At 60.9% G+C, this 55,696-nt stretch carries 42 protein-coding genes and 3 pseudogenes; 23 read left to right on the forward strand and 22 right to left on the reverse strand.

Annotated elements, in window-relative coordinates:
- Positions 1-94 precede the first annotated feature (94 nt).
- The 5 genes from ACLFKU_RS33595 to ACLFKU_RS33615 form a co-directional block, all read right to left on the reverse strand.
- Positions 95-427 carry a hypothetical protein gene (locus tag ACLFKU_RS33595; RefSeq protein WP_410851986.1) on the reverse strand — a complete coding sequence of 111 codons (333 nt, stop codon included), beginning with the start codon at positions 425-427 and terminating at the stop codon, positions 95-97.
- A gap of 13 nt (positions 428-440) precedes the next feature.
- Positions 441-755, reverse strand: coding sequence for a hypothetical protein (locus ACLFKU_RS33600; RefSeq protein WP_410851987.1), 315 nt, complete (start codon positions 753-755; stop codon positions 441-443).
- A gap of 226 nt (positions 756-981) precedes the next feature.
- Entirely contained in the window at positions 982-1,308 is a 327-nt protein-coding gene (locus tag ACLFKU_RS33605; RefSeq protein WP_410851988.1) for an H-NS family nucleoid-associated regulatory protein, read from the reverse strand.
- Positions 1,309-1,465: 157 nt separating this feature from the next.
- Positions 1,466-2,227: a hypothetical protein gene (locus tag ACLFKU_RS33610; RefSeq protein WP_410851989.1), complete on the reverse strand. Its 762-nt coding sequence runs from the start codon at positions 2,225-2,227 to the stop codon at positions 1,466-1,468.
- Positions 2,224-2,817 (reverse strand): YkgJ family cysteine cluster protein, encoded by a 594-nt coding sequence (locus ACLFKU_RS33615; protein ID WP_410851990.1) that lies wholly within the window; start codon positions 2,815-2,817, stop codon positions 2,224-2,226. The genes ACLFKU_RS33610 and ACLFKU_RS33615 overlap by 4 nt, the downstream gene beginning before the upstream one ends.
- Before the next feature lie 965 nt (positions 2,818-3,782).
- On the opposite strand from ACLFKU_RS33615, the gene ACLFKU_RS33620 reads away from it, so the two are divergent.
- Entirely contained in the window at positions 3,783-4,502 is a 720-nt protein-coding gene (locus ACLFKU_RS33620; RefSeq protein ID WP_410851991.1) for a hypothetical protein, read from the forward strand.
- Positions 4,503-4,796: 294 nt separating this feature from the next.
- Here ACLFKU_RS33620 and ACLFKU_RS33625 read toward each other — a convergent pair.
- Positions 4,797-5,276: pseudogene (locus ACLFKU_RS33625) on the reverse strand (SDR family NAD(P)-dependent oxidoreductase); the annotation flags it as partial.
- A 997-nt stretch (positions 5,277-6,273) separates the two neighbouring features.
- Positions 6,274-6,702 (reverse strand): hypothetical protein, encoded by a 429-nt coding sequence (locus tag ACLFKU_RS33630; protein ID WP_410851992.1) that lies wholly within the window; start codon positions 6,700-6,702, stop codon positions 6,274-6,276.
- Between the two features lie 997 nt (positions 6,703-7,699).
- Between ACLFKU_RS33630 and ACLFKU_RS33635 the strand changes: the two genes are divergently transcribed.
- Positions 7,700-9,565 carry an alkaline phosphatase family protein gene (locus tag ACLFKU_RS33635; RefSeq protein ID WP_410851993.1) on the forward strand — a complete coding sequence of 622 codons (1,866 nt, stop codon included), beginning with the start codon at positions 7,700-7,702 and terminating at the stop codon, positions 9,563-9,565.
- A gap of 153 nt (positions 9,566-9,718) precedes the next feature.
- Here the strand turns inward: ACLFKU_RS33635 and ACLFKU_RS33640 are convergent, their stop codons facing one another.
- Together ACLFKU_RS33640 and ACLFKU_RS33645 are read right to left on the reverse strand one after the other, a co-directional pair.
- Positions 9,719-11,071, reverse strand: coding sequence for an alpha/beta fold hydrolase (locus ACLFKU_RS33640; protein WP_410851994.1), 1,353 nt, complete (start codon positions 11,069-11,071; stop codon positions 9,719-9,721).
- A gap of 274 nt (positions 11,072-11,345) precedes the next feature.
- Positions 11,346-12,380 carry a GlxA family transcriptional regulator gene (locus tag ACLFKU_RS33645; protein WP_410851995.1) on the reverse strand — a complete coding sequence of 345 codons (1,035 nt, stop codon included), beginning with the start codon at positions 12,378-12,380 and terminating at the stop codon, positions 11,346-11,348.
- A 106-nt stretch (positions 12,381-12,486) separates the two neighbouring features.
- On the opposite strand from ACLFKU_RS33645, the gene ACLFKU_RS33650 reads away from it, so the two are divergent.
- From ACLFKU_RS33650 to ACLFKU_RS33665, 4 genes are all read left to right on the forward strand, one after another.
- Complete coding sequence (locus ACLFKU_RS33650) at positions 12,487-13,041, forward strand: Tautomerase enzyme (protein ID WP_410851996.1); 555 nt, start codon at positions 12,487-12,489, stop codon at positions 13,039-13,041.
- Positions 13,038-13,514, forward strand: a complete 477-nt coding sequence (locus ACLFKU_RS33655; protein ID WP_410851997.1) for a hypothetical protein — start codon at positions 13,038-13,040, stop codon at positions 13,512-13,514. The genes ACLFKU_RS33650 and ACLFKU_RS33655 overlap by 4 nt, the downstream gene beginning before the upstream one ends.
- Positions 13,511-14,011 (forward strand): hypothetical protein, encoded by a 501-nt coding sequence (locus tag ACLFKU_RS33660; protein WP_410851998.1) that lies wholly within the window; start codon positions 13,511-13,513, stop codon positions 14,009-14,011. The genes ACLFKU_RS33655 and ACLFKU_RS33660 overlap by 4 nt, the downstream gene beginning before the upstream one ends.
- A gap of 115 nt (positions 14,012-14,126) precedes the next feature.
- Positions 14,127-15,095, forward strand: coding sequence for an alpha/beta fold hydrolase (locus tag ACLFKU_RS33665; RefSeq protein ID WP_410851999.1), 969 nt, complete (start codon positions 14,127-14,129; stop codon positions 15,093-15,095).
- A gap of 154 nt (positions 15,096-15,249) precedes the next feature.
- On the opposite strand, the gene ACLFKU_RS33670 is transcribed toward ACLFKU_RS33665, so the two are convergent.
- On the reverse strand, positions 15,250-15,531 hold the full coding sequence (locus ACLFKU_RS33670) for a hypothetical protein (protein ID WP_410852019.1): 282 nt from the start codon (positions 15,529-15,531) through the stop codon (positions 15,250-15,252).
- Positions 15,419-15,712 (reverse strand): FAD-dependent monooxygenase, encoded by a 294-nt coding sequence (locus tag ACLFKU_RS33675; protein WP_410852000.1) that lies wholly within the window; start codon positions 15,710-15,712, stop codon positions 15,419-15,421. The genes ACLFKU_RS33670 and ACLFKU_RS33675 overlap by 113 nt, the downstream gene beginning before the upstream one ends.
- A gap of 676 nt (positions 15,713-16,388) precedes the next feature.
- Here ACLFKU_RS33675 and ACLFKU_RS33680 point away from each other — a divergent pair.
- Positions 16,389-17,444 carry an AI-2E family transporter gene (locus ACLFKU_RS33680; RefSeq protein ID WP_410852001.1) on the forward strand — a complete coding sequence of 352 codons (1,056 nt, stop codon included), beginning with the start codon at positions 16,389-16,391 and terminating at the stop codon, positions 17,442-17,444.
- Positions 17,445-17,642: 198 nt separating this feature from the next.
- Here the strand turns inward: ACLFKU_RS33680 and ACLFKU_RS33685 are convergent, their stop codons facing one another.
- Positions 17,643-18,398 carry a TetR/AcrR family transcriptional regulator gene (locus tag ACLFKU_RS33685; RefSeq protein ID WP_368585056.1) on the reverse strand — a complete coding sequence of 252 codons (756 nt, stop codon included), beginning with the start codon at positions 18,396-18,398 and terminating at the stop codon, positions 17,643-17,645.
- 520 nt (positions 18,399-18,918) lie between these two features.
- On the opposite strand from ACLFKU_RS33685, the gene ACLFKU_RS33690 reads away from it, so the two are divergent.
- From ACLFKU_RS33690 to ACLFKU_RS33700, 3 genes are read left to right on the forward strand one after another with little or no spacing between them, the layout of a single operon-like run.
- Positions 18,919-19,998, forward strand: a complete 1,080-nt coding sequence (locus ACLFKU_RS33690) for an efflux RND transporter periplasmic adaptor subunit (RefSeq protein WP_410852002.1) — start codon at positions 18,919-18,921, stop codon at positions 19,996-19,998.
- Positions 19,995-23,168: an efflux RND transporter permease subunit gene (locus ACLFKU_RS33695; RefSeq protein WP_410852003.1), complete on the forward strand. Its 3,174-nt coding sequence runs from the start codon at positions 19,995-19,997 to the stop codon at positions 23,166-23,168. The genes ACLFKU_RS33690 and ACLFKU_RS33695 overlap by 4 nt, the downstream gene beginning before the upstream one ends.
- Positions 23,169-23,170: 2 nt before the next feature.
- Positions 23,171-24,634: an efflux transporter outer membrane subunit gene (locus ACLFKU_RS33700; protein WP_410852004.1), complete on the forward strand. Its 1,464-nt coding sequence runs from the start codon at positions 23,171-23,173 to the stop codon at positions 24,632-24,634.
- Between the two features lie 323 nt (positions 24,635-24,957).
- On the opposite strand, the gene ACLFKU_RS33705 is transcribed toward ACLFKU_RS33700, so the two are convergent.
- Positions 24,958-25,713: a TetR/AcrR family transcriptional regulator gene (locus tag ACLFKU_RS33705; protein ID WP_368585051.1), complete on the reverse strand. Its 756-nt coding sequence runs from the start codon at positions 25,711-25,713 to the stop codon at positions 24,958-24,960.
- A 315-nt stretch (positions 25,714-26,028) separates the two neighbouring features.
- On the opposite strand from ACLFKU_RS33705, the gene ACLFKU_RS33710 reads away from it, so the two are divergent.
- From ACLFKU_RS33710 to ACLFKU_RS33770, 13 genes are all read left to right on the forward strand, one after another.
- The gene (locus ACLFKU_RS33710; protein ID WP_410852005.1) at positions 26,029-27,099 is read left to right on the forward strand and encodes a VOC family protein; all 1,071 of its coding nucleotides are present in this window, start codon (positions 26,029-26,031) and stop codon (positions 27,097-27,099) included.
- Positions 27,100-27,134: 35 nt separating this feature from the next.
- On the forward strand, positions 27,135-28,091 hold the full coding sequence (locus ACLFKU_RS33715; RefSeq protein WP_410852006.1) for a fumarylacetoacetate hydrolase family protein: 957 nt from the start codon (positions 27,135-27,137) through the stop codon (positions 28,089-28,091).
- A complete protein-coding gene (locus ACLFKU_RS33720) occupies positions 28,088-30,067 on the forward strand; it encodes an acyl-CoA synthetase (RefSeq protein WP_410852007.1) in 1,980 nt (659 codons plus the stop codon). Before ACLFKU_RS33715 ends, ACLFKU_RS33720 begins: the two co-directional genes overlap by 4 nt.
- A gap of 55 nt (positions 30,068-30,122) precedes the next feature.
- Positions 30,123-30,362 carry a hypothetical protein gene (locus ACLFKU_RS33725; RefSeq protein ID WP_410852008.1) on the forward strand — a complete coding sequence of 80 codons (240 nt, stop codon included), beginning with the start codon at positions 30,123-30,125 and terminating at the stop codon, positions 30,360-30,362.
- A gap of 286 nt (positions 30,363-30,648) precedes the next feature.
- Positions 30,649-31,386: an OmpW/AlkL family protein gene (locus ACLFKU_RS33730; RefSeq protein ID WP_368585091.1), complete on the forward strand. Its 738-nt coding sequence runs from the start codon at positions 30,649-30,651 to the stop codon at positions 31,384-31,386.
- A gap of 225 nt (positions 31,387-31,611) precedes the next feature.
- A complete protein-coding gene (locus ACLFKU_RS33735; RefSeq protein WP_410852009.1) occupies positions 31,612-34,590 on the forward strand; it encodes a molybdopterin-dependent oxidoreductase in 2,979 nt (992 codons plus the stop codon).
- An 11-nt stretch (positions 34,591-34,601) separates the two neighbouring features.
- Positions 34,602-35,465, forward strand: a complete 864-nt coding sequence (locus ACLFKU_RS33740) for a 4Fe-4S dicluster domain-containing protein (protein ID WP_368585045.1) — start codon at positions 34,602-34,604, stop codon at positions 35,463-35,465.
- Between the two features lie 22 nt (positions 35,466-35,487).
- The gene (locus ACLFKU_RS33745; RefSeq protein WP_368585044.1) at positions 35,488-36,162 is read left to right on the forward strand and encodes a TetR/AcrR family transcriptional regulator; all 675 of its coding nucleotides are present in this window, start codon (positions 35,488-35,490) and stop codon (positions 36,160-36,162) included.
- A gap of 101 nt (positions 36,163-36,263) precedes the next feature.
- Positions 36,264-37,289, forward strand: a complete 1,026-nt coding sequence (adhP, locus tag ACLFKU_RS33750) for an alcohol dehydrogenase AdhP (RefSeq protein WP_410852010.1) — start codon at positions 36,264-36,266, stop codon at positions 37,287-37,289.
- A 224-nt stretch (positions 37,290-37,513) separates the two neighbouring features.
- Positions 37,514-39,850 carry a DUF3141 domain-containing protein gene (locus ACLFKU_RS33755; RefSeq protein ID WP_410852011.1) on the forward strand — a complete coding sequence of 779 codons (2,337 nt, stop codon included), beginning with the start codon at positions 37,514-37,516 and terminating at the stop codon, positions 39,848-39,850.
- A gap of 582 nt (positions 39,851-40,432) precedes the next feature.
- Positions 40,433-41,962: an efflux transporter outer membrane subunit gene (locus ACLFKU_RS33760; protein ID WP_410852012.1), complete on the forward strand. Its 1,530-nt coding sequence runs from the start codon at positions 40,433-40,435 to the stop codon at positions 41,960-41,962.
- Positions 41,959-43,071, forward strand: a complete 1,113-nt coding sequence (locus tag ACLFKU_RS33765) for an efflux RND transporter periplasmic adaptor subunit (RefSeq protein WP_410852013.1) — start codon at positions 41,959-41,961, stop codon at positions 43,069-43,071. The genes ACLFKU_RS33760 and ACLFKU_RS33765 overlap by 4 nt, the downstream gene beginning before the upstream one ends.
- Entirely contained in the window at positions 43,068-46,160 is a 3,093-nt protein-coding gene (locus tag ACLFKU_RS33770; RefSeq protein WP_410852014.1) for an efflux RND transporter permease subunit, read from the forward strand. The genes ACLFKU_RS33765 and ACLFKU_RS33770 overlap by 4 nt, the downstream gene beginning before the upstream one ends.
- Positions 46,161-46,343: 183 nt before the next feature.
- Here ACLFKU_RS33770 and ACLFKU_RS33775 read toward each other — a convergent pair whose 3' ends face one another.
- The 9 genes and pseudogenes from ACLFKU_RS33775 to ACLFKU_RS33815 form a co-directional block, all read right to left on the reverse strand.
- Complete coding sequence (locus ACLFKU_RS33775; protein ID WP_410852015.1) at positions 46,344-48,047, reverse strand: SulP family inorganic anion transporter; 1,704 nt, start codon at positions 48,045-48,047, stop codon at positions 46,344-46,346.
- 199 nt (positions 48,048-48,246) lie between these two features.
- Entirely contained in the window at positions 48,247-49,041 is a 795-nt protein-coding gene (locus ACLFKU_RS33780) for an NAD-binding protein (RefSeq protein ID WP_368585036.1), read from the reverse strand.
- Positions 49,042-49,191: 150 nt separating this feature from the next.
- Positions 49,192-50,013 carry a polyphosphate kinase 2 gene (ppk2, locus tag ACLFKU_RS33785; RefSeq protein ID WP_410852016.1) on the reverse strand — a complete coding sequence of 274 codons (822 nt, stop codon included), beginning with the start codon at positions 50,011-50,013 and terminating at the stop codon, positions 49,192-49,194.
- A gap of 767 nt (positions 50,014-50,780) precedes the next feature.
- Positions 50,781-51,593 (reverse strand): annotated as a pseudogene (locus ACLFKU_RS33790) (MFS transporter); the annotation flags it as partial.
- 255 nt (positions 51,594-51,848) lie between these two features.
- Positions 51,849-52,049: a DUF1289 domain-containing protein gene (locus ACLFKU_RS33795; protein ID WP_368585034.1), complete on the reverse strand. Its 201-nt coding sequence runs from the start codon at positions 52,047-52,049 to the stop codon at positions 51,849-51,851.
- A 3-nt stretch (positions 52,050-52,052) separates the two neighbouring features.
- Complete coding sequence (gene dmeF, locus ACLFKU_RS33800) at positions 52,053-53,339, reverse strand: CDF family Co(II)/Ni(II) efflux transporter DmeF (RefSeq protein WP_410852017.1); 1,287 nt, start codon at positions 53,337-53,339, stop codon at positions 52,053-52,055.
- A 7-nt stretch (positions 53,340-53,346) separates the two neighbouring features.
- On the reverse strand, positions 53,347-53,619 hold the full coding sequence (locus ACLFKU_RS33805; RefSeq protein WP_368585032.1) for a metal/formaldehyde-sensitive transcriptional repressor: 273 nt from the start codon (positions 53,617-53,619) through the stop codon (positions 53,347-53,349).
- 185 nt (positions 53,620-53,804) lie between these two features.
- On the reverse strand, positions 53,805-54,680 hold the full coding sequence (locus ACLFKU_RS33810; protein ID WP_410852018.1) for an amidohydrolase family protein: 876 nt from the start codon (positions 54,678-54,680) through the stop codon (positions 53,805-53,807).
- A 51-nt stretch (positions 54,681-54,731) separates the two neighbouring features.
- Positions 54,732-55,568: pseudogene (locus ACLFKU_RS33815) on the reverse strand (MFS transporter); the annotation flags it as partial.
- Positions 55,569-55,696 lie beyond the last annotated feature (128 nt).

A 55,696-nucleotide genomic window follows, 5' to 3' on the forward strand; every position in this document is an offset into this window, starting at 1 on the left:
CGGATTTCCCGCAGGACAGTGGGGGCGTCGACTGCGGTGCGCTCTACCGCTTCCACGGTGCGCGTCCAGGGATCGATCAGGTAGGCGGTCCTGGTCATGGCTGGACGTACTCGCGCGATGCGTCGCCGTCAGGTCGACGTCGACCGGACTGTGGATGCCGGAACCAGCCTTGCGGCTCGCCCGTGCCGTCCCACGCATCGATCGCGGTGCGCGCCGCCTCTAACGAGTGAAAGTAGAACGCGTCCATGTGCCCGTACGGATGAATGCCCATCACGAGTGCCCACTGCCACGTGTTGATCTCCATCAGCGCGGCCACGCGGCCATCGGGTAGATAGCGGAAGGGCCGCGAGTAGCCCATGCGCGCGAGCGCGGCATCATCGGGCTCGCCCTCGAAGGCGGGCGTGAGGAATTGCCGGAGTACTTTCAATGGCAACTGCATACTAGATCCCCTCCGGGTAGCGCGACGACAGGAGCGCGAGCGTGATCGCCTCGTCGCACGTACGCATGTTCAGCGACCGGAAGCCGAGGAAGCGGCAGTCCTCGCCCAGCACTGCCTCGTCCCAAATGCCCTGTGGATCGGAATAGATCATCCGGTCGCCATGGTCGAGCCGGCCGGCGCGGATCAGGTCGTCGATCACGCCCTCGATGTCGTTCGTGACACTCCTGCCGAGATCGAGATCCGTCACGCACACGAAGCGCACGGGCACGCTGCCCGAGCGCACCATCCTCGACTCGACTGTGTAGACAGCCCGCATGGTATCGTTCCCTCCCTCGTTGGACGAATACAAAGGCTAGTCCGGCGAAAGGCAACCGTGCAAGCGCGCCGCCCTCTGACGCGCTGATGCGGGTCGCATCAACCCTTGCCGTTGCGCGCCCTCGCGTCTGCCAATCCGGAAAATTCCCGAGATTCCGCACGTTCGCGCACTATTATTTGCGTTCGCCACGCAGTCCGCAAATATTGAGGTAATGGCGCGAATACGACTACCCGTTGATAAGGAAATCCGCGCGATCCTGTCCGTCCATCCAGCGCGGAACGCGACCGCGCCCGCTCCACGTTGCGCCGGTCCTCGGGTCGCGATATTTAGGGGGAACCGCAGCGCGAGGAGCCTTTGCGCGGAACGTACGCGTGCCACGATTCGCCGGCACGGTCTGCGTTTTCACGAGTCCGAGGTCGAACGCGGTCAGTTCGTACAGGTCGATCAGCGCGCGGCAATCCGCAATGGCCTGCTCGACTTCGGCGGCGCGCGCCGTTTCAATCCGCTCGTTCAGGTCTGCGAGTTGCGCCCGCATTTCGTGCATCAGCGTCATGTGCGTTGTCCTCGTGGTACTTGCCGTTTTGCGTACGGACGGCGTGAGCGCAGGCGTGCGTTTCCCAGCCCCCGCTTTCGCGGCAGTCTTTTTTGCCTTCATCGAATAGCCCCTCGGTTCGGGTTTAGACGTTCGGAAAGGAACGGGCGGAGATCGCCTAAGTGCTACTTCGTGGCGCGTCGCTGCGCAGCCGTTCGAGGTCGAGTAAATCGACATCTTCCATCGCGATCAGGCCGCCGCTCTCTCCGCCTTTCAGATAGCGAGGCTTGGGCGGTGCGAGTGCGGGGTTTCGCTTCGCGCGCTTTCGCAATTCCCTCAATTCCGCTTTGCGAGCTTCGTAACGTTCGGAACCACTCTTCAAAGCATCCCCACGGCGTAGCGAATACGGGCCGGAGTGGCGCACCAAAGACCCTCCGCGACCATGCGCGAGTACAGACGAGCCATGCTGCCACGCAACGTCACTGCCGCTCTCGATTACGCGACCGTCTGCGTCGATTACGGCAAACGTAGCGGCTCCGCCGTCGCGGGTCTCTACGCTGATCGCTTCGTTTCCCCGTTCATGTCGGGCGTGGATCGTCGCATTGGCAAGCGAGCCGACCTTCGGGTCCATTGGATCGCCCGGTTCATCCCATCCAAAAAATTCGGGTGGAGGTCCACCTAAGATTGGCGGACGTTTGAACACCTTCAGAATGCCGATGCGTTTCCAGTAGCGTCGCGTCGAGAGTACGACAACGTTCCAGAACTCCTCGCCGACCGGCTCACCAGTCTCGACAATCTCGCCGTGCGTGTCGAGCACGGCGGGCTGCGCTCTCGCGCCTTCGCTGGTGAATGCCGTAAGACTATTGAAGTAGGAGCCTCTGATGATGCAGTTCAATACCAGTACGTCAGCTAAGAACTTCGTACGGGGGTTTCCGGTCATGATCTGCCTCTCGGAAAGAACTCGCGGATATCACCTACAGCAGGCGAGGAATACTCGATAGCCGTGCTGATCCTGCCGGTGTGCGGATTGAGCATCCTGACCTCCTTGCTCTGCGCGGTCATCATCGCGAGCACGGTCGTGTAGTCCATCATGTTGAGATAGGGCACCTTCGGCGGCGCGTCATCGTCGACGAGTTCGCAGAGCAGCGCATCGCTATCCATGTTGAACTGCTGGCGGCATGCGAGCGGGCGCGAGTCATAGATCGAGCACGCGCCGCCCTTCAGGAACGGGCAGGGATTATCATAGCCCGCGCGCATTTCCTCGAGCCGAGTCACGCCGATGACCTTCGCGGGCTTGACGCCGATGCGTCGACCGATCAGCGCCGCTTCCTGCTTGGGAACGAGCACGGGGATATGGCAGCAATGCGAGCAGCCACGACGGCACGCTGAGTGCGGCGCGGCAATCGCGCCCATCTCGTCGACCGCTTCCCACAGGGCAGAGATTTTTGCGTCGAGCCTGATATCGGCATCCAGGATGCGATTGAGGCGTACCTGATGCAGTGCCTTGACAGGCCGCGCGCGCTCGTTCACGAGATCGATGACGCGAACGATTTTGCCTGCCTCGATCTCGCGCCAACGCCCGGCGACGTCTGCGCGGTGTCCGTCTCATACCGTACGTCGGTGTAATCAAGTCCATAAGGCATCTGTGTTGCTCCATTGCGTTCATATCGACCCCCGATCCATTGCCTCGTCGCGTGCGATGCTCTTCTCAGTGCTTTTTATCCACCGAATAGAGCATTTAATCTTCTTTTCTGTCACGCGAAAGGTAAGGTAAGTATTGTGGAGCCATAACGCAAGCTTCGTCTGCGCGCGGAATCTACTTTGTCGGTATTAAGTGAGTCTTAAAAAGCCTATTTGTCAGCGGTTTACGGGACGTCATAGGTGTTTACACCAGGCTCCGCAAACGTTTCACACCCAATTCGTAGCGCATATAAATTGCCGCCTCTTTCCCAAAATATGGAGGAAAAAAGACTGCCCACGGGCACGCTTCTAACGCAATGAAGAGTGTGTGACGATCTGTACGGGGCATGGAAACTCCTGATGGAGCGTGACGGGTGCGCAGGAGATCGATCGAGGCGTACCTATCGACGACCCCAGCCGAGGGTCGCAGGACGTCCGTAATCGGGGTTCTTGATCTTCAACCAGTCTGGCGAGCGACGTCCCTGATACGTCGCGGAAACGCGCTTGGCCATCATCCCTTCGAACGCGAGGGAGACAACCTGCTCCCCGATCCGCTCGCCCGCGCCGACAATGCCGCTGTCTAGCGTAATATTTCGGCCGAAGCGGCCACGATTTCAGCCGCTAGGCTATATCTGCTCTCGCGCGCAGCCCGCACAGACTCGGTGGAGTAACGCTATGCCGCAACGAGCTAATGGCGCGTTGAGCCGTGGTCCGTTTGCTCGTTTGTAGGCGTGCGAAGGAAGGGACACCCGACTCCGACCACGTGCTAGTGTTACTGTCGCGATCATCAAAATATGTCTTCCAGGGGGACTGGCGTGGGGCAAAAGGAAAGACAAGTGGCGCCACAATATACCGAGCGCGTAATTAGATTCTGGGGCGACGCTTTCAACGACTACATCGCCGCCCGCGTGCTGATCTTAAACGGGCTACTTCAGCAAGGCGCGGTATTAGCTAGCACGGCGGTCGAGAAGTACTTCAAAACGATGCTTGCGACACGGGGACTTGAAGTGCACGGCCATCTACGGAAGGCCCACCAAAATTCCCTACGTGCATCGGATGAAGCGCTGTTTGCGCAACTAAACCCAGATTTTTTGAAGCTGTGCCAGCACGGTTACCGGCTACGGTACTCGGAGCAGCTCCCCATCGGATATAACATCGTGATCGCGTCTCGGGAATTCCTTGCTGAACTCGACTACACCGCATTGTTGATAGAAGGTCGATTAGTGCGCAAGAACGAAAATGCGCACGAGACGCGGGGTAGGCTCTCAAAAATGCTAGCGGCCAACGATATGCGTCTGTGCCAGGACAATCACGTAATTCTCGGGCAGGTCAAAGAACAATTTATTTACGGGGCGGTACAGACCGTGTGCGAGTTACGGCGAATCGCTAATGGTGTCATCGTTGACCTGGCTTACCCAAGCACGAGTATTCCGGATGACCGGTCATTCATGCGGGCTGCGTTCGTACCTAAGGACGGCGATGATCGTAGCTACAGCTTTAGCCACTTGCCAGTTGACGGCGCTCAAGGAAGGTAGACAGTGGCAGCGCGCCAGTCGCGGACGCGGATGCCTGGTTTGTATGGACAGTGAGCAAAAGATCGCCACAGGAGACTTCCCGGGTGGATCGGGCTATGCGCTGTTGAAAGTGTAGGCACGAGACGGCGCGGGACTCGGAGCGCGGTACGGTAAGGCTGTAAGGTTCAGGGTCGACGCTCGGGGAACGACATAGCGCGTTTTGGCGCTGGATCGGCGAAAGCGGAAGTCTGACCTTATCGCGCAAAGCCTTACGGGACGGGGCTTAGGCTGACTTCAGCCAAAATTGCACAATGAAACCGCTTGCTTGCTGCCCGCATACACCGAAGCGAAGGCCGCACCTTCATGACCATAAGTCGAGGATATGTTGATGATGCTGCCAGCTTGCTGCGCGGTCATCACGCGCAGTTCGTGCTTGAGACTCAGCAACGTGCCGAGCACGTTGGTGTCGAAGGTATCAGCGTAGCTCTCGGCAGTCTGATCGACCACAGGTCCCGGTTTGCCTTCCGTGCCCGCATTGTTGACTGCAACGTCGAGCCGGCCGAAGCGAGCAACGGTTTCGTCGACGAGGTGACCGACGTCTTCGTCGCGGCGTACGTCAGCCTGCACGAAGAAAGCTTGTGCGCCTGCTTCGCGCAATTCGGCTTCAAGCGCCGAACCTTCCGTGGCGCGGCGGCCCGACACGACGAGGCGTGCGCCCACGCGGGCGAATGCAAAAGCGGTTGCGCGGCCGATGCCCGTGAGGGCGCCGGTGATCAGAACGACGGGTTGGTTCATTTTGCGGCTCCAGTTAGGTAAGTTGATGTCAAACGCAACGCAGAGAGCTTCGATTCCAGGGGAGCGCGCAATACCTATTGCTTAATGTGCAGCTCCCGTCACTGGACGTGAGTTACGCGACGGCGACGGTGACGTCGTGCGGCGTGTGTGAAATGCTCTAACTCGTGCATGCAGAGTAACGTTTCAGCTCGCAACGGAAAAAGACTTTCCAGGCTTACCCGCATGCCTGCGAAGCATGGCTCCGGAGCCGGGGATAGTGGGAAAGCATGACTACCGATCTACGCTAGCGCGTTACGGTCCCGAAGCAGCGAACCGCATCGCTGGTGGAGCAGCAAATGTCCGCAGCGCATCCGTCACCGGAGCGGCACACCGTTTGCCCTTATTGATGAAATACGCACAGAGCCTTCAGTTCCAGTTTCAGCGGCGCAGAATGGACCGGATGTGGCAACGCATTTGGACCCGTTGCGCCTGATGGCTTCCTAAGACTCGTTACGCCTGGCGTTTTAGAGCTCGGTGCAACATCATCCATGGCGGCCATGGGTGAACACAGGCCACACCGCGCGCGCTCGATGGCGGCTGGGCGCTCCCAAGCGGTCATGTGACTTTGAGTACGCCCAACGGCGGCTCCGGGGTCGTGAGTACGCATTCGTTTAGCTTGGTAGCGGCCGTTCGTCGTCGCTTCTCGGCGAACGACTGGTGACCAACCGAAAGCAGGCATGTCAGCGTCGACGCACGAGCGTCGGCTTTGGCCGAACTGCTGTCTCCGCGAAAACGTGGATTAGAGGATACGACCGCGCGACCGGCGACCGTGGAGTCGAATTGAGCCTCCGATCTCACAGTGCACGATTGCGGGCCTTTGCAATGCAGCGTTCCGTGGACGTATCAATCCGTACACCAGAACCACAACGTTGTTCCGCGAAGCGACAGCGGCCACTCCGAAACCAAAATGAAAAAAAGACTGCAGAGATTTCTCTGCAGCCCTTTGACTTTCAGGCGTCTACGCTTCGCGCGTTCGGAAATTTTGCTGCGGTGTGGCTTCCGTCAACGCATCATCGCTACCTTCCTCCAGCGAAATATTCCGCGTTTCGCGTCCCTTGACCCACCAGATCGCGGCGGCAACCGGACCGGGCAGTGCGAGCGCCAGCAGCACGAGCAACGGTGCGGAAGGTGTGCCCGTCGTGCTGGGCCAGTCCTGCGCGATCAAAACGCCTTCTGGCATGACGTTCTCTGATTGCTCCAATAACCACGCGTCGAGCGTATGGGATGCATGAGTCATCCATGCACGCACTGGCCGAAGCTGCTTGACCAGCGCACAAGCGGTATTCCAGTCGTTGTGGGCCGGCTGGGCCTTTGGCGGGAACGAACAGTCGAGAGCCAGCGAAAACGCCCCCCATCCCTGCAGCCACTCCGGCGTGGAAGGCGGCAAGCCGATCGTGTCGGTCAGATAGGCGAAGCGTTCTCCGCCAGGCCCTTCGATCGCATAGCCGAGGCTCGCATTTAATCAGGCAGAGAAATTCGGCACGTTCTATGTCGGTGACCTGCGTTTCACGGCGCTGCCGCTGCATCAACTGAGAGCACGAGCCGCCCACAGAAGGCAGTAAGAGGATCATTGCTCAGTCTGCGATGCCCCGGCACGCGCGACACCGTGTCGTCTTCCGTGGATGCACACGGATGTCGCGCATTAGACGTCCAGGGAGGGCGAAACTGAGCTCCGGCATGAAAGGGTTAGCCAGGATCGCGAGCGGGAATGTTCCAGGCTAGCGAGTAGCAATTCGAAGTCGCGAGTATTGCAGGGGAGGAAGGTCAAATGATTGCGGCCGTGTCGTTCATCGCTGGATTGCTCGCCGTCTTTCAGTGACGCGTCAGGGGCGCGCGTCGAAGGCGTGGAAACGGCGGAAAGCGTCGAAGAGACTCCGCCCTCCGCGGATGTTGCAAGGTCCCCGAGCGCGATGAGGCCTACGACATGCTTTTGCTGGTCTGACACGGGTAGCCGGCGAATCTGGGCATCGTGAAACTGCTACGGGACGCGACTGGGTTGCCCCCGTCGCCCTCGACACATACGTGGACAGCTGATTGAGATCGACGATAGCGGCGTCCGTGTCGAAAAGCCAAGGAACGGTTGCAATACGGAGCCGGCGTCTGAACCTTTGTCCAACGGGTTGACGCACCCGACGACAGCCCTCTGTAATGCCAGCGACTCTCCAGCTTCATGGAACGGCTCTAAGGTCTTACCGTTGTAGTCAACGGTAAGGAGACGGCAAATGGTGAGGTCCCAACTGTCACAACGATGCAACAAGGCATGCGTACGACTTTCGATCGCAGCTTTCGCGGGAGTGGCCGCTTTAGCGTTCGCTACGTTGCCCGCCGGCGTGTCTGCGGCAGGCAACGATCGAACGACCCGAACACTGACGCCGATCAAGCATGTGATCATTGTTGTCGGCGAAAACCGAACGTTTGACCACGTTTTCGGCACCTATCAACCCGCGCAAGGCCAATCAGTGTGGAACCTGCTGTCGCGCGGCATCGTCAATGCGGATGGCTCCCCTGGGCCAAACTTCGTGAAGGCGCAGCAATATCAGGCGCAACTGATTGGACCGGCCAAATTCGCGCTGGCCCCGTCGAATAAAACGCCGTACGGGTCGCTGCCGGCGCCCAACACAGGCGGGGCACCGACTGCCGCGAGCGATGCGAGCCCGCCACCATTCGCGACTCACGATGCGGCCGCGCAGGCCGAAGGGGCGGCACTCGAAGCGTCCGACATCGATCAACTATTGACCGGCGCGACAGGGCTGCCGGCGGATGCAGAGGATTCTCGGGTGGCCAACTACAATGCGTTGCTGAGCGGTCCGTATCTGTTGCAGCCTCCGCTCTATGATGCGTACATGGGCGGTCCGGTGCACCGCTTCTATCAGGCCTGGCAGCAGGCGGACTGTGCCGTCGCGCATGCGAGCCGCGAGAATCCAAGTGGCTGTCTGGGCGACCTGTTTGCGTGGGTCGAGACCACCATCGGCGCGGGCAGCAACGGTAAGCCGCAACCGACGCCTTTTAGCGATCAGACCACCGGTGAAGGCTCCAATGCGCTCGGCTTTTACAACGTGAACAATGGCGACATGCCGTACTTCACGCAACTGGCGCGGCAATACGCGATGAGCGACAACTATCACCAACCGGTGATGGGCGGTACGGGGGCCAACAGCATCATGATCGGCGCCGCTGATGCGTATTACTACACCGACGGCAACGGCAACGCGGCAACGCCACCTTCGGATCAGATTGAAAATCCCGATCCGTTGGCCGGCACCAACAACTGGTACACCCAGGATGGCTACTCGGGCGGCAGCTATAGCAACTGTTCGGACCCGGGCCAGCCGGGTGTCGGGCCGATCCTTCGTTACCTCGAATCGTTGCCCTATGACCCCAAGGCGAACTGCGCGCCAAAGCACTATTACCTGCTGAACAACTACAACCCTGGTTATAACGGCGACGGCACGGTACTCGACAGGTCAAAGTCGCCTTTCACGATCCCGCCGTCACCGGTGCGCACCATTGGGGACACGCTGCTCGATCGCAACATCCCCTGGAAGTATTACGGGGAAGGCTGGCAGAGCTTCATCAAGGATCCGACCAAAAGCGTCTACTGCAATATCTGCAATCCGTTCCTGTACGAGACGTCGATCATGACGAACCAGCAGGTGCGGGACACGCATCTTGCAGATTTGCCGGACCTGTATGCGGACATCGGCGCGGGCAATCTGCCAGCTGTATCGTTTGTAAAGCCGGGCGGCTTGCTTGATGGACATCCGACATCGTCGAAGTTTGGACTTTACGAGGCGTTCGTGAGGAAACTGGTCGATGCGGTGAAGAGTGACCCGAAGCTATGGGCCACGACGGCGATCCTGATCACCACGGACGAGGGCGGCGGCTACTACGATTCAGGCTATGTTCAACCCATTGACTATTTTGGCGATGGTTCGCGCATCCCGATGATCGCAGTATCGAAGTACTCGACCGGAGGACGCATTTCCCACAGCTACTCCGATCACGCATCAGTGGTCAAATTCATTGAGCGCAACTGGGGGTTGCCGCCGATCACCGGTCGTAGTCGTGACAACCTGCCAAATCCGATCCAACGCAGCAATAACCCATACGTGCCGGTGAACGCGCCTGCGATCGGTGACCTGTTCGATCTGTTCGACTTCAAGCGGGAATCCGGCGATCACGCTCATGAGCATGGCAGGCCGGACAGCGATGACGATCGCAGCGGCGGTAACGGATGGTGGCCTTTCTGACGGTGTTCTGCTTGCGGTGCGCTGGGTACCACAATCTGGAGTCGCCGCGCACTGCCGGCGCGGCGGTTTCATCCGCAGGGCCAGCGTGCTATTGGCAGCGATGCTGCTGGCGACCGCTGTGCCTCCGGCGCATGCGTCAGAGCGTTTCGCACTTTACGCGCGCAAAGGCCTTAACCCGGCGCGCACTTCACGCGCGAAGATCATCGGTTCTTCCCACGCCGCGAAGTGCCCGCCCGTTTCGGGCTTGTTGAAGTAAATCAGGTTGTGATACGCCTTTTCTGTCCAGCTCTTCGGCGCCTGGTAATTTTCTCCGGGAAACGCGCTCACAGCGGCGGGCACACTGACGTCGGCCGCGAGAAAGAAGTTCGCGTGCGATTCCCAATAGAAGCGCGCCGCCGAAACCCCGGTATTGGTGAGCCAATAGAGTGTGATGTCGTCGAGTACGTCGTCACGGGTTAGCGCGCCTGCGGAATGACCGTTGACGGGATGACCGAGCACGGCAGCGCTCAACGCCGCAGCGGGCTGGCCGTAGCCATCGCCGTGATCGAGCAGCCAGGACGCCAGCGCGACCGGCGAGTCGGCGAGGCCGTACAGCGTCTGCGGGCGTGTGCCCATCTCGAACGCGTAGCCGCGTTTTTTCTTGAAGTTGGCGCTTAACTGCTCATACGCGTGCTGCTCTTCGTCCGATAAGCCGGCAGGCATCGCGTCGCCCGCGGCAAGCGACTTCAGAACCTCTGCGGGGACGGAAGCGGGGAAATTCACGTGAATGCCGATCAATTCGGGCGGCGCCTGTTTGGCCATAATGTTCGTCACAATGCCGCCGAGATCGCCTCCCTGCGATGCAAAACGCTGATATCCGAGCCGCTTCATCAACGTGACCCACGCACGGGCGGTGCGCTCCGGACCCCAGCCCGTTGTGGTAGGTCTCGCTGAAAAACCATAACCGGGCAATGATGGAATCACGAGATGAAACGCATCCGAAGCCGGCGCGCCATACGCAGTCGGATTGACGAGCGGATCGATGATCTTGAACTGTTCGATCACCGAGCCGGGCCAGCCATGCGTCACGATCAACGGCATCGCGTTGTCGTGCTTCGAGCGCACATGGATGAAATGGATATCGAGTCCGTCGATCTCGGTGACAAACTGCGGATACGAATTCAGGCGCGCTTCGCATTTGCGCCAGTCATACCCGGTCGCCCAGTATTGCGCGAGCCCCTGAATGGTGGCGAGCTGAATACCCTGCGATTCGTCGGATACCGTCTCACGATCCGGCCAGCGCGTGGCCTTGATGCGACGCCGCATGTCGGCGAGCTGCGAGTCGGGGACATGAACATGGAACGGGCGAATCGCGGTCTTGTCGCCGTTCGCGGGTTCCACGATTTTGCCGACTTCCGGGTTCGTATCTGCGAAGGCGAGGCGGCTCAGCGAGCCCGCGGCGAGCGCCGCGGCGGCCATGCCCACGAACTGTCGACGCGATGAGGATTGGGGGGTGTCTTGTGACATGGAATCGATCTCCTGCCTTGAATTGAGTGTCACGCTGCGCGTGAAGTGTTCGACGTGCAGCTTCACGAAGTGATGCGTGCGCGTAGGCTTGCGACCCGGCGTCCGGTTCGGGATCGCGTATTTGACCGGATGAAGGTATCCCGTTTGTGTCTGAAAGTTAGATGCGTGTAAGGGCGCGTATCCAGTCTGTTTGCAGATACATTCGGATACCAAACGGGATGGGGGCGAGAAGGGGAGTGACCACCTGGGTGGCGTGACGTGACGTGATGACGGGTCAGCCGCCTTTGCTGTCCGGATCGGCTTCCCTATTCTTCGCGCCACGCGAAGATCGCATTCGATATTCGCCTGGAGACAATCCGGTCTTGCGCTTGAACAGTTGTCGAAATGTGCTGATATCGCCATAGCCGACACGTTGGCTTACCGCCTCGAGTCCAATTGGGCGCGTTTCCAGCAGGCGTTTCGCGACCTCGATACGCAGGTTTTGCAAATACGTCAACGGAGCCAGCCCGACGGCTTCCTTGAAACGGCGATTGAGCGTGCGTTCGCTGACAGCAAGCGATGCCGCCAGATCGCTCAACCGGAATCCCTGCTGCAGTGTAGCTTCCATCTGCTGCTGGGCGCGCGCGACGAGCGTGTCGGTATGTCCATGTTCGTCGAGAAGCGTTGCGAAGGAAGCCTGCGACGTCCGGTTCATGTCGATCAATAGCGCCTTCGCGGTCATCGTAGCGAGTTCTTCGCCGGCGAATGTTTCGACGAGGCGCACAGCGAGATTCAGATACGAGGTCACGGAGCCTCCCGAGATGATGCCGTCTTGCGCGATCAGCAGTTCGTTTGCGCGAACTTCGACGCGCGGATAGCGGCGCGCAAAGTCCGACGCTCTCGCCCAATGCGTCGTTGCGGCGCGGCCATCCAGCAGGCCGGCCTCGGCGAGCAGGTAATTCGCCGTGCAATAAGCCGCCAGAACAGCGCCTGCCTTGCGTTGGCGCCGCAGCGCGGCAGACAGTTCGTTCAACTGCTCGCGGCGCCCGATGAACTCGTCGATGTTCGAGAAAAACGGTGCCGTCAGCAAGACGGCGTCTGCCCGTTTGCGCGGGTCGATCTTTCCGTCGACCTGAATGGTTTGACCCGATGCAGCCGTAACGGGACGCCCGTCGAGCGATTCCACGCGCCACACGAACATGGGTGCGGACGTCGTGCCCGCTGCAGCCCCGCGTGCATGGAACTGGTTAGCGGCGCTGAAGACGTCGACGGGGCCCGCGACGCCGGACGCGAGGATTCCGTCATAAACCCAGATGCGCACGATAGCCATAAGTGTGTCCGAAATTCCACGAATAATGGCGATGCTGCCACTTTTGGCCGAACCGGTAAACCCCGATCATGGCCACATCCCATGAACTGAACGCAGGAGCAGCACCATGCCGATGATCGACGCACTGTGGCCCGAGGACGCCTTGACGCCCGAGGCCGAAGCCCGCCTCGTCAAGGAACTGACCGATATCCTCATCAGGGCCGAAGGGTACGATCCCGCCAGTGAGATCGCACAGCGTGTCACTGTATTCCATCTTCATCGGCCTGCTGCGATCTACGTCGGAGGTGAACGCACGACCACGATCCGCTACCGGATCATCCCGTCCGCACCCGAGGGGCAATACACCGACGAATCGCGGCGCTTCCTCGTCAGGCAGGTCACGGAAGCGGTGGCGCGCGCGGAGAACCGGCCGTTCGACGACGTCGCGCCGCGCGTCTGGGTCTTCCCAACCGAGATACCCGATGGCGCCTGGGGCACGCGCGGTGCGATCTGGATGCTGCCCGATATTCATGCGCTGCTGGCGGGCGAGTCGGAGCGCGGCGCAGGCGTTGCACGGCTTGCGCGACGCCGCCTCGAAAAAGCGCGCATCACGCTCGAAGCCGCGCTCGATGCCGCCAGCGCAGGCATCGCGAGCAAATCATCACTGGAGCGCCCAGCATGAAATTCAACGACACAGCCCCCGTAATGGCACCCGCAGGCGGTCCGCCGGTCTGGCTGACGGACCTCGCTGAAAACGCGACGCTCGAGGCCTCCGTGCTGAAGCGTCCGATCGAAGGACGGGCCGATATTCTCTCCGTGATCAAACACGCGGTCTCGCTCTACGAATTCCAGCAACACAGCTACAAGGGCGCGATTGGCGATGGTTTGTATATGGAGTCCTATCGCTCGCAGATCCAGGGCGTGCCGATCGAGACGGTGGTCGTCGCCCACATGAACGAGCAAGGCGAGACGGAGTCCGTGGTCATTAGTCATCGCCCGCTCAATGCGGTGCTGCTGTTTTCGAAACTGATGTGGGAGCGGGTCGACGAGCGCTTCCGGGATCGCTATCTGAGCGGACCTGAAGCGGCGGCACTGAATACGGTATCGAGCCCGGCCTCACACGAGGACGGTTGCACTGGAGCCACTTCTCGATGACAGATGCTCATGATGACGTACGCGAACGCTATCGCACGACCGGTCTGATCGAGCGGCTGAAAACCGCATTCATAGACGGTGTTCGATGCCGTGCGATGAAACGGCTTCTTCTTAACTTGACGGCAGCCGCTGTGCTGATCCCTTCTGCTGGAGTTCCCATGGCGCACACCACTCCGATGCCATCCACGCCGACCACGAAGATACTGGCGATTGGCACCTTTCCGCCGGGCACGGACATGCAGATTGTCCAACACATTCTTCCGTCCGAAGCTCGCGAGACGGCGCAACTCTACCTGGAGGGCAGGATTGATCAGTGGTATTCACTGCAAGACCGGGCTGGGGTGGCGTTCATTTTGAACGTTACCGACGTGAGTCAAGCGGATGAAATGCTCGAGGCACTTCCATTGGGGAAAGCGCACTTGATGACATTCTCGCTGTTCCCAATAGGCCCATTAAAGCCATTGGGCAAGCTTTTGAATCCGCCTTCGCCCCAGTAGAAAGCGCTGGAGCGTACAGGGCTGCTGCGCCGCCGCCTTGGGGCGCCCCAAGGAATTCCGAAGCAACGAAGCGCCTTTGGCTGGCGCAATTTCGCACTAAACGAGAGTGACGATCATGTTCAAACTAGTAACGAAGGCGACGGTCTTCCCCGCAGTAGCTGTCGGCGTTTCCGCATGCCAGGTTGTGCCGGCATCACCCTCGTCGGCGCCGAAAGTTGAAGTCGGCGAGTTGCAGATCAATCCCGACATCAGGCTGCGTCATATGGTCTATCGGCCTGCGCATCCAAAAGGTACGGTGCTGTTCCTGCACGGCTTCCCGGAGACGATGTATGCGTGGAAACCGATTGCCGAATCCCTGTCCAGCGACTACGAGGTGCATGCTTTTGACTGGCCTGGCTACGGGCAGTCTTCGCGTCCCGGCGCTGATCGCTTCGGCTACGCGCCGAAGGATTATGCGCGTGTGCTGGCTGACTATATCCGGGCGTCCGGCATCGACAGTTCGAAGCTGGTGATCTATGCAACCGATATCGGGGCCCTGCCTGCGCTGCTGGCGGCATTGGAGCAACCCGATATCGCCAGGGAGATCATTGTGGGCGACTTTGCCCCATTCAACCGCCCCCAGTACATGTATGAAAGCCTGCAGGGCCTGAAGTCAAAGCCTTCGTCCGACGTCGTGCGTGCTGCGATGAACAGGAACCGTGACGAAATCCTGGCAAACACATTCTTCCGCGGCATGTCGGCGGAGGAGCGCTACGTGTTGCCGCAGGAGTTCAGGGACGATATGGCGAAAGGGTGGGGCGGTGATGTCACCTCGGCAGATGCCTTTTTTCACTACTACTCTCACTTCACCCGCGACCAGGACTACTTCGAAGCCAATATGGCCAAGCTGAAGGTCCGCGTTAAGGTGGTGTGGGGCGAGCAGGATATCTACATCAAGAAGGAAATGGGCGTTGAGTACGCCGACCGTAGCGGTCTGAAGCTTTCGGTCCTCCCTGAACTCGGCCACTTTCCGCATCTACAAGCGCCTGAACAGACGGTGAACGAAGTTCGGGCTGCGTTCAGCGCGGGCAGCAATCCTGTGTGACCAGGGCGAGTTTTCCGACACCGTCATACCTCGTTTGCCGTGATTCAAACTCAGCCACGTGCAAGGCTCGTTCGATCATGGCTGCGACTTGTTCGAGAGAGAACAGAGGCGTCCGCTTATGGTTCGCCATCCAGTTCTCCCATTTCCACGCCGCTCAGTGCAGGCGCACGTCGGGATCGAGCCCGGTCAGCAACGCCACCACGGCGTGCGCCGACGGACCAAACTTCGTGAGCCCCGGTATCAGGTTGTCGCGCAGGAGGCCGACGAGCTTCGGCCGGTCGCGCGCGAGTTCCATCAGGAGCCTGATGTGGCTCACGACCTTTTCATGTACGGCGTGGCGAAGCCGCCCGTGGTCCTCGAGGCGCCCCGGCTGGTTCGCCAGAAAGTCGGCTGCGCAGTGCGCGAAGCCCCTGGTGTCCTCGATGCCGAGGTTCATCCCCCGCGCGGACGGGCGAATGGATATGGGCGGCATCGCCCGCGATTGCGACCCGGCCGACCCCTCCTTTACCGCGAACTGGTGACTGACGTGGAAATTTCGACGTCCATGTCGTCGGGCCGACGCGTGTGGTGCCGGGCGGCAGGTGGTCCCTCATCGGCGAAACATTTTCTGAGGACATTGAAGGTGACTCGCACGTTCGCGCATTGCAGGTTCGACGCGACGATCGCTCCGCAAGTATGGTCAGCGTGTCGCCACGGCCCGACCGGGCCGGTTCATTCGTCGACCATGATGCGAGGGATCAGCAGCGCCGCGGTCGGCGATATTCCTTGAACTTCGTCGTTTCGGCGTCGCCAGCCAAAAACAATTGCTGCCAGGATGACAGTTGCGGATTGGGAGCGCAGACTTAATAGGGTCACCGGCCAGCAAGCGATTCGAAGTTGACTTCGTTAGCATAAGTGATCATAATATCAACTATGCGGGTTGGTTTGCGTTGGAAGTGCCCAGCCGGCGCTTCATGTGCCCGATACAACGGCAAACGGTAAGTTACCGATGGCGCAATCGAAGCGACGATCGCGTTTGCAACAGCGGGGACACCCGCTGTTGCTGCGCAACTACGGGTGTCCAACGCCCGCACCATCGGTTAAGTGGTCGTTCGAAGCGAATCACGCGACGTCCCGAGCGTGAATCAATTAGGTTCGATCAGGCATCCTGTCGTCTTGCCGTCTCGCTGTTCCCGACAATTGAGCGCATCGTTCACACCGCCGTGTACCGTGCACCGCGATGCGCGGACATCATCCCCGAGGCCGCTGCTTGCGATCGGAACAACCATGTGATGAACAGCCGAAGGTGCACCCATGACCAACTACCATCGCCAATCGCTCATTTGGGGAGCCGTCGCCTTATCGGCCGGCATTCTTCTCTGGAGCCTGCGCGCCGTGCTGACGCCGTTTCTTCTCGGAGCAATGATCGCGTACATCCTGCAGCCAGGCGTCGAATGGCTTGCACGTCATCGCACGCCAAGAGGACTTGCTGCGCTTCTGATGATTTCTCTATTCGCGTTGGTGATCACGTCGGTCGCTTTGCTTGCATTCCTGGTCATCCAGGAGGAAGTGCCTGAATTCGCAAGACAGGTTCCATCGCTTGCGGCGAAGCTCGAGGTCATTCTCAAACCGCGGCTCGCATGGTTGGGAATCACCTACTCGCTCGATCTGGCGAGTGTCCGTGATTGGGTTGCGGCACATCTGATCGCAAGCGAGCAGGGCGCTGCTCTCACCCTTTGGCGGTACCTTGGTACAAGCGGCAATGTAATGATCACTGTCGTGGGGAATGCAGTGCTGGTGCCACTCGTGCTCTTTTATTTGCTCTACGACAGGCATGAGGCTTTCGCCCGCCTGGAAAGCTTCGTGCCGCGGCGCTGGCTAGGAAGGACGCGCGTCTTCGTCGCAGAGATCGATCACATGATGTCGCAATATCTGCGGGGGCAACTGCTTGTCGTCGCGATACTCGCAGCGTTTTACCCCGTTGCACTGGCGCTCGCCGGACTGGCCATCGCGCTGCCGATCGGTCTTTTGACGGCGTTTGCCGTTTTTATCCCCTACGTCGGATTCGCGACGGCGCTGACGATGGCGCTGCTGGCTGCATTGCTGCAATTTCACGACTGGTATGGCCTCGGTGCGGTGATTATCGTGTATGGAGTCGGGCAGATTCTCGAAAGCGCTATTCTTACGCCGCGGCTCGTCGGCGAGCGTATCGGTTTGCATCCGCTGGCGGTCATTTTCTCGTTATTGGCTTTTGGGAAGCTTTTCGGTTTCTTCGGTGTTCTGCTTGCGCTACCTGCGAGCGCCGTCTTTGCTTCGGCTTTGCGGGAACTGCGTCGCCGTTATCTGACAAGTGCGTTTTACCAGGCGTGACCACGTAGCGGCCACGCGCCCTTGGACGGCGCGCTCCGGCAAGACAACCGGAGTGAGGGTGCGCGAGCATCCTCCCTATGGATGCGCGTCCCGACAGAATCGAGATATCTAATACGCACTGCAGGCAGACGGAACGCCTAGCGGTCGACGCCCGTACTCAATCGGTCCGCTCGCGGCCGGGCGCAGCACTATTCCACTTCAGCCGGCTACATCCTCTGGCGCCGCGGGCAGCGGACGCCGGGCGATCTTTTCTGCCTCCAGCCGTTTGAGGCCAAACCCCTGCAGGACGATGGCCGCTGTACGTTCGGCAAACCTGTCAACTTTGGACCGTAACACCTTCCGCGGGCGAACCGTCCGCATCGATGATGCTGACATATCAAGCTCAGCAGCGACTCCTGCGATCACAGTGCCAATTGCGGAAACGACGCAAATCAACTCATCCGCGATCATGAAGCGCTTTCGTGAAATTCCTATCGCCGCATCTCGCAGCAACCGCTGACCGAGACCCGTGCTTAACGCACGCGTAGATAGCCCCTCGCGTATCAAGAATTGTCCCCAGACCGGCTCGCGGCAGGCACGCAGGAGCGTATGGCGCACTGACACGGCGATCACTTCCGCCGGGTCGGCCAATCCGGTGGTGACTCCGTCAAGCCTGTTCGCGAAGTCTTCGAAGAGCCAGTCCACGAGCGCTGCGAGGATGCCTTCCTTTGATTCGAAGTAGTTGTAGAAAGACCCGAAACCCACGTCGGCGGCATCCGTGATCTCGCCGATCGTGACGCTGTCCATTCCTTTTTCCGTCACTAGTCGGAAGGTGGCGTTCAGCAACCGGACTCGAGTCTCGTGCTTGCGCCGGGCTAAACGGGGCGATTGCCCAAGCACCGGCTCACGGCTTGCGATCTGCGCATCGACCGCCGCCGACCGACCGCTTGCACGCTTGTTACGGACATCTGGCACGTTGCCTCCCGATTCTCTGTTGCATCAGATTTTAGATTTATATGTCATGAGTGACAATAGTATCAAACATGGGTTTAATGTCACCTCATGCGGTTAGCGTCGCAGCAGCGGGACGCAGCGCAATCGTCTTTGATGCGCTTCAGGCACTGGGATCGCGATTCGTAGGGTCCCGTGCACATGGGGCGCGGGGGCATGAGCCGACGCGACTATCCGGTGCTGCTGTCCCGCTGCCAGGTTGAGCCTGGCGTTCGCGATGACGCGCCACAACGCTTCGGAACAACGTTCAGTAGCGTTGTAAGCGGATCAGTAACGCATCGGATGGCATTCCGACTTTTGCGCTGGTGACAAGGCGTGCTTCTCACGCACACCACGGCTCCCGTCGGCGCGAGTCACTTTTCTTCCTGGATTCATCACCTGCCTTGTAAACATCGTGAAACATTCCGGTCCTGTCGCGCTGAAACGGGCGCGCTCCTCGTTTCCTTCCCTGTTCCGGCCAACGCACCGGATACCCGTTGTCATCATGGTGTGCAGCGCATTTTTCCTTAGCGCATGCCATCAGCGCGAAGCGCTCGTGCCGCAGCCAAAGCCCGTCGTGGCGCGCGTGGTTCATCCCGATGGACGAACGGCGGACGCATCGTTGCCGGCGCAGGTGCAGGCGCGCTATTCCACACCGCTGTCGTTTCGGGTCGGCGGCAAAGTGATCGAACGGCGCGTGCGTATCGGCGACACCGTGAAGGCGGGACAAATCGTTGCGCTCCTCGATCCGACCGATCTGCAAAACAATCTCGTCAACGCGCGCGCGCAACTCGACGCTGCCGAGCATCGTCTCGTGTTCGCGAAGCAGCAGCTCGATCGTGACGAGGCGCAGGCCCGTGCGAACCTGATCGCAACCGCGCAGCTGGAGCAGACCCAGGACGCCTACGCTTCCGCGATCGCACAGCGCAATTCCGCTCTCGCACAGATGGCGCTTGCGACGGATCATCTCCGCTATGCAACGCTCACTGCCGAGCACGACGGGGTCGTCACGTCGGAAGATGTCGATACTGGCCAGAACGTGCAGGCCACCCAAGCCGTGTACCACCTCGCCTGGACGGGCGACGTCGACATCGTCTGCGACGCGTCGGAAAACACGGTGAACGCGCTGAGAGTCGGCAGTAAGGCGAGCGTCTCGTTGTCGGCGCTGCCCGGCAAGTCATTCGATGCGTCCGTGCGCGAGGTGTCCGCCGCAGCAGATCCGGAAAGCCGCACATGGCGGGTCAAGCTGACATTGACCGCACCCACCGCCGAAGTGCGTCTCGGCATGACGGCCAACGTTGCGTTCCAGGACGCACGCGAGAGCGGCACTGGTAGGGCCTTTACGCTGCCGGTGACAGCGCTTTTTCACCAGGGTGAAAAGCCTGCCGTGTGGGTAGTCCGTAACGGTAGCGACGCGCTCGAACTGCGCCCGGTCACGATCGCGCAATACGGCGAACGCACGGTGTCGATCGCTGCCGGTCTGCACGATGGCGACCGCGTCGTACTGCAAGGCGTGCATGCGGTGAGTTCGGGCCAACACGTGCAGATGGTGCCTCCGCTACATCCGGAGGACTTTCCGTCATGAACGCGCGTGACCTGCAAAATGCGCGCGACAGCGCGCCCGTAAGTGCCTCGAACGAGACAGGCGCGAGCGGAACCGGTTTCAATCTTTCAGCCTGGGCGTTGCGGCACCAGCAGCTCGTGATCTTTCTGATCGGCCTCGCCACGCTGTTTGGCGTGATCGGCTATACGCATCTCGCGCAGTCGGAAGATCCGCCATTCACGTTCCGCACCATGGTCATCAAGTCTTACTGGCCGGGCGCGACCGCGCGCGAAGTGCAGGAGCAGATCACTGACCGCATCGGCCGTCAATTGCAGGCTGCGCCCTATGTCGACAACATCAAGAGCTACTCGCGGCCCGGCGAGTCGATGATCTTCTTCGCAATGAAAGATTCTGCGCCCGTCAAGGATGTGCCCGAGACGTGGTATCAGGTCCGTAAAAAAATCGGCGACATCGCGGCGACGCTTCCGAAAGGAACAATTGGCCCGTTCTTCAACGACGAGTTCGGCGACGTCTACACGAACATCTACGCGCTCGAAGGCGATGGCTTTTCTCCCGCGCAACTGCACGACTACGCGGACAAACTTCGCACGGTGCTGCTGCGCGTACCCGGCGTCGCGAAGGTCGACTACTTTGGCGACCCCGATCAGCACATCTTTGTCGAGATCTCGAACGCGCAGCTGACGCGGCTGTCGATTTCGCCGCAGCAATTGGCTCAGGCCATCGACGCGCAGAATGCCGTTGCCCCCGTCGGTACCATCACGACGGCGGATGACCGCGTGTTCGTGCGCCCGAGCGGCGCGTTCAAGGACGAACAGGCGCCCGCGGACATGCTGCTAACGGTCAACAAGCGCACATTCCGCCTCGGCGACATCGCGGCCATCAAGCGTGGCTACGATGATCCGCCTGTCACGCAGATGCGTGCCGGCGGCCAGGCGGTGCTCGGCATCGGCGTGACGATGCAAAAGGGCGGTGACGTCATCGACCTCGGCAAGGCGCTCGACGCAAAGACCGCCGAACTGCAGGCGACGCTTCCCGCGGGTCTCAGGCTCGCGCCGGTCTCGAGCATGCCCCATGCGGTCAAGCACTCGGTCAACGAGTTCGTGCGCTCGGTCGGTGAAGCGGTGGCGATCGTACTTGTCGTCAGCCTCGTTTCGCTGGGGCTGAGAACCGGCATGGTCGTCGTGATCACGATTCCGATCGTGCTGGCGATGACCGCGCTGTGCATGCATCTGTTCGGCATTGGCCTGGACAAGGTGTCGCTCGGCACGCTCGTGCTGGCGCTCGGTCTGCTCGTCGACGACGCGATCATCGCCGTCGAAATGATGGCGGTGAAGCTCGAACAGGGCTGGAGCCGCATGCGTGCTGCTGCCTTCGCCTATACGAGCACGGCCTTTCCGATGTTGACGGGAACGCTAGTGACGGTCGCTGGCTTTCTGCCGATCGCTCTCGCCAAATCGAGCACGGGCGAGTACACGCGCTCGATCTTCGAGGTGTCGGCGATCGCACTGATCGTCTCGTGGTTCGCGGCGGTCGTGCTGGTGCCGCTGCTCGGCTTTCATATGCTGCCCGAACGCAAAGGTCACGAGGGAGCGGCTCACGGGCACGAGCACGATGTCTACAACACGGGTTTCTACCGGCGCCTGTCGGGCTGGGTCACGTGGTGTATCGACCGGCGCTGGGTGGTGCTAGGCGTCACCGCCGTGCTGTTCGCGATCGCAATGGCGGTGTTCACCCGCGTGCCGCAGCAGTTCTTTCCGAACTCGGAGCGCCCCGAACTGCTGGTCGACCTGAGGCTGCCGGAAGGCGCTTCGTTCGAGGCGACGCTGCGTGAAGCGAAGCGGCTCGAAAAGGTTCTGGATGGCAAGTCAGAGATCGAACATTACGTCGACTTCGTGGGGACGGGGGCGCCGCGCTTCTATCTGCCGCTCGATCAACAGCTGCAACAGCCCAACTTCGCGCAGTTCGTCATCACCGCGAAGGACGTCGAGACGCGCGAGGAGTTGATGCACTGGCTCGACGCGAAACTCGAGAAAGACTTCTCTGGCGTACGTACGCGTGTCGCGCGACTCGAAAACGGTCCGCCCGTGGGCTTCCCGATCAAGTTCCGCGTCAGCGGCGACGACATTGCGACGGTGCGCTCGATCGCGGATACGGTGGCGGAGCAGGTCCGTGCCGACCCGCGCACGCGTAACGTCCAGTTCGACTGGGACGAGCCAGCAGAGCGTTCAATGTCATTCGAGATCGATCAGAATCGGGCGCGCCAGCTTGGCGTCACCTCGCAGGACGTCTCCAGCTTCCTCGCGATGACGCTTTCCGGCTACACGGTCACGCAGTACCGCGAACGCGACAAGCTGATCAACGTCGACCTGCGCGCGCCGAAGAACGAGCGGGTCGATCCCGCAAAGCTCACGAGCCTGGCGATCCCCACGCCCAACGGCCCAGTGCCGCTCGGCTCGCTGGGACACGTCCGCGACACGCTGGAATACGGGGTCATCTGGGAGCGCGACCGTCAGCCGACCATTACCGTGCAGGCCGACGTGCGCGGCGACGCGCAGGGCATCGACGTGACGCGCGACATCGAGCATGCACTCACCGTTGCGCGCGCCAGATTACCCGTCGGTTACCGGATCGAGGTAGGCGGCGCGGTGGAAGAGAGCGTCAAGGGCCAGACATCGATCAACGCGGAAATGCCGTTGATGATCATCGCGGTGCTGACGTTGCTGATGATCCAGCTGAAAAACTTCGCAAGAACCTTCATCGTCGTGCTGACCGCGCCGCTTGGCTTGATCGGCGTGGTGGCCGCGCTGCTGCTGTTCGGCAAGCCGTTCGGCTTCGTCGCGTTGCTGGGCGTGATCGCGATGTTCGGCATCATCATGCGCAACTCCGTGATTCTGGTGGACCAGATCGACCAGGACATCGCAGCGGGGCAGCCGCGCTTCGACGCGATCATCGGCGCGACCGTGCGGCGGTTCCGGCCGATCATGCTGACGGCCGCTGCTGCCGTGCTCGCGCTGATTCCACTGCTTCGCTCGGGCTTCTTTGGCCCGATGGCAACCGCGCTGATGGGCGGCATCACCATCGCCACAGTTCTGACGGTGTTCTTCCTGCCGGCGCTCTACGCGACCTGCTTCAGGGTCCGGCGTGACGAGCGCGACGCGCAACCAGTCGTCGTCGAGCATACGGAGGTTTGATCATGAGCTTTACCTGCAAGACATCCGTGGCGGCCGCGGCAGCGGCACTCGCCCTGTCCGCGTGCTCGTTCGGGCCGAGCGGCGAGCCGCCAGCCATGCCGTCGCCCGCGCACTATGGCGCTGAGGCGCAGCCATCGAAAACGGTGGCTGCGGGTGGCGTTGCGCAGACATTCGATGTCGGCGCGGCTCCCATGCCGCAATGGTGGCGGCTTTATCGCTCAGATGCGCTCGACGCCTTCGTGGACGAAGGCTTGCGCAACAGTCCGACACTCGCCGCGACACAGCGCACGCTCGCGTCAGCGCGCGAGCAACTGCGCGCACAGATCGGCGCATCGACGCTGCCGTCGATCGACGGCGCCGCGCAGGTCGAGCGCGCGCGTACGCCTATCGTTCCGGGGCTTGGACCCGAGCAGGTGCAATACAACTTTTTTGCTGGGCAGATCTTCACCCATTACACGTTCGACCTGTTCGGCCAGACGCGCTACATGAATTCGGCGAGCGCGGCGCGTGTGAACGTGCAGGCGTTCGAACTGGAGGCGTCGCGTCGGGCGCTCGCCGCGAACATCGTCGGTACTGCGATCAATGTGGCGGCGCTCGATCGGCAGATCGCGCTTACCGAACGGCTCGTTGCGGTGTCGAACGATGCTGCAAATGAGGATCAGCAGCGCTACACGCTCGGCTCTGTCTCACGCGCACAGGCGCTTGAGTCGAAACAGGGCGCTGCTGACATCGCGGCGACGTTGCCGTCGCTACGTCAGCAACGCGCGTCCTCTATCCACGCGCTGGCCGTGCTGATGGGGCGCACGCCGGATAACGCGCCGAGCGTGCCGGAACTCGATAGCCTGTCGCTGCCGGAGCACGTGCCCGTGGCCGTGCCGTCGGATCTGCTGCGCTCGCGCCCGGACATCGAGGCAGCCGACGCCGCCGTGAAGGCCGCCGCCGCGGATGTCGGCGCCGCGACCGCGCAAATGTTCCCGAGCCTGTCACTGACGGGCTCGATGGGACGAGGCGGCTTCAGCTGGCCGGCGGTGACCTCGGGCGCGGGCGCACTGTGGGCGATCGGCGCCGGCCTGTCGCAGCCAATCTTCCATGGCGGCGCGCTGTTCGCTCAGCGTCGCGCGTCGGTCGACGCCTACGACGCTGCCGTGCTGCACTATAAGGCGACGGTGCTGTCCGCTTTCCAGGATGTGGCGAATTCGCTGGCCGCGCTGGATAACGACGCGCAGATGCTCGCTTCGTCGGACGAAGCCGCGGACGCCGCTCGCGCGGCATTCGAGGACACGGCGTCGCGACACCGCATGGGCTCGCTGCCTTCGACGGCACGACAGGCGAGCGAGTCGCGTTACCTGAACGCGCAGATTGCCGCCGTGCGCGCAGCCGGTCAGCGCATGAGCGATACGGCGGCGCTGTTTCAGTCGATGGGCGAGTTGCCCGCCACCCCGCAGAGCGCAGCCGCGGCGCGATGACCGGGTGTTCGTGACAGTGGCGAGGACAGTCGGGCCGGACCGGCGGCGAGCAATCGGTTCAAATATGAGGAAGCCTTGCGCGGAGTGGGGAGGACAGCACTGTCCTGTCCGCAATTGCACACTGCGCGAAAAGGGCGGTTACGTGCTTTGAGGAATGAGTCGGTGCGAACGGCGGGGAAGCCATCCCTTTGCGTTATCTGCTGGATGCCTCGCTGATTTTTCCGTCGACGCAGAATGCGATCCGGCTCATATGCTCAGCGCTTCGCGAAATAGCGAGGTATCGCTGCGAGACGCTCGACAACCACGGCCGGGACACTATCAACTCAGCCCTGATCGACGGCTTCCTCGACGGTGGGCAATGGACGGGTAGCGATCTTTTCCGCCTCCGCGCGCTTCAGTCCGAGCGTTTGCAGCAACATTGCTGCCGTGCGCTCGGGAAAATGCTCGCCGCTAAAGCCCAATTCTGTCAGCACGCCCGCCGCGCTGGCGCCCGGCACGACAAAGTTCAACTCGGCGGCGATGGCACACAGCACCGTGCCGCCCACTGCGAGAAATCCGATAAAGGGGTCCGCCACGACGAACCGCTTCGCCGCAATCCCGTTGCCGATGTCGCGCAGCAGTCGCTGACCGAGTCCGCGGCTCATTGCGCGCGCAGAAAACCCTTCACGTATCAGAAAACGTCCCCACACGGGATCATGCCGCGCCCGAAGGACCGTATGGCGCACAGAGACGGCGACTACTTCTGCGGGGTCGGAAACGCCGCCTGTAAGGCGATCGAGCATGTTCGCGAATTCTTCAAACACGTTGTCGACAAGCGTCGCATAGATCGCTTCCTTCGATTCAAAGTGGTTGTAAAACGAGCCGAAGCCGACGTCAGCGGCCTCCGTGATTTCGTTGATCGCCACGCCCTCCATGCCTTTTTCGGCCATCAGCCTGAGAGCAGCGTCGAGCAGACGGGTTCGCGTCTCACGCTTGCGACGTGCACCGCGCGGCTCCCGTTCTTCGGCAACGGGTACGGGGGCGACGGACGTGGCAACGGTGGAACGCTTGCCTGCCCGGCGATTTGTCGTGTTGGTCATCGTGATCCCTGATCTGGACATACCGCGCAGTATAGATTCGAATCTCTATATTGACAAAATCATCAGCGATGAGTTTAATGTCATCAAAGGCCTCGACGAGCCGATTCGACCAGAACCGATGGAGTGATCATGGAGACAGCAGCCAGAAGCGGTGCCGCCCCCCGGCGTTGGCATTGCGCCGCCCGCGCGCCGATGCGGGCATCCGTACCCGCTTTCGATAGCGCGTCGGCGAAGCATCTATTGCCGTTCGATCCTGCCGCCAATGCGGCAGGTTTCAAAGTCGAATCGGCCGTTGCGACCGAGTGAGGTTCCGACATGAAACTGACTACTGCACAGCCCGCTCGTCATCCCCATCCGACGGCAAAAGCGACCGCATTGGCCTATCTGGTATTCGAGCGACCGGACCTCGAACAAGCGGAGCATTTTCTCAACGACTTTGGGCTTCAAACGGTATCGCGGGACGAGGCGCTGCTTCTTCTGCGCGGCACGGAGGCTTCGCATTTCTGTCATGTGGTGCGTAGGGCGCCGAAAGCGCGGTTTGTGGGGTTCGGCCTGCAAGTCGACAGCCGCGAGGAGCTTGATGCGCTGGCGAAGCTGCCGGGCGCGTCCGAGGTAGAAAACTCCGCGCTACCGGCCGGCGGCTACGTGGTGCGGCTGACAGACCCTTCCGGTTTCGCTATCGATGCGATATGGGGCCAGGCACCCGCGTCAGCGTTGCCGCACCGCCTGCCGTTGCCATTCAATTCCGTCGATGCCACCGTTCGCGTCAACGATACGCAGCGACCGCCCGAGCGCGCTCCAGAGGTCATCCGGCTAGGGCATGTCGTACTCGAACTCGCCGACTTTCAGGAAACCTGTGCCTGGTACACGCGGCACTTCGGGTTCATCCCGAGCGACGTACAGGTGCTTCCCGACGGCTCGCCGGCGGTCGCATTCATGCGTCTCGATCTTGGCAGCAAGCCGGCCGATCATCACACGCTAGCGCTTGCTCAGGGATTCGCCGCGACCTACAGCCATAGCGCTTACGAGCTCATCGACGCGGACGCGGTCGGTATGGGCCAGCGCGTTTTGCGCGACAGTGGCTGGTCGCACGCGTGGGGGATCGGCCGACATATCCTGGGCAGCCAGATTTTCGACTACTGGCAAGACCCGTGGGGCGACAAGCACGAACACTACTGCGACGGCGACCTGTTCACGTCCGATGAGCCAACGGGAATCCATGCCGTGAGTCGCGAGGCAATGGCTCAGTGGGGGCCGACCATGCCGCGCAGCTTCACGAAGCCCAAATTCACGCCGACGAGCGTTGTGGTGCTTTTCAGAAACCTGCGTTACAGCCCTGACCTGACTTTGAGCAAGCTGCGAACGCTGGCGAAGATTTTCGCCTGAACCCAGGCATCCCTATTCATCCGGAGAATTGAACAATGGCACTTCACGTCCTGCATTATCTTCATCATGGCCGTGCCCAGTGGGGCGTGGTCGCGGAGGGCGCCATCACGCCGATTCCAGGCGAGTACGAGTCGACCGCTGCGTTCATCGAGGCCAATCCGGTGGAGCGGCTCGTGATACTCAGCGGCCCATCGATTCCCGAATCGGAGGTGCAGTGGCTGTCGCCCATAACCGCCGACCAGCAGTTCATCTGCCAGGGCGCGAATTGCCGCCAGCATATGATCGAGTCCGGCATGGACCCGGACGTCAAGAAGTTCAACATGATTTTCACGAAGGCACCGAGCTGTATCGTTGCGGCGGACTCAGCCATCGTGAAACCACGCGCGGTGCGGTTCCTTGACTATGAGATCGAACTCGGTCTCGTGCTCAAACGCGATATCACCTCGGCTGAGACTGTCACCGAGGAAAACCTGCACGAGTACATCGCGGGCGTTGTGATCGTCAACGATTATTCAGCGCGTGATATCCAGATTCCGCAGATGCAGTTTTACAAGGGCAAGAGCTTTCGGACATTTGGCCCTGTCGGCCCTTATCTTTGCCTGCTCGAGAAGCATGACATTCCGAAGCTGAAAGAGCTCGTGCTGACGCTGACGGTCAACGGAACCGTCCGCCAGAACGACACTACTGCTGGCCTTGTCTATGGCCCGGCAGAGACTCTGACTGAGCTTTCCCGTGTGCACGACCTACGCACGGGTGACCTCCTTGCAACCGGCACACCATCTGGGTGTGCGCTGAGCATTCCTTCACCAGAGAAGCTGCGCGCTGCGGCGCAGTTGTCCGAAGAGGATAAATGGCGGCTTTTCCTGAAGATGCAGGAGGACAGGCCTCAGTATCTTCAGGTGGGAGACGTTGTCGAGGCATGGATTGTCAGCCTCGACCGCTCAATCAACCTGGGCGTGCAGCAAAACGTCGTCGTTGAAGAGGCAGTATGAAAGACGCCGCAAAAGGACAGGATGTTCTCGCTATCGAAGCATCGGGACAAGTGCCGGAGCTTCCGTCGAGCACCTACGAAATGATCTGCAGGGGCGCTGCCATCAATCCATCGGCGCCCGCGCTTTCCTTCTTTCGAACAGCCGATGACTATGCGAGCCCGGAGTGCTGGACGTACAGCGACCTGTTGCGTGATATCACGCGCACCGCAAACATGTTTTCGCGGCTGGGCGTGGAAAGGAACACCGTCATCGCCTATATGCTGCCGAATCTTCCAGAGACACACTTCGTGATCTGGGGAGGCGAAGCGGTCGGAATTGTCTGCGCTATCAATCCACTGCTTGAAAGCGAAGCCATCGGCGAATTGCTGAAGGCATCAGGTGCCAGCGTGCTCGTAACGCTCGCGCCGTTCCCCGGCACTGAACTATGGCAAAAAACGCAAGCGGTGTTGCATCATGTCCCCGCCATAAAAGATCTCGTGCTCGTTAATCTGGCCGACCGGATACCGGGGGAAAAAGGATTGACGGCCCGGATACTACAACGTGGCGAAACCGCGAGTCTGCATGGCAAAGGCGGCGTGCGCAGCGCAGTTCCTGCGCAGATCCGGATCCATGATTTTGGCACCGCGATTGCGAACGAGTCCGGAATCTCGCTCGACAACTCGCCCTCGGCGAGGATCGACGATATTTCGTCCTGCTTTTGCACGGGCGGCACCACGGGATTGCCGAAGATCGCGATGCGCCGGCACCGCAACGAGGTTGCCAATGCGTGGAACACGGGGCGGTTTCTCGGCAAAAGCATCGGTCCGGGCAAAACGATATTTTGCGGACTGCCGCTATTTCATGTGAATGCCGTGATGGTGACAGGTCTGCTGGCCTTCTCGCGGGGCGCTCATGTCGTTCTCGGCACACCGCAAGGATATCGCGGCGACGGTGTTGTAAAGCGCTTCTGGGAAATTGTTGAACATTACCGCATCAATTTCTTCAGCGGGGTGCCAACGCTCTATGGGTCACTGCTCGAGGTTCCTATTGGCGAGCACGATATTGGTTCGCTCGAGTATGGGTTATGCGGCGCCGCGCCGATGCCAGTCGAATTGCTTCGCAATTTCGAGCATCGCACAGGGATTCGAATCCTCGAGGGCTACGGACTCACTGAAGGAGCCTGCGTGAGCAGCGTTAATCCGCCGCTTGGTGAACGCAGGGCGGGCTCGATTGGCCTTTGCCTTCCCGGTCAGGCAATGAAGGTCGTAGTGGCCGATGAGGCCGGCCGGTATACACGAGATTGCGCGGCAGATGAAGTCGGCCAACTGGTGATCTCCGGACCGAATGTGTTCGTTGGATATTCCAGTCCAGAGCAGAACAGTGGGATCTGGATGGACCTCGGCGACGGCGAACGTTGGCTCAATACCGGCGATCTCGGGCGCCGCGATGCCGACGGATACTTCTGGCTCACGGGCCGGAAAAAGGAGCTGATCATTCGGGGCGGTCACAATATCGACCCAGCGGCTATCGAAGAAGCCCTGCATCGTCATCCCGCGGTTCAGATTGCCGCCGCCGTGGGCCGGCCCGACGCGCATGCGGGGGAGTTGCCGGTCGCCTATGTCCAGCTCAAACCAGACGTCACGACAACCGAAGCGGAACTGGCCGTATTCCTGCGCGCCTGCATTAGCGAGCGGGCTGCGCTTCCTAAGGCAATCCGCGTCATCGATACGATGCCGCTGACAGGCGTCGGCAAGATCTACAAGCCGGCGCTGAAATGGCGAGAAATGGCGGACGCGTTGCGATCCGCACTCGTTGAGGCGGGCATCAGCGATGCAGCGGTGAGCATCGTCGAAGACGCCGGTCGCGGGCTGATGACTCATGTCGAGCTCAACAGCGTCGAGCTCGAAGAACTGGCGCGCGCGACGCTCGCGCGCTTTCCATTCGGTTTTTCGCTTTCCGTCCCGGCGATCTCGAGGGGTAACGCGGGTCACGCCTGAACGCCAGTGGCATTGGTTATCGAGCAAGAGCAGTGGCTTTTGGATGGAGACGAAGATGGGTATTGCACCGGAAGCGACGTTGCGATCGCTTGTTGAAAAATGGCTCGGCTCCGTTTCGGCAACGCCGCTGCGGATTACCCGACGGGGTCGCGCGCAGTCGAATCAGGGAGTCTACGTACACATCGAACTGGATCTGCCAGGGGAAAGCGTTGGCCTGTTTTTCTTCCGGCACTCCGATGGTTCGTGGCGCGTGATCCCGCCGGAAGCTGCGCGCCCGTCAATGCGGGCTCACTGACAAATCCCGTTCTCGAGAGCGCGTCGTAATCTCACGCCAGGCATAGATCTGTAGCCAGGCGCCTTGACTGCGGGCGCGAAAAAGAAGAGCGGTGAAAAGCGTCATCAGAGACGCGCGAAAGCGCGTCATTTCATTTAGTACGACTCCATAAGAAGCGCGCCTGACTTCGTTCGATGCAATCGAACGAAGTCAGGCCGACACCACGCGGTCAAGGGCGCCCCATGAAGCGCCGTGACCGGCAGGCGACAAAAAACTATTCAGCCAATGAGACAGGAGAAGACACGTGATGAATGACAGGAGAACGGTTCGTGCCGCTGGTTTCGCGGTGTGCTTCTGCGCGGTCGCGTTTGCTGGTAACGCGCTCGCGCAGACGGCCGGGAGCTTCACCGTGGCGACCGGGTGGCTCCACGTCGCGCCACAGAGCAGTGCAACGCCGCTGACCGTGGAAAGCGTGGGTGGGATGACAGTGAATCAGCAACTGCCCGGTACTGGGGCGCATGCGACGTCCACGGACACAATGGGGATCACGACCGAGTATTACGTCACCGAACACATCGGCATTGCGACGCTCATCGGACTCCCGCTCACGGTGGATCTGGTCGGGGATGGCTCGCTCGCGAAGTATGGCACTCTGGGCTCGACACGGCCGATTCCGCCCGCGCTTGTCTTTCGATACCACCTGCTTTCCGCCCAGTCGAAGTTCCGTCCTTTCATTGGGCTAGGCGTGAACTATACCTGGTTCACCCAGGTGCGCACGACGAACAGTCAGTTTGTCACTGACAGTCTCGGTCCAGGTGGGTCGGCGCACGGATCCCTCAGTTCATCCTGGAACCCGGTATTCGAGATCGGGGCTTATTACGCGATAACGAATCACTGGTCCGTGGGGGCGAGTGTCGGTTACGTTCCTGTAAAGACTCACCTTACGCTAGACGGGACAACGGCTAATGGGACGCAAATCGTTTCGAGATCGACGATCCGTATAAATCCCGTAAATGTCTTCCTGAATGTCGCTTATACCTTCTAGCCCACAAGGACAGCGTTTCAGGCGCCGGACACGGCGGAATACGTTCAACCAGTTTAGAGGTTCAAATGCACAACAAAATGAGGAAATGCGACCATTCGATACACGCTGATGACGCCCCGATGGACGTAACGCTGCGGCGTACGCTTTCCGTCGCGCGCGTGGGAGTAATGGTTGTGCAAGCGGTTTGGCTATCTCCTGCTTCAATGTTTCATCTCGGGTGAAACCATGAAGCGACAAGTGCTCAAATCGATTCTGTTCGCGCTGCCCAAAGTACTCGACCTGACGGCACGCCGTTTTCCCGCCTATCGTCAGCGCCTCAAGGAGCGGGACATTGCCGCCAGGATCGGGCTGATGGATCGGAGCGTCGGCCGCGTCCTCGAAATCAGGAACGGTCGCATCCGGTCGCGCCCTTGCACGCGTGGGCAAGCTGACGTGAGCATCCTGTTCAAGGATGTCGCCACGGCCCTGAAATTTCTTTCCCCACGGCAGGACCATGCTGAAATTATTCATGCGGCAAAGAACTTCAAGGTAGTAACCGAAGGCGACGATGAACTGCTGGTGTGGTTCATGCAAACGCTCAGTATGATGCAAACCATCGGCCTGCCGATGGGCACACCGATGCGGGACGGCACGCGCCGGTACACGACCTGCACGAACGGGGGACCTTTGTTCGTTTACGTGAAGGATGATCACATCATTCGGGTGACGCCCATCGATCTGGACGGCAAGGACGCTGCCAGCTGGGAAATCGAGGCGCGCGGGCGCCGTTTCAGCCCACCACGGCGAGGCCTCGTTGCACCGCACGCATTGGCGATCAAGTCGCTTGTCTATTCCGACAAACGGATTCTTCATCCGTTGAAGCGCGTTGATTTCGACGCAGACGGCGAGCGCAATCCGCAGAACCGCGGCAAGTCGGGCTATGTGCGGATCAGCTGGGACGAGGCGCTGGACATCGTCGCGAAAGAAATCAACCGGCAGAAGCGTGTTCACGGTCCCGGCTCAATTACGTTCCCCATGTCGTCGCATCATCAGTGGGGGAACATCGGCTACTACCTCAGCGCGCTCACCCGCTTTGCCAATCTGATTGGCTTCACTCGGGTTGCCGCGAACCCGGACAGTTGGGAAGGCTGGTACTGGGGTGCAATGCATCACTTCGGCAATTCGATGCGCGTCGGTGTGCCGTCAGGCTATGGCGGCATTGAAGACTGCCTGAAGGAGGCCGAGATGATCGTCTTCTGGTCTTCCGATCCGGAAAGCACTAACGGCGCGTATGCGGGATTCGAGGGTACGCCGCGGCGCCTGTGGGCCAAAGAACTGGGCATCGAGTTCGTTCACATCGACCCACACTGCAATCCGACCGCGCAGTTGCTGGGCGGGCGTTGGATTCCCGTGCGACCGCAAACCGATGCCGCTCTCGCGACCGCGATCATGTACGTTTGGGCCGTGGAGGGTTTATACGACGAGGACTACGTTGCCAACCGCACGACCGGCTTCGACGAGTGGCGCGCCTATCTGCTGGGCGATACGGACGGCGTGCCGAAGACGCCCGAATGGCAACAGTCCGAGACCGGCGTGCCCGCCAAGGACGTGCGGGCGCTCGCTCGCCTGTGGGGGAAAAAGAAGGCCTATCTCTCTGTCGGCATGACAGGCGCGGGATTCGGCGGGGCAGGACGCGGCGCGACCGGGGCGCAATGGGCGCGCTGCATGATCATGATGATGGCGATGCAGGGGTGGGGTAAGCCGGGCGTCAATTTTGGGTGTCTGCAGTTGGGTGCTCCGCACGACCTCCACTTCTATTTCCCGGGCTACGCGGACGGCGGGATGTCCGGCGACCTTGCGTGGACCGCCAATGCCGTCAACAACTATCAGCGCATGCCGCACATCCTGACCATGAATCCCGTCAAACAGATGGTCCCGCGGCAGCAGCTGCCCGATGCCATCATCAACGGCCATGCGACGGGATACCTGTGGGACGGTATGTCTCAGGAAGCGCAGTTCGCGCCGTTCAGCTACCCGATGCCGGGCTATTCACCGATCCACATGATCTATCGCTATGGCGGGTCGGCTTTCAGCACCGTCACGAAGTCCGGACGCTGGGCGGATGCTTATCGACATTCCAGCATCGAGTTCGTGGTGAACCAGTCGATCTGGATGGAAGGGGAGGCGCAGTTCGCCGACATCATTCTGCCGGCTTGCACGTCGCTCGAGAGATGGGATATCGGCGAGTGGTCGAATTCGGGCGGCTACGCACATCATGGCTTCAACACCGTCAATCATCGCATGGTGACGATGCAGCACAAATGCATCGAGCCTCTAGGCGAATCCCGCTCGGACTACGATATCTTCGCCGCTATTCTGACGCGTCTTGGTCTTGGCGGTGTCTTTACCGAGGGTTGCGGCGAACTCGACTGGGTCAAGCGGGTATTCGAGTCGTCGGATCTGCCGGATCACGTCACGTGGCGCGAATTCTGCCGCAAAGGCTATTTCGTCGTACCGCCAGAAAAGCCCGAATTGCGCCATCCCGTCGACATGCGGTGGTTCGCCGAAGGTCGGCGTAAGGATTTGCAGGAACCGCATCCGATGCCGTCGCAGTATGCCGAAAAGTTCGGGATGGGCCTGCAGACGCCGAGCGGCAAGCTCGAGTTCGTGCCGGAGTTGCTGAAGCGGCACACCGCCGATAACCCCGAGCGACCCCCGCTGAACCGGTATATCCCGTCCTGGGAGGGATTGCGCAGTGAATTGGCCCGGCGCTATCCCCTGCAACTGATAGCAACTCACAGCCGCTACAGTTTTCATACCCATTGCGACGGCAAGAATTCGTCAGTCAACAGCGTCGAGGATCATCGTGCGCTGATCGGCGGGCATCGCTTCTGGCTGCTGAGGCTTGGGTTCGCAGACGCGGCCGCGCGGGGCATTGCTCATCGCGACCTCGTCAAGGTCTACAACGACCGCGGCGCCGTGATCTGTGCGGCTGATGTGTCTGCTCTGTTGACCCCGGGCGTCGTCAAGTCGTATGAGGCAAGCGCGGAATTCCAGTTGATCGAAGTGGACGGCGAACGTGTCGAGATCGGCGGCTGCATGAACATGCTCACGCCCGACCGGTCGCAAACGGCAGGCACCAGCAGCATGAGTCCGAACTCATGCCTCGTACAGGTCGAAAAATGGCAAGGCGCCGATGCGTTCCTGCTCGGTCGCGCAGCGTGAGGAGAAACGCCATGAGCAAGTGGAATCTGGTTATCAAGGTCGGGCGCTGCGAGAACTGCCAGAACTGCGTGATCGCCGCGCGCGACGAGCACGTTGGCAACGAGTTTCCTGGTTACTCGGCACCGGCTTCGGCGGATGCCGAAAGCGCCATTCGCATCATGCGCCGCGTGCAAGGCGATTCGCACATGGTCGAGACGACGTACCTGCCGGTGATGTGCAACCACTGCGACGACGCACCTTGCATGCGTGTAGGCGGCGATGCCATCCGCAAGCGCGCCGACGGCATCGTCATCATTGATCCGGACAAGGCGCGGGGCAGAAAGGACCTTGTCAAGGCCTGTCCATACAAGGCGATCGTATGGAACGAGGCATTGCAACTGCCGCAGACATGGATCTTCGATGCCCATCTGCTGGATCAGGGTTGGCCGCACCCGCGATGCGAACAGGCCTGCCCAACGGGCGTTTTCGAAACCGTCAGGCTCGATGACGCCGCGATGGCAGAGAAGGCAAGACGGGAAGGACTCAAAGTTCTGGAACCGAGGTTAAAAACCAGTCCCCGCGTCTGGTACAGCGGCCTCGATCGTTGGGAGACGTGCTTTATCGGCGGCAGTGTCAGCGCGCAGGTGGGGCAGGTCGTCGAGTGTGTCGCTGATGCGGCCGTTGCGTTGTACTGGTGCAATCGGAAGGTGGCCGAAACCGTCACCGACGCGTTCGGCGATTTCCGGTTCTCGCGGCTCATCAAAGATAGCGGCCATTATCGGATCGAGATTCGTCATGGCTTGGGCAATGCGTTGCGCGAATGCGTATTGGGCGAGAGCGTGTATGTCGGCGAGATCGGCCTCGTGCAGTCGACGAACGCGGTTGAGGTGGACTGATGCCGGCGGTCTGTATTCATCCATGAAGCCGGTACGCCTGACACGCGCATGCAAAAAAGAGCAGACGCGAGAGCGCCTGCTCGACGCAGCGCGCCGTTCGTTCATCGAGCGGGGCCTGGCCGCGACGAGTGTGGAACACATCGCCGAGGCGGCCGGCTACACACGCGGCGCCTTCTATTCAAACTTCAGCAGTCAGCAGGAACTGCTACTCGAATTGCTGCAACGCGATGTAGAAAAGACGTGCGCGGACTGGCAGGCGATCATCAAATCGCCTGGCGCGCCGGACCAGGAAAAGGGTCGCGCACTCGCGCGTCTGAGTTGCGCTGAATTCGACAATGATTGCTTCCCGCTGTGGGTCGAAGCGGGCCTTCTCTCGTCGCGCGATAGCACGGTTCGGGAGCGGGTCACCGGGTTGCGGCAAAGGAAGCTGGCGAAGCTGGCCGCGTGTCTGTGCGCAGGCGTGCGTCCAGGCGACGGCGGCCGGCCTGCTCAACCTGAAGCGCTCGCGGCGGCCCTCCTCAGCCTCTGCGACGGCATGCGTTTCTTCCGGCTGTGCAATCCGGAAGGAATGACGGACGATTCGATTCGAGCCATTTTGGCGGCCTTGTTTTCCTGCACTTCGTCAGGTCCGGTACTGGAGAAACTTGAGTCGCTGGATGATGTCGGTGCAACGGTCCGCTTCCACTTACGCTCTTAGATCAATACGTTAGGACGGTCGTTTACGTTGATCTATCGCAAAACACTAGCGGGCCTGGCGAGGATACTCGTGAGAATCACAAACTCACTGAGGAGCGACTGATGGCTCAATTCATGAAAGCTGCGGTAGTCCATGCCTTCGGCGAGCCGCTGCGGATAGAAGAAGTGGCGGTTCCTGCGCCCGCTGCGGGTCAGATTCTCGTCAACGTGAAGGCTTCCGGGGTCTGCCACACCGACCTTCATGCCGCCGATGGTGACTGGCCGGTCAAGCCTCGCCTGCCGTTCATCCCAGGTCACGAGGGTGTCGGTTATGTCGCGGCGATTGGCGCGGGAGTCACGCACGTGAAGGAAGGCGACCGCGTTGGGGTGCCGTGGCTCTATACCGCATGCGGTCACTGCGAATACTGTCAGACGGGCTGGGAGACGCTTTGCCACGAGCAGCAGAATACCGGCTATTCCGTGAACGGCAGCTACGCCGAATATGTGGTCGCCGATCCGGACTACGTAGGTCATCTACCGAACGGGGTCGCGTTCGACGAAATCGCGCCGATCCTCTGCGCCGGAGTCACCGTATATAAAGGCATTCGGGTCACGGACACCCGGCCCGGTCAGTGGATCGCCATCTCGGGCATCGGCGGCCTCGGTCATGTCGCGGTCCAGTACGCCGTCGCGATGGGCCTGCATGTCGTTGCCGTGGATGTCGCGCCCGACAAGCTGGAACTTGCGCGCAAACTCGGCGCGCAAATCACCATCGACGCCTCGACGTCCGATCCTGCGAGCGAGGTCCAGAAACAGATCGGTGGCGCACATGGCGTTCTCGTGACCGCTGTCTCGCGCGGCGCGTTCGCGCAAGCGCTCGGCATGGTGCGCCGCGGCGGTACCGTCGCGCTCAACGGCCTGCCGCCCGGCGACTTTCCTCTGCCGATTTTTTCCACGGTACTGAATGGCATCACGGTTCGCGGTTCCATCGTGGGCACGCGTCGCGACCTGCAGGAATCGCTCGATTTCGCGGCCGAGGGAAAAGTGCGCGCACATATCCACCATGAGCGGCTAGAGAACATTAACGAAGTGTTCACCGCATTGCGCGAAGGCAAGGTCGACGGCCGGATCGTACTCACGGAACTTTGAATGAGCCACTGCCTTGTGCCGGTATCGCGCGCCGTGCGCGTCCAGTTGACGGCTCATCGTTGACCAGACGAACGAAGGCATTGATCCATGTCAGATCGGCACGGTGCCGCACGAGTAGTCTTCACAAGTTGCACGTCAATCGGTGCGCGCGTGCGAGTCCTCCCGCGAGACAGCCGGGGCCGCCGCGCGCGCCCTCAGCCAATGTCGCAGTGGAGGACGTAGTCATGGATGCAGCCACGCAGTTCGCACGCAGTCAGGAAATCGCCGGAAACATCGCCTACGTGCTGCAAAAACGCGCGCAGAATGCAGTAAATCAATACGGGAAACGCTTGCGCGACGCCGTCAGTGACGGCGTCCGCATGGACCAGAGCTGTACCTTCCCACCCGGGGCGCAACTGAACCCTTTGAGCGCATGGCATTACGCTGTCGATGTCGCACAACGCTCGCTGCTGTTCTGGGACACAATGCGAGAGCGCGGTACTCAGTACGTGGAGAACACGTCGCAAGGGCTCAAGCCCGCGCTTCACTTCGACTATGACGTCGTGCTCGATGGCAGGCATTTCGCGCGCCCTGTGAACTATGCGCTGCTGCACATCACACCACCCGAAGACGTCATCGTCGACGCGAATAAACGGCCTTATCTGATCATCGATCCGCGCGCCGGTCACGGTCCGGGCATTGGCGGCTTCAGGGACGATTCGCAGGTCGGCGTCGCTCTGCGCGCGGGCCATCCCGTGTACTTCGTCGTGTTCTTCCAGAATCCCGAACCGGGCCAGACCTTGCTCGACGTATGCGCGGCCGAACAGGAGTTCGTGAAGAAAGTGCGCTCGCTGCATCCCGACAGCGCGAAGCCGGCGATCATCGGCAACTGCCAGGGCGGCTGGGCCGCGATGATGCTGGCGAGCTCGTCGGCTGAAGACACTGGACCGGTCGTCATCAACGGCGCGCCGATGTCGTATTGGAGCGGCTCGTGGAGCGAGGGCGTGGGCGATAACCCGATGCGCTACGCGGGCGGCCTGCTGGGCGGCACGTGGCTCGCTTCGTTTTCGTCCGACCTCGGCAACGGCAAGTTCGACGGCGCGTATCTCGTGCAAAACTTCGAGTACCTGAACCCTGCCAATACCTTGTGGGACAAATACTATCGCGTGTATGACAACATCGATACGGAGCCACCGCGCTTCCTGGAGTTCGAGCGCTGGTGGGGCGGCTACTACCTGATGAACCGGGAAGAGATCGAGTGGATCACGCGCAATCTGTTCATCGGGAACAAGCTGTGGTCGGGCACGGTGCGCGGCGTTTCGGGCAAAGCGTTCGACCTGCGCGATATCCGCTCGCCGATCGTCCTGTTCGCCTCGATGGGGGACAACATCACGCCGCCGCAGCAGGCGTTCAACTGGGTGGCCGACCTGTATGGAAGTACTGAGGAAATCAAGGCGCGCGGCCAGGTCATCATCGGACTGATGGATCAGGAGGCGGGACATCTCGGCGTTTTCGTATCGGGCAAGGTGGCGAAGAAGCAACATGCGCAGATCGTCAACGTGCTCGAGGCAATCGAGACGCTCGCACCGGGTCTCTACGCGATGTTGATCGACGAGGTCAACGGTGACGACGGCAAAATCGCATACGAAGTCACGTTCGTCGAACATCGTCTGGAGGAAATCGCGCAGCATTTCAATCGTTTCAAGCGCGAGGACGAGAAGCCCTTCGAGGCGGTGGCCGAGCTTTCCGAATTCAATCAGCGCGCTTATGAAATGTTCGCGCAGCCATGGGTGCAGTGGACGTCGAACGAAGCCACGGCGCGATTACTGCGTGAGATTCATCCGCTGCGCTCGCAGCGGTGGGCATGGTCGGACCAGAATCCGTGGCTCGCGTGGCTGCACCCGGCGGCCAACGCGGTGAAAGCCAGTCGTCAACACGCCGCGGATATCGGGCCGTGGCGCGAACTCGAGCATCGCGGCTCCGAAATGATCAGCGCCTCGCTCGACTACTACAGGGCAATGCGCGATGCTGTCGCCGAGTCGACGTTCTTCGGCGTCTACACGAACCCATTCCTGCTTCATTTCGCAGACCGGTATCGCGAGCGCAACGCAGCCGCCTCCACGGTTACGGATCCGCGCGAACTGCCTTTCGTCAAGGAGGCGCTGGCATCGATCGAGCAGGGCGGCTACGACGAAGCGGTCGCGCGGGCCGCTTTCCTGCTTGGGCGCAGTGGCGAGCCATTGCCGCTTGCACGGCTTGCGACGCAGCGTGAACTGATCGAAGCGTACGCCGAGTATCTGCCCAGCTTGCCAGCCGACCAGTGGCGGCGCATTCGCGGCGAACAGGAACTCATCGCGACCTACGAGCCGCAGCAGGCTATCGCGACGCTTCCCGCCCTGCTGACTGTGCCTGCAGACCGGAAGAGGCTGCTGACGTTGCTGGACAGACTACTTGGCGACTCGCGCGTGCAAAGCGTCACGCCAAGCGCGCAGCAATGGGAGGCGCTGCAACGCATTCGCGCGGTCCTCGGGGCGCCACCTGCGGCACGGCCTGTTGCGGTGCTCGAACATACGCCGACATGAGCGCGCCATGGCTGAAGTCTTACCAGGTGATGTGCGAGACAGGGTCGCTGACGACGAAATCAACGAGTTCATTCAGAGATATGGATTGCCTCTGTTCGATTCGATTGAACGCGTGCCTGCAGGAAGCGGAAGTCCCATGGCGCTGCTGTGGTTCATTGACCTCGGGTCAGAGGTCCTTGGACGTGCTGATGTTGAGGATTCGCAACGTGTTCTGGAGAGGGCACACGATCAGTGCGAAGGTCCTGCTAGTGAGGGACGATTGGCTCGCTTGCGTCGATTAGCGACAGACGTCCTGCCCGAGAGAGGAGCTGCGGCATCGCCTTGGGCGCCTTGGATTCGCGGTCTCGGTCTCATGATCTGCATCAACGTTTTGCGCTAGCAGGCGAGTAACTTGATTCCAGTCTTGCAGGTAAAGCGCGGCCGCAATGCCGGCCGCGAACCTCGGCATAAGACCTCCAATAGGAGACGGCGTTCGTCCGCGAGGGGTGATGCGCGCATATGCGCGTCAACACGACGTGAACCGGAATCATGCTGATCTTCCGCTACGCCAGTCACAATCCGACTTTGCTGGATTCGCGCGCGATGCTGACATCATCAACCCTTTCTCAGGCGACGAGGCTGCCACCTCGCCTTGGCGAAGTGGCGGATCGCGGGGCCGCGGTCACGCTGACCGTGTCGCTGGCGCTCGTACTGGCTGGTTGCGCGACACCGGTGATGCAACCGTCGATTGAAGTTCCCGGCCGGTTCGCGGCCGCGTCGGCATCCGTGGAGCAGCCTGAGGCCGCCTGGTGGGATAGCTACCGCGATCCGGTCTTGTCGGACCTTGTCCGTCGCGCGGCGCACGAAAACCGCGATATCCGCATCGCGGCGGAACGCGTGCGCGCCGCGCGAGCCGGAGAAACGATCAGCCGGTCGTGGCTTCTGCCGACTGTGATCGTTGGCGCCAACGGCTTCAATCACACGACGACTTACGATACCGCCCTGAAGAACTTCGTCCCCGAAGCTGCGAACACGCGGGCGGGCCAGGTCGGTATCGGCGCCTCGTGGGAAATCGATTTGTTCGGCCGCCTGCGAGCGGGTGCGAAGGCGGCTGCAGCCGATGCGGTCGCAGTCGAAAATGCCGCGCGCGGCGTGCGCCTTCTCGTGATGACCGACGTTGCAACGAACTACTTTATGCTGGTCGGGGCGTTGCATCAGTTGGACACTATGCGCGCAATCTCGGCCGCGCAGGACGAGACGCTACGCCTCGTGACTGCCCGTGAACGTGTCGGGCTCGCGACTCCGTTTGACGTCGAGCGCGCGAAAACGGAAGCATCGAAGACGCACGCGGCGATACCGCCGCTGGAGACGCTTGCCGAGGTGTCGCGCCATCGCATTGCGGTGCTCGTGGGAGATCAGGCTTTCAATGCCGCGAGCATTACGGCATCGGGCGTCGAAGCCATCGTTCCGCTCGCGCGTCCGGGGCAACCGGCCGCCCTGTTGCAGCGCAGGCCGGATCTTCTGGTCGCCAGCGCGCAACTCGACGCGGCCAACGCGCGCAGGCAACAGGCGATGGCCGAATGGTTTCCGCGTCTCATTCTCGGCGCAGTGTTCGGCCGTGAGTCGATCGATCTCAACGGCATTGCGCTGGGTCCGGCGAACTTCAGCAACGTCGCGGGCCTCATTGCAATGCCGATCTTCAATGCGGGGCGAACGCGGGCGATCAACGACATCGCCGAGAGCGGTCAGAAGGAGGCGGTGCTTCATTATGAGGACGCGATCGTGCGAGCGCTCGAAGACGTCGAGAACGCGCTCGTCGCGCTCGACGACGAACGCCAACGGGCGCAACTGCTGCACGATGCAACGGCGTCGGCGGAAGCGGCGCTGGGCCGCGCGCAATCCCTTTATGACCGCGGCCAGATCGATTTGCTGCCGCTGCTCGATGCCCAGCGTACCCGCCTGGCCGTGCGTGCGATCGCCAACGACAGCAGCACTCAATTGCTGCTCGACAGCGTCCAACTGTACAAGGCGCTCGGTGGAGGCTGGGAGGTTTTCGAGGCCGCTACCGTGCCGGACGGCGGGTCGGTTTCAGCTACTTCATCCAGCGTGAATCCACATAGGGGGCCATCGTGAATACCTCTCTACGCGCGCTGCTCGCGCTCCTGCCGGGTGCCGCGATGCTACTCGCGTGCGGATCGAAGCCCGCTCCCGAGGCGCTTCGAGTGGTCCGCACTGTCGAGATTCGCTACGACGAGAATGCTGTGACGGACCGTTACGTCGGCACCGTGCAGTCCCGCCATGAGGTCAATGAGGCGTTCCGGGTCAGCGGCAAGGTCGTCAAGCGCAAGGCCGACGTCGGTCAGAAGGTTCGTGAGGGCGATCTACTCGCGGTGCTCGACGATACCGACTATCAACTCGCCGAGGAAGCGGCGCGGCAACAACTGACCGCGGCCGTATCGCAGGCGAGGCTCGCCCAGTCGGATCGGCAACGGCTCAATTCGCTGAAAACTGACGGCTCTGTCAGTGTCTCCGACGACGAAAAAGCGCAAACCGGCGCGCAGACGACTTCGGCGACGGCCGAAGCCGAGCGCAAAAAACTCGAGCTCGCGCGCAATCGGTTGAAATACACGGTGTTGCGAGCGTCGCAGAGCGGCGTCGTCACCGCCGTGCGTTTTGAGGTGGGAGAGGTCGTCGCGGAGGGGCAGCCGGTGGTATCGATCGCCAACGAAGGCGAGCCCGAGATCGTCGCAGACCTGCCGGAGGATAGTCTCGCAACCTTCAGAACGGCGCGATACGACGCGTGGCTCGCTAGCGCGCCCGAGCGACATTTCGAAGTCGTGTTGCGCGAACTTTCGCCGCAGGCCGCCACCCAGACCCGCACCTACCGCGCCCGATTGAAGCCCGCCACACCCCGGCTCCTGCCGCTCGGCGCGACCGCTACGCTGCTTGTCGAACGACCGGCAGGCGAAGTGCCCGCAGCGGTGATCCCCGCCTCGGCCCTAACACAGAACAAGGGCGAGCCCGCCGTCTGGGCGGTTCGCCGCGATGGTTCCGAGGCGGTGGGCACGGTCGATCTGATCCGCGTCTCTGTGCGCGGCTATCGCAATGACGAGGTGCTCGTTTCCGGACCGCCGGCTGGCGAGCTCGTCGTCACGGCGGGCGTTCAGAAGATGGCGCCGGGCATGAAGGTCGCGCTTGTCGGCGCGCCGCGCGGCCCACAAACGGAGCAAGCTCTCCAATGAAGCCGTTCAATCTCACCGAATGGGCATTGAACCACCGCGCCATCGCGCTGTTCGTGATTCTCGTGATCGGCGTTGGCGGATCGCTCAGCTTCGCAAAGCTCGGCCAGCTCGAGGACCCGAACTTCTCGGTACCGTCAATGACTGCGCTCGTGATTTGGCCCGGCGCCACCGCGCAACAGGTCCAGGACGAGGTGCTCAACCGCATGGAAAAGAAGTTCGAGCAGCTCGACCACTTCGAGAAGGTCGTGACGTATGCGCGGCAAGGCTACGGCGCGATGACGATTACAGTGAAGGGCGGCACTTCCCATGCAGATCAGCGCGAGGCCTGGTACCAGGCGCGCAAGAAGTTCACCGACATCAAGCTGGAACTTCCTGACGGCATCGTCGGCCCGATCTTCAACGACGAATACGGCGACGTAACCGGGCTGCTTTATGCGGTCAAAGGCGATGGCATTAGCCAGTGGGAGCTTTCCGACATGTCGGAAAACATCAAGCGGCAGTTGCTCAAGGTGCCGATGGTGAAAAAGATCGACATCTACGGCAAGCAGGCCAAGAAGATTTACGTCGAATTTTCGAATGAGCGGCTGGCCGCGCTCGGGATTACGCCGCTTCAGATCGCCGAGAGCATGAGGAGCCAGAACAGCGTACTGGCCAGCGGACAGATCGACACGCACGGGGATCGCGTGCTCGTGCGCGTGAGCGGCCAGTTCAACAACCTCGACGATATCCGTAACCTTCCGATCGCCGCCGGCGGCCGGTTGCTCAAGCTCGGCGACTTCACCTCGATCACACGTGGATACGAAGATCCTCCGATTTATACGGTACGGCATAACGGGCAGCAGGTGCTGATGCTCGGCATCACGATGACCGACGACGGCAACATTGTCGACCTGGGCAAGGCGATCGAGCAGGCCGTTGCGAAAGTGCAGCTCGAACTGCCGTACGGGGTCGAGCTCGAGCGGGTCGCCGATCAGCCGACCGTCGTCAGCGAATCGATCTGGGAGTTCGAGCGCTCGCTGCTCGAAGCGCTGACCATCGTGCTCGCGGTCTGCCTCATCAGTCTCGGCTGGCGCACGGGCATCGTGGTCGGGATCTCGGTGCCGATCGTGCTCGGTGTCGTCGCCCTCGTGATGCGTGCGATGGGCTGGAACCTCGAGCGCGTCTCGCTTGGATCTTTGATCATCGCTCTCGGTCTGCTCGTTGATGACGGCATCATTGCGGTAGAGATGATGGTCGTGAAAATGGAGGAAGGGTGGGACCGCGTGCAGGCGGCCGCTTACTCGTACACGGCGACTGCGATGCCGCGGCTGACTGGTGCGCTGATCACGGCCGCCGCCTTCATGCCGATCGGTTTCTCCCAGTCGACCACCGGTGAGTACGCGGGCGGCATTTTCTGGATCGTTGGCACTGCGGTGCTGTTCTCATGGGTCGTCTCGGGGCTCGTCACGCCCTATCTGGCCGTCAACCTTCTGCCAAAGGACATTGGTCAGAAGCACCATGGTGGCGACCCGTATGACACGCCTTTCTATCGCAATCTGCGCAAGTGGATCGACCTGGCTCTCGTGCGGCGCTGGTGGGTCATCGGCGCGACGGTGGCCGCGCTCGCCGCGGCTGTCGCCGCAAGCAGGTTCGTGCCGCAGCAGTTCTTCCCGAACAGCTCGCGGCCCGAGCTGATCGTCGAGCTTCGACTAAGGGAAGGGGCATCGTTCGCCGCGACCACCGAGCAGGTGAAGCAAATGGAGGCGATGCTGAAAAAAGACCAGGACGTGCGCTTCTTCACGGCCTACACGGGGGCGGGACAGCCACGCTTCTATCTCGCCCTCAATCCCGAACTGCCGAACCCGGGCTACGCTGTCTTCGTCGTGATGACGAAAGACACGCAGGCTCGCGAGCGCGTGCGCTCGCGCCTGATGGAAAGCGTCAACGAAGCGTTTCCCCAAGCGTGGGTGCGAGTCACCCGCCTTGAACTCGGTCCACCGGTAGGTTTCCCGATCCAGTTTCGCGTCGTTGGCTCTGATACGCAGAAGGTCCGCGAAATCGCCCGCGAAGTTGAAAGAGTGGTCGCGTCGAGTCCGAAAGTGCGCGACGTCCAGCTGGACTGGAACGATCCGGTTCGCACGCTAAAGGTCGACCTCGACCAGGACAAGGCGCGCGCGCTTGGGCTGGCTCCGGCCGATGTCGCCTTCGTGACGCAAGCATTCACGAACGGCGCGACGCTGTCGCACTTGCGCGAGCAGGAGAATCTGATTGAAATAGTCGCCCGTGCGGTGCCTTCCGAGCGGCTCGATCTCGGCGCGCTGAAGGACGTGAATCTTTACACGCGCGAAGGAACTGTGGTGCCGCTGTCGCAGGTCGCGCGCGTGCGCTACGAAGTCGAAGAGCCGGTGCTGTGGCGCCGCAACCGGGACATGGCGATCACGGTGCGGGCAGACGTCAAGGATGGCGAGCAGGGCGTGTCGGTGACCCAGGAGATCCGGCCGCTCCTGAAGGACATCGAGGCGAAGCTGCCCTTCGGTTACCGGATCGACGTCGGTGGCGCGGTCGAAGAAAGCGACAAGGCCAATCGGGCGCTGATGGCGGTGTTTCCCGTGATGCTGGTCACCATTCTGACGATCCTGATGCTGCAGCTCCAGAGCTTCTCGCGCATGACGATGGTTTTCCTCACCGCCCCGCTGGGGCTCATCGGCGTCGTCGCGGCGCTGCTGATTTTCCAGGCGCCGCTCGGGTTTGTCGCCATTCTCGGCGTGACCGCCCTTTGCGGGATGATCATGCGAAATTCGGTGATTCTTGTCGATCAGGTGCAGGCGGAGATCGCGCAAGGACGGGACACCTGGACGGCGGTCGTCGATGCCGCGGTGCATCGCACGCGTCCGGTCACGCTGACCGCGGCGGCGACGGTGCTCGCCATGATTCCGCTGACTCGAAGCATTTTCTGGGCGCCCATGGCCATCGCCATCATGGGCGGCCTTACGGTTGCGACTTTGCTGACGATTTTCTTCATGCCAGCGCTGTACGCGGCGTGGTTCAACGTCCGACGCACGACTGAATCGCAAGCTCAACATTTGTCGCCGTCGACCCTTCCTGACTGAACGATGGGTCCGACGAACCGGAAGACGCGCTGCGCAAGCGAACCGGACGGCATTCGCGGAGCTTCGACTTCTTTGCGAGGCTCGCGCATTTGCCGCGGACGAGCGACTACGCTCGGCTGCGCATCATGGCCGTGCTGATCGGCAGCGGATCGGTGGTGCCAGATGCGCCGCTGTCCGGGCCCCCTAGTTTTTGAGTGACCGCCGCGCCTGCCATGCAGCGATCACGCGGTCGAGGTTGAAGAACATCCGGCCGCGCCCGAGCGTATCGCCGAGCGGCGAACGCTGCACCATCGCCAGTACGCCCGGATTTAGCCCGACGAGCCAGAGCTCGATATCTTGCTCGCGCAATTCCTTTTCCGCTTCCGTCAGCATTTTCAGCGCCGTGTACTCAAGATCAGACACGGCGCGCAAATGGAGCGCGACGATCTGCGGATGATACTGCTCGATCAGCATGCGAATCTTCTGCCTGATGCGTTCGGCGTTCGCAAAGAATATCGGACCCTCCGGCCTCAACAACAGGAGGTCGGGAAAAACCTCGTCGTCAGGATGCTCAGCGGACACGGGTCGGAACACGTTGGTGCCCAGCTTGCGACTCAAAACCCGTACGGGCGGATCGGACGTATGGTAAGCAAGTGCCAGAAGCGACACGACGATGGCGATCAGTATGCCTGGCAGCGTCCCAAACAGCACAACGCCGAAAACTGCGACCACGGCCCAGAGAAACTCCGTCCGTCGCACAGCGATGATCGCGCGAAACTCCGACGGCTTGATCAGGCCGATCGAATAGACGATGACAACCGCCGCCAACGTCGCTTGCGGCATGAGGCCAATGAAAGGTGCGAGCAGCAGCATCGTACCTAGCGTCACCGCAGCCGTGGTCAGCTCGGCAAGCTGGCTGCGGGCGCCGACGAGCCGGTTGACGGCGGTCTGCGTCGTTCCTCCGCCCGCCGGCATCGCGCCCAGCAGCGCGCCGCCCGCATTAGCCAACCCGATGGCCAGCAACTCGCGGCTTGCATTTGGCACGGGTTCTCCCCGCTCCACGAACGCTCGCGCCGATGCGATGGTTTCGGTGAAGCTCATCAGCGCAATGCCCGCGGCAGCCGGTGCGAGCGATGCGACAAGCGACAGGTCAGGAATGGTAACGGGAGGCAAGCCCGTCGGTACGTGGCCGACGATGTCAACCCCGTGAAGTTGCAGGTTGAGCAGGCTTACGCTGCCGATTCCTCCTGCCACTGCAAATAGCGGAGCGGGCGCTCGTGGAAAGAGATGCTCGATAGTCACCAGAACGCCGGCTGTCGCCACTCCGACAGCGATTGTCGCACCGGAGGCGTGGGGAACACCCGTGACGATCCCGAGCACGTTGTGAAGAAATGCCCCTTTCGCGAAGTGAATGCCGAGCAGCTTCGGCAACTGATCCAGCACAATGACAACCGCGAGTCCCGCCTTGAACCCGGTCAACACCGGATCCGAAATGAAGTTGGCAACAAACCCCAGGCGCAGAAGCCCTGCGAACACAAGGATCGCACCGACCATCAATGTCAACGTTGCAGATGCTTGCAGCAGTTCTGCTGCGCCCGCGCCCGGGACCACCCGGCCAAGGGCGGCGGCCGAGAGGATCGCGATCGTTGCGGTGGTGCTCACGCTGAGCGGGCGCGACGTGCCGAGCAGCGCGTAGATCACCATCGGAACGAAGGCGGTGTACAGCCCGACCTGCACTGGCAGCCCCGCGACGGTCGCGTAGGCCATGGCCTTCGGAAGGACGACCGCCGCAGCTGACACACCGGCGGCGATATCGGGCTTGATCCACGCCTTCTGATAGTCGCGGAGCCATTCGAGCACCGGAACGCGAAAATTGCCGGTGAAACGTGGAGATGAATCGTGTCTCATTGTCGCGCGGATCCCACTGTTGTCCTCAATCGAAGACCTTTGAACAGCCGCTTCGGTGATAGCACTCCAAGTGCGCAAACTCGGCTGTGGGACAAGGCCGCGCCATTGTCGAAGCCGTGAGGCCAGCCAGTGCGGCCAATACATCACCACCCCTGTTCAATGCGCCATCGACTCCGGGTTGTGTGGCAATGACCGGGCTTCACGTGCGCTGCGCCTGGTGGGCATCGATATGCACGACCATCGCGCGCGCGACGATGTCGTTCTGGTCGATCACCGTCGAGGCGCCTGCCTTTTGCAGCAACATCCTGCGCAGCTCATTCTCGCCTGATACCACGATCCGAAGACCCGGATTGATCGTGTGTGCGACCAACGTGATCTCTAGATTGCTGTTGGGATCGGAACCGGTCAGGAACAGCGCATTGGCGGTGTCCAGCCTGGCGCGTTCGAGAATGTCGTCGAACGAGTTGTGATCGCCAAGCATGACCATGTAACCGAGTCGCGATGCTTTTTCGGCCTGTTTCGCGTCGGAATCGAGAACGAGCACGGTCGATCCCGCGTCTCGGAGACGGGCAGCGACCATCTGACCGACGGGGCCGAATGGGCAAACCGCGACATGATTGCCCAGCGTTTCCAGCTTGCGTTCCATGATCCTGTTCTCCCAAAAGATCATCACGTCGTCGCCCGACAGCATCCCCGTTAGTTGACGCAACGCGTAGCCGGCAACGACCATCGTGACGATAATGGCGACCAGCATGAATACCTTCTGGTCCGCATTGAAGTCCGAGAAGTCGCCAAGTGTCGTGATCAGGTTGATCGCATCCCAGAACGCCGTGAAAGTTTTCGTGCTGACGGGCGCATCCGTGTGGTCTAGTAGCGCGATCCCGAGCGTCGATCCCAACAGCACCAGAAACAACAGCCCGACCGCGAAATGCGCGCGGCGCCGCCATTCCTTGATACGCAGACCACCGAGCCGTGGTTCCTCGATCCGGTACATTCCGATCGTCCCTCAGTTTCGTCCGTTGAAGCGACTGGCGATGACCCGGCGAAGCACGCTCGCACCGCAGGCAATCTTGTCGACACTCTAGCCAGTCGCACCTAAGGCAGACGTCCAACGATCCGATTGGCTGCAAATTGCCATGCGACTTCAGAACTTTTCCGGCACATACCTGAACTGGTGATCCGATTCACGATAGCCTTCGGCTTTCTGACGCTGGGGCAACGAAACCTTCTTACGCGGCAAAGCCTCATACGGAATCTTGCTGAGCAAGTGGCTGATGACGTTGAGTCGCGTGCGCTTTTTGTTGTCAGCCTTCGCTACATACCATGGTGAGTACTCCGTGTCCGTCATCGTGAACATCGCGTCGCGCGCGCGCGAATAGTCATACCAGCGGCGATAAGATTCGAGATCCATCGGCGAGAGCTTCCAGATCTTGCGCTCATCGTGGATCCGGGCTTCCAGCCTGCGCGTCTGTTCTTCGGGCCCGACTTCCAGCCAGTACTTGATCAGGATCAGCCCGGAATCGATAAACGCACGCTCCACCAGCGGTGTGGCCATCATGAACATTTGTACCTCCGCTTCGGTGCAAAAGCCCATGACCCGTTCGACACCTGCGCGGCTATACCAACTGCGATCGAACACGACGATTTCGCCAGCAGCCGGCAGGTGGCGAAGATAGCGTTGAAAGTACATCTGCGTCTTTTCGCGATCGGTCGGGGCTGGCAGCGCGACGACCCGGAAAACGCGCGGATTCACACGCTCGGTAAGCGCCTTGATCACGCCACCCTTACCGGCGCCATCCCGCCCTTCGAATACGATACAAATCTTTGCGCCGGTCCGCACGACCCATTCCTGTAGCTTGACCAGTTCAATGTGAAGCAACGCCAGTTCCTTCTCGTACGCCTTCTTGGCTGGCTTGTTGCCTGTCTTCGCGCCATTCGGCTTAACCTCATTGCGAGACTCGGACATTGCTTTATCTCCTCGACAGCAGATTGATGCGATGCAGCATTCAGGAAGGCGGACTTTGGCCCCGAAACCGACGCCTCCTTCGACTGACGCAAAGACGTGCAGTCGGAAAGTGAGGTCGGCGACGAGGGTCTACCGGACTTCAGTTCTCGGCTCGGCCCACGGACATCCGAAACCAGTTCGACGGCAATAACGAAAGATGACGCGGGTTTTACCTTGGCGCCAGGTTGGTCGCGGGCGCCATCCCCCTGCGGGTCGAGGCATATCCGCCGGTTCGGCTCAGGTGGTGCCCTCGATGTACCTCGCAGCGACCATGCTAAAGACTGCGCCCTCCCTACCTCGACGATCTTGACGCAGATCAACGTCGGATTTTTCAGCCAACAGTCTTTGTGCGAGAGACGATCGCTCGTCGAGTTGTACGAAGTGTCGGCCGTTCATTGCGCCCACATCCGGTCACAGCCGACCACGGTCAGCTTGCTCTGCGGACCGCCTGTAAGCGCGGTCCCGCGAAACTTGCAGTTAACTATCAAGATGTTGGGAGCGAAGCCGCGCCGGAGAACACCTACGACGCCGCAATTTGCGGTGCGCGCGAGCGGCTCCAGGACTCCGGGCCATTGAGAATTATGCAGACTGTTCTGCCTCAAAACCGCTCAATGCCGCACCTTGCCCGAATTGACGAGAGGGGTGCCCTTCGGCGCTGAGACCATCGGAGCCGGAACACGATGAAGGCGCTCCGTTGCTCGCGGTGATTCAATGCAATGAGGCGCGGTTCAGGTCGCTACTCCGCGAGCTGAAATGGGCCGCAGACTGTGCCGGGGCAATGCAAAGCTCGCCAGCAGAGCGACCGCACATGTTCCTACGACGTAGTAGGCTGGTGCTGTCAATGATCCTGTCGCGCGAACCAGCATGGTGGCGAGCAGCGGTGCAAAGCCGCTGAATACGACCACCGAAATGTTGTACGCAAGGGCGATCCCGCTGAATCGTACCTGGACGGGAAACTGATCGGCGAGGACAGAGGGCCACGTGCCGCTTGCCAGTGAAAAGACCACCGCGGCGAGAACGAATAAAACGACCGGATCGACAGTGTGATTCACGAGCGCCCAATAGAACGGGTAGCTCAGCACAATCAGCAGGGCCGCTGACGTTCGCAGCAGGTATCGGCGCGCAATCTTGTCTCCCAGCCAGCCCGCAGCGAGCAGACCGAACGAGCTGACGACCAGATAGGCATTCTGGGCGATCGCCGCCTTCTGGGGCGCATAGTGCAATTGTTGAACCAGAAAAGCCGGCATGTGACCGTAGAGGATGCCGTTGACGCCGGCCATCACAGCGATAGTGAGCGCTCCCGCGGCGACAGCTTTTCCATGATGTCGCAGCGTCTCGCGAAATGGTTGCCTGGCGACGGCGCCATGCATCTCCTTGAACTCGGGGGACTCGTCCAGATTGCGGCGCATCCAGTAGGACAAGAGCCCACAGAATCCGCCGAACAGGAACGCGATCCGCCAGCCATAGGCCGCCGAGTCCGCGCTCGAGAGGTAGCTCTGGATGCCGAGGTTGACGAAAGTGGCGAGCAGGACGCCCACGTGTTCGCTCGATCGGCAATAGCTTACATTTTGCTGGCCGCCTAAGGAGATCCGGTGGATGGAAGTTTGTATGTTCTTGCGGTATTTCTTATCGAGCTAAAGACGAGTCGAAACGTGGCTCAATGTGCCTAAAGGCGTTCGCTTATGGACCACGATACAGGCGGCGATTTTGTTCCTTTATACGAACTCCCGCTCGAACGGCCGGAATTTGGCGTACTTCGGACATCCCAAGCAGTGCCGGGCAACAGGTCTATTCCTTCAGCTTTTCACCTTAGCGACCTGCACCTCGCGTGCGACCTTCTCCTGTCGCCGGGTCTTCTCATTGAGTATCTGATGACGCCGGTGGTCCGTCATCTTCTTCCAGCCCCGGGTTTCATCGAGCGTCCGAAAGCAGCCGATGCAAAGACCGGTCTTGCCATCGAACGCACAGACATCGATGCATGGCGATTTGACTGCCATCGCTCAGACTACGACGCCGGTCGGGTTCACTTCGATGGTCACATGCGACAGTCCCTTGAAACGCTTGAGTGCTGTGCGGTAGAAGCCCGGGTTGCGCCGCACTTCATCAGTGGCCACCGAAACGATCGCGCTCATATGCCCCGGACCGACGCGCCAGACGTGGAGGTCAAGCACGGTGTCGCCGTTGTCTTCGATGACATGACGGACGTTGTCGGTCATCCGCTTGTCCACATTCATGTCGAGCAGGATACCGCCCGTATCGCGCATCAAGCCCCACGACCAGTTCGCAATCACCAGTGCGCCGATTACACCTGCAAGCGGGTCCATCCAGACCCAGCCGAACGCACGCGCGAGCAGCAGGCCGATGATCGCCAGCACGGAAACCGCTGCGTCGGCAATGACGTGAATGTAGGCCGAGCGGATGTTGTGGTCACGGTTCGCGGCTGACTGAGCTTCATGATCGTGCTCGTGTTCCTCGAACTCGACATGATGTTCACCATCGGGCAGCTGGACAACGGCCCTGAATGCATGCGGCTCGGGAATGTCCTCCTTGGACTCCAGATAGCCACCGCGGTCGGCAAACGCGAAGGTCTGGTGCGTGCCGTCGGGGCGGATCGTCGTTACCGAAACAGTATTGGCGTTCAGTTTTGAGGAAGCCGCTTCGGGCGTAATGCGGAAGACGGGCGGAACACCGTCTTCGAAGACCGATAGGGCGAATACGCCAGCGCTACCGAAGATGCGATGCACCTCTTCCTCGTGACTGTGTTCGTTCTCGTGACCGTGGCCATGACGGTGCCCGTGGCTATGCCCATGGCTGTGGCCGTGGTGATCGCCGCTCAGCAGCCAGACGCTCGCAAGATTGACCAGCAGTCCGAGCACGGCGATGGGGATCGCCTGACCAAAGTGGATCGGCACGGGCGAGAGAAAGCGCGAAGCAGCTTCGTACGCGATCAGCAGCGCGATCATCGCGAGTACAATCGCACTGGTAAAACCCGCGAGATCTCCCAGTTTGCCGGTGCCAAATACGAAGCGGTTATCGCCAGCATGCTTGCGGGCGTAGGTATAAGCCAAAGCGGCGATGAGCATCGCGCCAGCGTGTGTCGACATGTGCAGACCGTCGGCGACGAGCGCCAGCGAGCCAAACAGACTCCCACCGACTATTTCAGCCACCATCATCGCGCTGCACAGCGCAATCACCATCCACGTCCTGCGCTCGTTTTCCTGGTGGGCAGCGCCCAGGAAGATGTGGTCATGTCCCGCCCCGAAGGCGGCGTCCTCGAACTTGCTCATGCTTCTCTCACTTGAAGTAGCTGTGGACTACTTCGATCAATTGCTCGGTCCCGCTGCCATGTTCGTCAGCCGGTTCTGCATCGACCAGATGGGTGCGAATGTGGTCCTCAAGCACGACGGCGAGCAGCCCGTTCATCGCGCCACGGCCACTGGTAATGAGTTGGAGCACATCCATGCATCCGCGCTCTTCTTCAAGTGCCCGCTCAATGGCCTCGACCTGGCCCTTGATGCGGCGCACCCGGTTGAGCAGCTTCTGCTTTTCACGAATCGTATGGCTCACGGCAAGCCCCAAAATAGTGTAGGGGGCTATCTTACCTCATATAGGGGCGGGGGGTATAGGTTGCTCTCGAGCGAGGTATGAAGTGAGCGTTGTCTGCGCAGTGCTTTGCGCCAAAAATGTTTCAACCTGTCGGGTGAGACGTCAACCCGTCTAGCCAGTCCTGCCCTTGCAATGCGCCATGTGAATCACGCAATGTCGAACATGTAAAGTCTTGCAGGCGTGTCTGCCAGAACAACCCTGCGCTCTTCTTCAACAGGGAGCAGCGCGCGTAGAAGTTCGAGCGCGTGAGTAAAATCCTCGTCTGCTTCAAACTGCGTATGCGGCCAGTCGCTGCCCCACATAAGGCGATGCACGCCAAAAGCAGCTTTCAGAAAATGAAACGCCTCCTGCGCATCAGTGTCATCCGGGCGAAACTGCCGTCGATTCCGGTACGCGGCCGATATCTTCACCCACACACGCTGCGTGTCAGCCAGTTCAAGAAGACGGCGAAAGCCTACGTCTCTTACACCGATATCCGGATCGGGCCTGCCGAAGTGATCGACGACGACATTCATGCCGGCGTCCAGAAGCGGCTCGACGATGCCCTGCAGCCGCGCAGCTTCCACATGCACTTCGACATGCCATTTGAGATCGCGGACATGGGCGAGCGTTTGCGCGCTCACCCATCTGTCGAGCGGCTGATCGGGATGTCCGATCAGGTTCAGCCGAATCCCTGCAATGCCCGCATTCGCCATCTCCGTCAGTGTGTCGATCCGACAATCGCGCTCGATCACCGCGACACCGCGTAGCCGGTGCGGCGCGCGGCGCAACGCATCGAGCATATAGCTGCAATCTGTGCCGAGAAAGCTGGGCTGCACAAGCACGCCGTGCGATACGCCGTGCGTGTCCAGTTGGGCAAGGTATGCGTCGAGCGTGGCGTCGTAGTCGGGCACGTAGCGACGCTTTTCGGCGAGCGGCAGGCCGCGCTCGAATACGTGAGCATGAGTATCGACAGATGCAATGTGGGCTGGACGATACACAGCCTGCCGGTGGCTCGCCTCTATCCCCGACTTCTCCATCATGGACGTTCCTTCATCACCATTCTTGCTGGATTGCGGCGAGTGTCTCGCGCGTCAATGCCTTTGCGCGTGAGAAAGCGCGCCTGTGTGTTCGGGCTCGAGCGTGGCTTCGTCGAGCATGCGGCCGCGTGTCTCGGGCAACATCAGCACGGACAGGACGACCAGTGCGTATGCGAGTCCCGCATCGATGCCGATCGCCGTTCCAAGCGACATGGTCGCGGACATGTGCCCGACGAGCACGGGAAATCCCGCCGACACGACGCGGCCGAAGTTGTAGCAAAACCCGACGCCAGTGCCACGCATCCCGCGCGGATACAGCTCGTTGAACAGCGCGCCCATGCTTGCCGGAATGCCCGCTGCAAAAAAGCCTAGCGGAAAACCGAAGAACAGCATCGCGGTATTGCCGAGCGGTAGGAACAGATAGGCGATCACCGTTATCACGCAGCAGATCGCAAACGTGAGTATGGTCTTGCGGCGTCCGATGCGATCCAGCAGCTGCGCACTCACGAGGCACCCGCAAAAGAACGCGACGATCACGACGGCGAGGTAGCCGCCCGTACTCAAGACCGACAGATGGCGCTCGCTTTTCAGAAACGTCGGCAGCCAGGTCATCAGCGCGTAGTAGCCGCCATGCGCACCAACGCCGAGCAGTGCGCCGATGAGCGTCATGCGCAGCACTTGCGGAGAAAAGATGCCGACGACAAGGCCAGGCGTCGGCTGCTGACGCGCGCGCGCATCGCGCGTTGCGCGGGCCGGCGCGGCAGGCTCCTGCACGCCGCGTCGGACGTACAGAATCAGAAGCGCCGGAACGATGCCAACCCCGAACATCACGCGCCACGCGGTATCCGCAGGCAGCAGCGAGAACATCAGTGCATACAGCAGCACCGCTGCAGGCTCTGTCGCATTAACGCGAGGGAGGTAAAATTCGAGGCTGACGAGAACGCTTTGGCCAAACGATGAAGAAGATACTGACCCCACGAACGACGCTTGCTCCGGGCATCGCCAAGGTTCTGAAGCGG

The organism is Paraburkholderia sp. EG304, from assembly GCF_046543485.1.
Lineage (GTDB): Bacteria > Pseudomonadota > Gammaproteobacteria > Burkholderiales > Burkholderiaceae > Paraburkholderia > Paraburkholderia youngii.

Coding starts and splice junctions, on each gene's coding strand:
- ACLFKU_RS33740 (WP_368585045.1), top strand. CDS start 34,602: ATGAGCAAGTGGAATCTGGTTATCAAGGTCGGGCGCTGCGAGAACTGC.
- ACLFKU_RS33660 (WP_410851998.1), top strand. CDS start 13,511: ATGACAGATGCTCATGATGACGTACGCGAACGCTATCGCACGACCGGT.
- ACLFKU_RS33725 (WP_410852008.1), top strand. CDS start 30,123: ATGGGTATTGCACCGGAAGCGACGTTGCGATCGCTTGTTGAAAAATGG.
- ACLFKU_RS33670 (WP_410852019.1), bottom strand. CDS start 15,531: ATGAACCTCGGCATCGAGGACACCAGGGGCTTCGCGCACTGCGCAGCC.
- ACLFKU_RS33715 (WP_410852006.1), top strand. CDS start 27,135: ATGGCACTTCACGTCCTGCATTATCTTCATCATGGCCGTGCCCAGTGG.
- ACLFKU_RS33600 (WP_410851987.1), bottom strand. CDS start 755: ATGCGGGCTGTCTACACAGTCGAGTCGAGGATGGTGCGCTCGGGCAGC.
- ACLFKU_RS33655 (WP_410851997.1), top strand. CDS start 13,038: ATGAAATTCAACGACACAGCCCCCGTAATGGCACCCGCAGGCGGTCCG.
- ACLFKU_RS33810 (WP_410852018.1), bottom strand. CDS start 54,680: ATGATGGAGAAGTCGGGGATAGAGGCGAGCCACCGGCAGGCTGTGTAT.
- adhP (WP_410852010.1), top strand. CDS start 36,264: ATGGCTCAATTCATGAAAGCTGCGGTAGTCCATGCCTTCGGCGAGCCG.
- ACLFKU_RS33710 (WP_410852005.1), top strand. CDS start 26,029: ATGAAACTGACTACTGCACAGCCCGCTCGTCATCCCCATCCGACGGCA.
- ACLFKU_RS33690 (WP_410852002.1), top strand. CDS start 18,919: ATGGTGTGCAGCGCATTTTTCCTTAGCGCATGCCATCAGCGCGAAGCG.
- ACLFKU_RS33675 (WP_410852000.1), bottom strand. CDS start 15,712: ATGTCCTCAGAAAATGTTTCGCCGATGAGGGACCACCTGCCGCCCGGC.
- ACLFKU_RS33720 (WP_410852007.1), top strand. CDS start 28,088: ATGAAAGACGCCGCAAAAGGACAGGATGTTCTCGCTATCGAAGCATCG.
- ACLFKU_RS33645 (WP_410851995.1), bottom strand. CDS start 12,380: ATGGCTATCGTGCGCATCTGGGTTTATGACGGAATCCTCGCGTCCGGC.
- ACLFKU_RS33650 (WP_410851996.1), top strand. CDS start 12,487: ATGCCGATGATCGACGCACTGTGGCCCGAGGACGCCTTGACGCCCGAG.
- ACLFKU_RS33680 (WP_410852001.1), top strand. CDS start 16,389: ATGACCAACTACCATCGCCAATCGCTCATTTGGGGAGCCGTCGCCTTA.
- ACLFKU_RS33700 (WP_410852004.1), top strand. CDS start 23,171: ATGAGCTTTACCTGCAAGACATCCGTGGCGGCCGCGGCAGCGGCACTC.
- dmeF (WP_410852017.1), bottom strand. CDS start 53,339: ATGAGCAAGTTCGAGGACGCCGCCTTCGGGGCGGGACATGACCACATC.
- ACLFKU_RS33735 (WP_410852009.1), top strand. CDS start 31,612: ATGAAGCGACAAGTGCTCAAATCGATTCTGTTCGCGCTGCCCAAAGTA.
- ACLFKU_RS33730 (WP_368585091.1), top strand. CDS start 30,649: ATGAATGACAGGAGAACGGTTCGTGCCGCTGGTTTCGCGGTGTGCTTC.
- ACLFKU_RS33770 (WP_410852014.1), top strand. CDS start 43,068: ATGAAGCCGTTCAATCTCACCGAATGGGCATTGAACCACCGCGCCATC.
- ACLFKU_RS33795 (WP_368585034.1), bottom strand. CDS start 52,049: ATGGCAGTCAAATCGCCATGCATCGATGTCTGTGCGTTCGATGGCAAG.
- ACLFKU_RS33610 (WP_410851989.1), bottom strand. CDS start 2,227: ATGACCGGAAACCCCCGTACGAAGTTCTTAGCTGACGTACTGGTATTG.
- ACLFKU_RS33780 (WP_368585036.1), bottom strand. CDS start 49,041: ATGTACCGGATCGAGGAACCACGGCTCGGTGGTCTGCGTATCAAGGAA.
- ACLFKU_RS33695 (WP_410852003.1), top strand. CDS start 19,995: ATGAACGCGCGTGACCTGCAAAATGCGCGCGACAGCGCGCCCGTAAGT.
- ACLFKU_RS33705 (WP_368585051.1), bottom strand. CDS start 25,713: ATGACCAACACGACAAATCGCCGGGCAGGCAAGCGTTCCACCGTTGCC.
- ACLFKU_RS33755 (WP_410852011.1), top strand. CDS start 37,514: ATGGATGCAGCCACGCAGTTCGCACGCAGTCAGGAAATCGCCGGAAAC.
- ACLFKU_RS33640 (WP_410851994.1), bottom strand. CDS start 11,071: ATGTCACAAGACACCCCCCAATCCTCATCGCGTCGACAGTTCGTGGGC.
- ACLFKU_RS33605 (WP_410851988.1), bottom strand. CDS start 1,308: ATGACGCTGATGCACGAAATGCGGGCGCAACTCGCAGACCTGAACGAG.
- ACLFKU_RS33775 (WP_410852015.1), bottom strand. CDS start 48,047: ATGAGACACGATTCATCTCCACGTTTCACCGGCAATTTTCGCGTTCCG.
- ACLFKU_RS33760 (WP_410852012.1), top strand. CDS start 40,433: ATGCTGACATCATCAACCCTTTCTCAGGCGACGAGGCTGCCACCTCGC.
- ACLFKU_RS33745 (WP_368585044.1), top strand. CDS start 35,488: ATGAAGCCGGTACGCCTGACACGCGCATGCAAAAAAGAGCAGACGCGA.
- ppk2 (WP_410852016.1), bottom strand. CDS start 50,013: ATGTCCGAGTCTCGCAATGAGGTTAAGCCGAATGGCGCGAAGACAGGC.
- ACLFKU_RS33665 (WP_410851999.1), top strand. CDS start 14,127: ATGTTCAAACTAGTAACGAAGGCGACGGTCTTCCCCGCAGTAGCTGTC.